The organism is Sphingomonas sp. SORGH_AS_0438, assembly GCF_031453475.1.
In the GTDB taxonomy this organism is placed as follows: domain Bacteria; phylum Pseudomonadota; class Alphaproteobacteria; order Sphingomonadales; family Sphingomonadaceae; genus Sphingomonas.
The window spans coordinates 1,597,173-1,654,209 of sequence record NZ_JAVIZS010000001.1; the positions used below are offsets into that span (position 1 = coordinate 1,597,173).

Below are 57,037 nucleotides of genomic sequence, written 5' to 3' on the forward strand. Positions count from 1 at the left end.
AGGCCGGCCTGGGTGCCGACATCCCCGCGCAGGCCGCCAGCGGCCGCTTCAACGTCGACGAAATCTATGGCGAAGTCCGCTTGCCGTTGCTGCGCGACATTCCGGCGATCGCATCGCTGGAGCTGAACGGTGCGGTCCGCCATTCCAACTATTCCACCTTCGGCAGCAATACGACCTATAGCGGCGGCGCCTTGTGGAAGCCGGTCAACGACCTGCTCCTGCGCGGGCAATATGCGGAATCGCTGCGCGCGCCCTCGATCGGCGAGTTGTTCGGCGCCCAATCTCGCTTCGACGCATCGATCGACGACCCCTGCACCAGCGCGAGCGGCGGCCTGTTCCAGTCGAACGCGACCGTCCGGGCGAACTGCATCGCCAATGGCGTCCCCGCCAATGGCAGCTATGCCGAACCGTCGGGCCAGCTTCCCGTGCTCACTGGCGGCAACCGCAACCTGCAACCGGAAACGGCGCGCACTCTGTTGTTCGGTGGCGTCTACAGCCCGCGTTGGGCGCGTGGCGGCACCCTGTCGGCGCTCAGCCTCGAGGTGAACTACTACGACATCAAGGTGAACGGCGCGATCGCGTCGATCCCGGCGCAGGTGCTGCTCAGCCGCTGCGCGCAGACGGGCGACACGCTCAGCTGCGCCGCCGTGCGCCGCGCACCCAGCGGTATCGTGACGGCGATCAACGGCCTGCTGCTCAACACAGGCGGCATCCGCACCAAGGGCATCGACGCCACCCTGACGGTCCGGTCGGGGGAAACCGGGGCGGGACGGTTCGGCCTGTACGTCTCGGGCAACTATCTGCTGAAATATAGCGAGCGCACCCCCGCCACCACCGGCTTCGTGTCGACCGACTATGTCGGCACCGAACGCGGCTCGCCCGACCAGACCTATCCGCATTTCAAGGGTCTCGGCACGATCGACTGGTCGATCGGACCGGTCACGGCCAGCGTCACCGGACGCTATATCGACAATGTGCAGGAGATCGCGGCGAACAACGAACTGAAGAGCCGGCTCTATGGCGACGTGCAGCTTCAGTTCCGGCCGGCATGGCTGGATTCGCAGGTTGCGCTGACCCTCGGCATCAACAATGTCTTCGACAAGGACCCGCCGGCCTGCTTCAGCTGCAGCCTCAACAATTACGATCCGACCACCTACGACATTCCGGGTCGGTTCGGCTATCTTCGACTGTCCTACGGCTTCTGACCGGGTCCCCCGCAGGTCGCTCGACGCGATCTGCGGGGAGCAGCGAGGTGGAGCCGAAGCCATCGGCGAATGCCGCTCCGGTCACGCGCGATAATTGGGTGTTCCGGCGCCAGCGTTTCAAGCGGCTCGCATCCATTTCGACAATCCTTTGTCGAGCGCAACCTCGCCTTGTTGCCTCTTCGACCAATGGCGGGCAAAGGCATCCCCGTAAGCGCCGATGGGCCCGTCATCGCGTTCGATGGCGGCGGGGCGTTAGGGATAATGCGGGGGCGCCGATGGTCCTGATCAAGACCGGCCTGATCTATTTCGATCAGGCGATACGCCAGGGGTCGATCCGCAAGGCTGCGGAATCATTGAATATCGCATCGTCGGCCGTCAATCGGCAGCTTTTGCAGCTCGAGGACGAGCTCGACGTGCAACTGTTCGTTCGCATGCCGCGCGGCATCCGTCCGACCGCGGCGGGCGAGGCGCTGCTCGGCTATATCCGTCGCTGGAAACGCGAAAGCGTCGCGCTGCATCACGAGATGCTGCGGCTGCGCGGCGGCGAACGTGGGCTGATCCGGATCGCCGCCGCCGAAAGCTTCGCCGACGATCTCGTGCCACGGACGATCGCCCGCTTCCAGCACCGCTTCCCGCTGATCGAATTCTCGTTGCTGGCGGGCGACAACCATCGGGTGAAAGCGGAACTGCTGTCGAAGGACGCCGACGTGATCTGCGCCTTCGACCTGACGGGAACGTCGCGCACCGCGACCGTGGCGCATGTCCAGACGCCGATCGGCGTCGTCGTGCCGCCGGGCCACCCGCTCGCCCTGCTCGATCAGGTCACGCTGCCCGACTGCATACCCCATGCGGTCGTGACGCCGAACGACGACTGGCTGAAGCAGAGCGTCTTGTACGAGCTGTTCGACACGAGCGACGTGCCGCTCAAGCGGGTCGCCACGGTCGAGCGGATCGATACGCTGAAGAACCTCGTCCGGGCCGGGATCGGCATCGCCTTCCTGTCGCGCATCGGCCTGGAGCGCGAAGTGGCGGCGGGCGAACTCTGCTGGGTTCCGCTGACCGAGGGGATCGTCCGCCCGGCCAGCGTATCGATATTGCTGCAACGCGGTCGTGTGCTGCCCATCTATCTCAGCAGCTTTGTCGACATGCTCAAGGAAGAGTTCGCGCGGCTGGACGCCTAGGCGCCGATGCCAGGTCGATATCGACCCCCGCCGCACCGGCGGTGCGGGTCATCGGGTGCCGGACACGCAATCAACTGCCCCGATAGGTGGAATAGCTATAGGGCGAGACGAGCAACGGCACATGATAATGCCCGCCATCCGGCGCGATGCCGAAATCGATCGTCACCCGGTCGATAAAGGGAGGATCGGCCAGCGCCACGCCGGCCGTACGGAAATAATCGGCGGTCGTGAAACACAGCGCATGGCGTCCCGGCGACAGGCGCAGCGTGGCAAGTTCGGGGCACCGCCCGTCTCCATTGGTCACCCCTTGGAACAGGCACGCGCCATGCCCGTCGAGCAGGATGACGGCGATCCCCGCCCCAGGCCGCCCATGCGCGGTATCGAGGACATGGGTGGACAACGTCGCGCTCATGCCGCCGCCTCGCTGCGTGGCCAGGTTCCTATGAATTCGGGTTCGTCATAGTCGAGATAGGCCGCGATCATCGCGTCGCGATCGTCGAGGAACAATTGGTCGGCGACCCCCGCGACCAGCCGGGGCAGCGCGTGGCGCAGTCCCGACAGCGCCGATGCCGACAGGCCCAGGCTGATGAGCCCCGAATAGTTGAACGCGAACAGCCCGTGCAGCGCGGCCGCATGGTCCGGCTCGCGTGGCAGGAACTGGAAGTTCGGCCCGAGATAGGGATGCGCGTCGATCAGCGGATGAGCCCCGGCGGTGTCGACCGGGCGATACCGGTCGGACCAGCGCGCGATGCCGTCGGCGACCAGCGCCAATTCGGGCCGCAGCGCCGGATCGGTGACAAGGCCCGTGGACAGGACGAGGAAATCGAACGTCTCGGTTCCGTGCGGCGTGGTGACTGCGACCCCCTCGCCCATATCCGCCACATCCAGCCATGGCGTGCCGAGATGCAGGTGGAAGCCGGGCAGCGCCGAGGCGCGGTCGAACGTGTCGTTGGTCGGCGGCTGGCTACGGTCGAAAAAGGCCTGCATCATCCGATATTTGGCGGCGTCGTCCAGCGCCGGGAAGCGCCCGATGATGCCGCTGCGCTCCATGTGCCGGATCGGATTGACCCGCGGCAATGCCGGGCGGCGAACGAAGACATGCGCCTCCGCGACCCCCGCGCAAAGGGCCGCATGGGCGTTGTCGAACGCCGATGCCCCCGCCCCCAGCAACGCGATCCGTTTGCCGGCCAGCGTCGCATAGTCGATCGCGGCCGATGTATGGGCATAGCGCGTCGGCGGCAGGCGGTCGCGGATTAGAGGCGGCACATGCCAGTGGCCGCCCCCCTGGATTCCCGTCGCCAGCACCACCTTGCGCGCGAGGAGCGCGGTGCCGTCGGCCAGATGGATGCGGAACCGCCCGCCCAGCGGTTCGATCAGCGTGACCCGCGCATCGTTGCGCACCGGCAGGTTCAGCACGGCGCGATACCAGCGCAGATAGGCCATCCAGTCTCGACGCGGGATCTTATCCAGCGCCTCCCAGCCCTCGCTGCCATGCTGCGCCTCCCAGAAGGCGCGGAAGGTCAGCGAGGGCAGGCCCAGGTCGATCGCGGTCAGATGCTTGGGCGTGCGCAGCGTCATCATCCGCGCATAGGTGTCCCAGGGACCCTCGTAACCCGCCGGGTTTTCGTCCAGCACCAGTATGTCGGTCACGCGTTCGCGCAGCAGCCCGAACGCCGCGCCCAACCCGCTCTGCCCGCCGCCGACGATGATGACGTCGTGGACATGGCCCTCCGCGCCGTCGCGCGGCATGGTCCAGCCGGGGCCGCCATGCGCGAGGCGCTGGAGGTCGGTCGCAACCTGCTCAGCCAGGGCGGCGAGGCCGATGGGTCGGGTCATGCCAGGGTCTCCAGTCGCAGGCGGACGATATGGCCGATCTCGCTCATCGCCGTCGCCACCTCGGTTTCGCGATCATTCTCCAGGCGTTCGGCCATCGCGCGCAGGATGCCCGCCCGATCGGTGCGCCGAACGCAGATGACGAAGGGAAAGCCGAACCGCGCGCCATAGGCGGCGTTCAACGCATGGAAGCGCTCGAACTCCGGCGCGGTCATGCGGTCGAGCCCGGCGGATGCCTGTTCGCTTTGCGATTCGGCGGTCAGCGTGCCGGCAATGGCGGCCCGTCCGGCAAGTTCGGGATGGGCGCGGATCACCGCCACGCGCTCGTCCGGCGTGGCATCCTCCAGCACCGCGACGATCCCCTCGGCAAGGTCGGCGAAGGGCCTCCGGGCCGCCGCGCGCTCGACCACCCAGGGCGAATGTTCGACGACGCCGGCATAGCGCGCGACGAACGCTTCGGACGACAGGGTGTTGAAGTCCTGATCGGTCATGATCCCGTCCCCTCGATCGAGACATGGGCGGCGACAACCTTCCACCCGTCGGCGAACCGGACCCAGGTCTGGCTCTGGCGTCCGCGCCGGGCGTCGCCGTCGCGGAAGAATTCGGCATTGGCGGTGGCGTGATCGCGGCCGAACGCATGGATGGCGACCATGCCCAACCGCCGCTGCGGCGATCCGCCGCGTCCTTTACGGAACGCGCGGATCGCGTCCGCGCCGTACAGCACCTCGCCCACGCCGTAACGGATCGTGGTCGGATGGTCGTGGAACAACCGGTCCATCACCGGCACGTCATCGGCCATCAATGCCGCTTCATAGGCGATGAAGGCGGCCAGCACCTCCGCCACCACATCGGGTTCGTCGATGATCATTTCGGGTGTCATGCCGGGTGCACCTGTTGCCAGTGGCGGGCGATATCGATGCGGCGCGCGATCCACGCATCGCCGCTGGCGATCACATGGTCGACGAAGCGGGCCAGCGCCGCCGCGCGGGCCGGCCGGCCGGCGATGCGGCCGTGCAAGCCGACCGACATCATCCGCCCGCCCTCGGCCCGCAACTGCTCGAACGTATCGCGCAGATAGCGGAAGAAGGGTTCGCCATCGGCAAAGCCGTTATAGGCGACGAACTTCATGTCGTTGGCGTCGAGCGTATAGGGCACGACCAGTTGCGCCCGCCCGCCATTGGCGGCGGCATGGCGACGATCCCAATAGGGCAGGTCGTCGGCATAGCTGTCGGCATCATAGACGAACCCGCCCTCGGCAGCGACCAGCGCGGCGGTCGCGGGCGAGGTGCGCCCCTGATACCAGCCGAGCGGCCGCGTGCCGGTCAGCCGCGTGTGAAGCGCGATCGCCTCGGCGATGTGCGCACGCTCCACCTCTACCGGGACATATTGGTAATCGATCCAGCGATAGCCGTGGCTGGCGACCTCCCACCCGACGGACAGCATCGCATCGACCACCGACGGGTTGGCGGCCATCGCGGTGGCGACGGCGAAGGCCGTCACCGGCACCTGTCGCTCGGCGAACAGACGGTGCAGCCGCCAGAAGCCGGCGCGCGCGCCATATTCGTACAGGCTCTCCATCGCCATCGCGCGCGCGGGGTGGCTGGCCGCGCCGACCATTTCGGACAGGAACGCCTCCGACCCGGCATCGCCGTTCAGGACGCTATTCTCCGCGCCCTCCTCGACATTGACGACGAACTGGACCGCGACGCGTGCCCCGCCGGGCCAGCGGGGATCGGGCGGCGATTCGCCATAGCCGATCAGGTCGCGCGCGGCGCTCATGCCGCATAGCTTTCGAGCGCGGCATCGACCCCGGCCCCCGAGGGCAGCGCCAGCCCCTCGGCACGCAACACCGCCTCCAGCGCCGCCAGCGTCAGCAGCACCTTATGCTTCATCGCATTGTAGCCCATCGCGCCGATCCGCCAGACCTTGCCCTGCAAGGGTCCGAAGGCGGTGCCGATTTCAATCTCGAAATCCTCGCGCATCCGGGCACGGACCCGCTCGCCGTCGGCGCCGTCCGGGATGACGATGCCGGTGACGTTGGTCATGCGGAAGCGATCGTCGCCGAACACCTCCAGCCCCAGTGCGCGGGCCCCTGCCACTACCGCCCGCCCCGCCGCCGCATGGCGCGCGAACCGGGCCGGCAAGCCCTCGCCCAGCGCGACGCGGGCGCATTCGCGCGCGCCGTACAACATGGTCGTCGCTTCGGTATGGTGGTTCAGCCGCTTGTCCGACCAATAATCCATGATCATGGCGAGATCGAAATAGTTGGTGCCGATGCGCACGCCGGCGGCGTCGATCAGGTCGGCGCGGCGAATGCCCTTTTCGACATGGCGGCGGCCCAGAATGTGCTCGGCGGCGCGCGGAGAAATGGTGATCGGCGCCGACCCCGACGGACCGCCCAGGCATTTCTGCAAGCCGCCGGTGACGATATCCGCGCCCCAGCGGTCGGTGGCGATCTCCATCCCGCCGATCGTCGCGGTCGCGTCGACATAGAGATAGGCCCCCGCCGCGCGACACAATGCGCCTACCCCGTCGAGCGGTTGCGCCATGGTGGTCGAGGTATCGCCATGAACGCAGGCCACGACCATCGGCCCGGTCCGTTCGATCGCGTCGGCGATGGCGTCGATCGGCACGACCTGCCCCCACGGCACCGACAGCCGCTCGACATGCGCGCCGATCCGTTCGCCGATCTCCTGCAGCAACAATCCGAAGCGGCCGAAATCGATCACCAGCAACCGGTCGCCGGGGGCCAGCAGCGACACCAGCGAGGCCTCGATCGCCGCGCGCGCGGTGCCGTCGATCAGGAAGGTCCAGGGATTTTCGGTCCCGAACACCGGCCGGTACAATGCCATCACCTGGTTCATGTAACCGGTCATTTCCGGATCGAACTGGCCAAGCAGGTCAGCGCTCATCGCCCGCAGCACGCGCGGATGGGCGTTGACCGGCCCGGGTCCCATCAGCAGGCGCTGCGGCGGATCGATCTCGCCGAAAAGGTCAGGCGTCACGATATTCGTCTCCCAGTCGGTCGATAAAGCCGCGCATGGCGGCAAAGGCGGCGTCGGCGTCGGCCGGATCGACATGTTCGGCCGGATGATGGCTGATCCCGCCGGCGCAGCGAATGAACAGCATCGCGACCGGCCCCAGCGCGACCATCGCCATCGCGTCATGCCCCGCCCCCGACATGAGCCGTCGCGACGGCTGCCCCGTGGCGGCCACCGCGTCGTCGAGCAGGTCCATCAGCCGGGGATCGCACGGGCATGGCGGCAAATCGTGGATCGTCGCCACGGCCAGCGTCACGCCCCGCGCCCGCGCGATCGCCTGCATCGCCTCCCCGATCGCCGCGCCCGCCCGGTCGCGACGGTCGGTGGCTCCCGCGCGGATGTCGACGGTAAAGCGAACCTCGCCCGCGATCACATTGGCGGCCCCCGGCGCGACCTCGATCCGGCCGACCGTCGCGACCAGATCGGATGCGGCGGCGCAGGCGATATCCTCGATCGCCGACACCATGCGCGCGGCGGCCGCCATGGCGTCGCGGCGCAGGGGCATCGTCACCGTCCCGGCATGGCCCGCGACGCCGGTGACCGTCACTTCCAGGCGCAACTGGGCCGCGATGCCGGTGACGGTTCCCAACGCCAGCCCGTCGGCTTCCAGGACCGGCCCCTGCTCGATATGCGCTTCCAGATAGGCGAGCATCGTGCCGGGCGCACGGCGCGCGGTGGCAAGCCTGTCGGCGGCGCTGCCGAACTCCCGCAACGCGGCGTCGACGCTGATCCCCGCCGCGTCGGCCATGTCGGCCGCCTCGGGACGCAGCGTTCCCGCCACCGCGCGGCTCCCCAGCATCGCGGCGGGAAAGCGCGACCCCTCCTCGTCGCCGAACCCGATCACCTCGATCGCGAAGGGCAGCCGGCGCCCGTCCGCATGGAGCGCTGCCACGCATTCGATGCCCAGCATCACGCCCAGCGGCCCGTCATAGGCACCGCCGTCGCGCACGCTGTCGAGATGGCTACCGATCACCAGCGCGGGTGCGTCCGGCCGCGTTCCTTCATACCGACCGATCAGGTTGATCGCGGCATCGCGATGGACGGTCATGCCCGCCGCCGCCATCCATTCGCCGACCCGATCGACGGTCGCGCGATAGGCCGGGGTCAGCCAGCCGCGAAACAACCGGTCCGCCCGGTCGCTATAGGGCGCCCGCGAGAGTTCTAGGCAGCGTGCCACCGCGCGGATGCCGGATGCGGTCGCCGTCACCATGTCGCCACCATCCCGTCGCTGCGCGGGTCGGCCGCGCCTTCGATCACACCGTCCGGATGCCGCACGATCGCCCCGGCATGGCCCATCATCGACGACCAGGCCGACACGGGCTCGACGGCATGGCCCGCCGCCGCCAGTTGCGCGTAGAGCGCCGGGTCGAACCCCGCCTCGATCTTCAGCGTCGTGCTCTGATCGCCCCAGGTGCGACCCAGCAACCAGCGCGGCGCATCCACCGCCGCCTGCAACGGCGCCCCGAACAGCGCATAGCGGGTGAAGACCGCCGCTTGCGTCTGCGGCTGCCCCTCGCCCCCCATCGTGCCATAGGCCATGACGCGGCCATCATCGAACCGCGCCAGCGCCGGGTTCAACGTATGGAAGGGCCGCGCGCCGGGACGCAGCCGGTTGGGGCCGTCGCCGTCCAGCGCGAACGAGCATCCCCGGTTCTGCCAGACGATGCCGGTCTGCGGCAGCACGATGCCCGATCCGAATTCGAAATAGGTGCTCTGGATGCAGCTGACGACCTGCCCCCGCGCGTCGGCGGCACCGAACCAGGTCGTGTCGCCCAGCGCCGGGGGATGGGGCCAGGGCGCGGCGCGGGCCGGATCGATCGCCCCCGCCATCCGGTCGAGCGCCGCGCCGTCGTCCAGCAGGGCCTGCGCGTCGGCGGCCATCGTGGCCGGATCGCCGACATGCGCGTCGCGCCAGCGAAACGCCTGTTTCGTCGCCTCCACCAGCCGGTGGACATGGTCGAAGCCCTCGCCCTCGGCGGCACGCAGCCGGTCGAACAGCGCCAGGATCAGGAGCGACGCCACCCCTTGCGTCGGTGGCGGCAGGTTGAACAGGCGCGCCCCTTCGATCCCGACCGACAGTGGCGCGACGGCCTGCGCGGCAAAGGCGGCAAGGTCGGCGGCCGCGACGGGACTTCCAACCGCAGCGAGATCGTCGGCGATCGTCTGCGCCAGTGTGCCGCGGTAGAACCCGTCCAGCCCCTCCCCCGCCAGCCGTTCCAGCGTCGTCGCCAAGGCCGCTTGCCGCAGCAGGTCGCCCTCCGCCAGCGGGCGTCCGTCCGGTTCGAAGATGCGGGCATAGTCGCCGGGCAGCGTGCGCAGCGCGGAGAAGACGGCCGAAGCGACCTGCGCGCCGCCGCGGGTCACGACCACGCCGTGGCGCGCGTGATGGATCGCGTCGCGCAACAGCCGGTCGAGCGGCAGCGTCGCATGGCTGTGCTCGAGCGCGGCCTGCCATCCCGCGACCGTCCCCGCCACGGTGTTCGCCGCCAGCGGCCCGCGCCAGGGGATCGTCGCATGGTCCCGGTACAGCGCGCGATCGGCCGCCAGCGCCGCCGCGCCGCATCCGTCTATCGCCCAGCTTCGCCCATCCGGCTCGGCGACCAGCCAGAAACCGTCGCCGCCGATGCCGGTCATGTGGGGATAGACGACCGCGAGGCAGGCGGCGGTCGCCACCGCCGCCTCCACGGCGGAGCCACCATCGGCCAGCACGTCGCGACCGGCCTGCGCCGCGAGATGATGGGGCGCGCTGACCATGCCGCGCAACGAACGGGGGGTCGCGCGCATCATGCCGCCTCCACCTCTTGCGGGGCGGGGGCGCAGGCGACCAGCCCCGCCGCGACCAGCGCCGATGCCGTTTCGAACAGCAACGCTTCCCGGCCCGGCGCGGCGATCAATTGCACCCCGATCGGCATCGCGTCCTCCGGCAGGCAGAGCGGCACGGACAAGATGGGCACGCCCGCCAGGCTCAGCGGCTGGGTATGTAGCCCCAGATCGGCCCGAGCCGACAGCGTCTCGCCATCGACGACGATCGTGGTCGCTTCGATGCGCGGTGCGGACATCGGCGTCGACGGCGCCAGCAACAGGTCGTGCCCGGACAGTGCGGCCAGCAACTCGGCGGTGAAACGTTCCGCGACCGCCTCCGCCTCGCGCACCGCCGCCACCGGTTGGAGCGCGCCGGCGATCAGCCGATCACGCGTCGCCGGTTCGAACGCCATGGCGTCGCGCCGCAGGGCCGCCAGATGGCGATGCCCCCCCTCGGCCCCGGTCAACACGAAGCCGGCGGAGCGCGCGGCGGCGGCGGAGGGCAGCACTACCGACGATCCTGCACCCAGATGCACGGCGATACGGTCGATCCCGGCCAGGACCGTCGCATCGGCCCGCGCCGCGAACCAGCCGCCCAGCACCGCGACGCGCGACGCGGCTCCGGCGGGCCGGAGCGCCCGACCGTGCATCACGGCATGGGCGAGGGCGAGGTCCTCGGGCGACCGCGCGAAGCCGCCCACCGTGTCCAGCCGCTCGACAAAGGGATAGGCTCCCTCGACCGACACGGCGCCGAAACTGGGGCGCAGGCCATAGACGCCGCACAGGCTGGCCGGCACGCGGATCGATCCATTGGTATCCGATCCCAGCGCCAGTGGCACCAGCCCCGCGCCGACCAGCGCCGCCGCGCCGCCCGACGATCCGCCGGCCAGTCGTTCGGGATCATGGGGATTGCGGGTGGTGCCGTAATGGCTGTTCTCGGTCGAGAAACCATAGGCGAATTCGTCCATGTTGGTCGTCGCGACCAGCACCGCCCCCGCCGCGCACAACCGCGCGACGACCTCGGCATCGCGGGTCGCCGGCGGGGCCGCCGCGCGTTGGCGTGCGCCGGCGGTGGTCGTCTCCCCGGCGACGTCGAACAGGTCCTTGACCGCAAAGGGTACGCCCGCCAGCGGACCCGGATCGCCACCGGCGGCGACCACCGCATCGACCCGCATCGCATCGGCCAGCGCCCGCTGTCGCAGCAGCCGGGTCGTCGCGTTCATCCGGTCCTGCGTCGCGATGCGGTCCAGCGTCTCGGTCGCGATCGCCTGCGCGGACCGACGTCCGGCCCGGACGTCGGCAGCGATGGCGCGGGCCGTTGCGGCGGGCCGGGTCATCGCCCCTCCCCCGCCAGCGCGTCCCGCACGACGCCATGATGCCGCGCCAGCAACCGCTGGTTGGCGATCACGCCGTCGAGCGCCGCCGCCGGGATGACCAGCCCGAGCCGCTCGGCCAGCAGGAGGGTGAGACGACGTTCGTCGTCGCTCGGCTGGGTCATGCTATCGTCGCTCCCTCGGCTCGCATCAGAAACTGTACCGCACGCGGGCGATGACGGTGCGCGGCGGAATCAACTGGTCGAAGGTCGCGTTGACCCCGAACACATCGGTGAAGCGGGTGCTGATCCCGTCGCGATCGAACAGGTTCTGCGCGCTCAGGCTCAGATCCCAGCCGCTGTCGAACCGGATGCCGCCCGTCAGGTTGACCTGCGTATAGCCCGGTACATGGTCGATCGCGGGATTGTTGAACACGCGCGCCTGCATCGTGCCGCGCCGGATCACCAGGGCGGACGCATAGCCGCTCAGCCCCGTGTCGAAGCGATGGTTCCAGTTCGCGCCGGCCGTCGCGCTGGACCTGGGCGTCTTGGCCAGCTGATTGCCGTACAGGTCTTCGATCACCGCCGCACGGGCCAGCGTGACGGCGGGCGCGAAGATGCTGAGCCGCCGGTTGACGACCAGATCGCGTTCCGCCGCCACGGCATCGATGCTGTCGAGCGCACGGACATGGCCGCTGATCCGGCTGTCGAGGAAGGTCAAACCGGTCTGGAACCGCAGGTCGCGGCTGGCCGCGAAGGTCAGTTCCGCTTCCGCGCCCAGGATCCGGCTGCGCGGGATATTCGCCACGCCGCTCGACCTGTTGCGCGGGTCGCTGGTCATATATTGCAGGTCGCGATAGTCATAGCCGAACCCGGCCAGATTGGCGCGCAGCCGTCCGTCGAGAAGGTCGGCCTTCAGCCCCAGCTCATAGGCGTCGATATGTTCCGGGCGGAAGGTGCGCAGCACCAGATCCTCCGCCACGTCGGCAATGCCGAAGGTCAGGTTGTTGCCGCCCGGCTTGAACCCCCGCGTATAGGAGGCATAGGCCATGCGGCCGCGCCCCAGCTCGAACTCCACCGCCGCGCGACCGGTCACGGCCGTCGCCTGCGACGTGATGTCGGCGGTCGGCCGGCCGGTCGACAGGGTGAAGAAGTTGAAGTTGCGGTTGGTGGCCCGGTCATCGGTATAGCGCAGGCCACCGGTCACCCGCAGCCGCTCGGTCGCGTGCCACGTCGCCTGCCCGTAGAAAGAATAGGAGCGGCGTTCGGGGAAGAAATCGCTCTGGAAACCGATGTCCCCGGCGGGCGGCAGGCCGTTATTGGCGACCGGGTTGAACGGATCGAACACGCCGTTGCGGTTGCGGTCCACCCGTTCGAGCGAATCCGCCTCGATCTTCTGCTGGAACCAGAAGGCGCCGAGCACCCAGTCGACCGAACCGAACAACGGCTGCCGCGACACGAGGTTCAGCTCGGAGGTGTAGGAGCGGTGCGCCTGATCCTGCCGTTCGTAGAAGCTGCGCTCGACCGTCAGGGGGCCGACGATGGCGACGTTCGAGAAATCGTTGTCGCGATATTTGCGGACATCCTCGCGCTGATGACTGCCGAGATACTTGACCGTGAAGCCGGGCAGGTCCCAGGTCACGATCGCGCTGTACAATTGCGATCGCAGGAATAGCCGCGATGGCGAATCCTGCGACAATTGCCGGTGCCCGTCCGCATCGCGGCGTGGGGTGGGATCGAACAGCCCGAACCGCGCCGGGCCGTTGGTGTCGCTGCGAAACTGTTGCGCGGTCAGGTCGATGCGCAGGTTGTCGGCCGGCGCCCAGAGCAGCTGGAACCGCCAGGCCGCATCGTCGCGCTGGTCCAGCGCCTGGCGCAGGGCGATGTTGATGGCGGTGCCGTACTGCTTCAGCCAGCTTCCCGCTGCGCGGATCGCGATGGTCTGCCCGATCGGGAGGTTCACCGCCGACCGCAGGTTCCGGTAATCGAACGATCCATAGGCCGCATCGACATAGCCCTCGGTCCGCCCCAGCTTCGGCGCCGCGGTGACCAGATTGATCGCGCCGCCAGTCGAATTCTGGCCGAACAGCGTCCCCTGCGGTCCGCGCAGCACTTCGACCCGACCGACGTCGAGGAAGTTGCCGCCCAGGGCGAAGGGCGACACGATATAGACGCCGTCCTGATGATAGGAGACCGAGGGGGCAGCGACATCGTTCTGGTTCGCCTCCTGCCCAACGCCGCGGATCGAAATCGTCGTGCGCTCGCCCTCGGCATTGCCGACGGTCAGGCCGGGAGCCAGCGCGCTGAGGTCCTGGAAGGTATTGATGTTGTTCGCCAGCAAGGCATCGCCGGTCAGCGCGGTGATCGCCTGCGGCACCTTCTGAAGTCCGGTCTCGCGCTTTTCGGCAGTGACGACGACTTCGGGGATATACTCGTCCTGCGCCGCATCGGTCGTTGCAGCCTGGGCTTTGACCTGCTGCCCCGCGCAGGGATAGGATATTAGTGCCGCGCACGACAGCAGCGACCATTTCGTCCAGTTCATCACATGCCCCCACAAGCGATTTTGCGTGGGGCGGCGCGCCCTCCTCCGATCATCCGCCGGATGGCCCGGCCCTGCACCGCCCGCCTTCGAATGCCGTGTTAGCGTCGACGAATTGGCGATCAGAAGCACAATATTACGCTTCCAGTGCGCGCTTTTTTCGCTCGCTTCGTGCGGGTGTCCGATCAATCGAACGACTGCCGCTCGAACCGGTCGAAATCGCGTTCCAGCCGGGCCTCGAGGCGGGCTTTGGCATGGGTGGCGAGGAAGGTCCCGCAGGCGGCCGTGTCGAGGACGCGGCAGGCGGCGACCCGGGGGCCGCCGGCGCGATCCTGCCAGAGGCTCTGGCCGGGCAGAAACGCATAATGGAGGGAGTCGCGGGCGATCTGCTTGAGGTCGCGGTAACGCAGCTTCTGTTCGGTAACGGCGCGCAGATATTCGTTGGTCATGTCGGTGCGCGAAACGCCTTCGTCGTCGGTCGACAGCACGACCGGGACACCGGCTTGGCGATAGAGCGACAGCGGGTGATCGCGCCCCTTCACCCCCAGGATCACCGCATTGCTGGTCAGGTTGATCTCCACCGCCACCTGCTCGCGCGCCATCCGCGCCAGCAGCGCCCGGGCGTCGGTTTCATAAGGGATATCGATGCCATGCCCGATCCGGCGGGCACCGGCGACCGCGACGGCATCGCGAATGTGGAAGCGCAAATCGCGCGGCGGCACCAGTCCCAGGGTCAGTTCGCCCGCGTGCAGCGACAATGGGACGGCGGGATACCGGTCCTTGAGGAACCGCAGCATCCGCATGTGCGACGCATAGTCGCGCAAGGCGACCGGATGATGTTCCGGCGCGACGATGTTGACCGCGACGAAGCGCGGATCGCCCTGTACCAGCGCGAACCCCAGAGCGAGTTCGGCAAAGACCTGAGCCGGCGGGCGGGTGCGGAGGGCGGCGAACTGATACCGGATCTCGGTCGCGCAGGCGGGTTTCGGCATGGCGGTGCGACATCCGTCGATCGCCGCCATTTCCGCGTCATAGCCGTCATATTGCGCCCGGGTCGCCTGCACCGCAGCGGGAAGCTCGGGAGCGATCCGGTCGTACAGCGCGGTTAGGTCCCGGACATCGCCATCACCGACCTTCGCCAGCAACGGCTGCGTCGCGACCGAACCGGTACTCAGTTCGGCATAGGACACGCCGTCGGCCGCGGCCTGTTGCCGCGCGATCGCCATCACCTTGCCCCCGTGGCGGGCGACGATCGGCCAGAAGGCGTCGAAGGTCGAGAAGAAGCGATCATAGCCCGATACCTGCGGGTCACCCGTGCCCGCCTCGAAACCGCGCGTGGAAAAGGCATCCACCAACGCCGCGTAGCGCGGGTAATCCTGCACCAGCGTGGCGGCGGCGACGCGGCCGGGGCGCGTCGCAGGGTGGCGGGGCCAGGCCGGCCGGATCGACCGACAGGCACAGCCCCTCCGCCGCCGCCCAACCGAGCATATCCTCCGCATAGATCGCGCCGCCGGCGTGATTGTGGAGATCGCCGCCCTTGGGCATGGTTTGCAGGAAGAGGCGCAGCCGTGGCGGGCTGTCGGCGATCCGGTCGAAATAGGCCGCCGTTCGGGCTTCGGCCGTCGCCGGCTCGGGCGGCGGCGTCGCCCCGCCCAGCATCGCGGCGACCAGCACCGAGCCGACCCTCGCCACGCCGAAGCGCATGCGGGCGCGGCCGCCATTCCAACGGACGTTCATCGCTATCCCCCAGATGATGGCCGCGGCTCATTGGCGCAGGCCCCCTGCCGGCCTGTCTATGGAAGGTCTCGCGGCTCGCCCATCGCAATATCCGGGACGTCGCGTTGCCGTAAACCGCGCGGTCAGGGGGCCGCCCGTTACACCACGCCGACCCTGGTGCGCTCATTTTTGCAACAGGGAATGCCGATCATTGCTGTAGATCGGGCGGCTGCCCGCTGGCATGACGGGCCCCAAGGTGGGTCCGGGGGATGACATGACACAGACGGCAGGAACGGAACGACCGGCCACAACCCTATGGGAACGCCGGTTCGACCTGACCGCACGCGGCACATCGGTCCGAACCGAGATACTGGCCGGAACCACTACCTTTCTGACCATGGCCTATATCGTGCTGGTCAATCCGGCGATCCTGGGACAGGCCGGGATGCCGGTCGCGGCGGTCGCGGCGGCGACCTGCTTTGCCGCCGCCTTCGCCTCGATCCTGATGGGCATGGTCGCCAATGTGCCGCTGGCCCTGGCGCCGGGCATGGGCCTCAACGCCTATTTCAGCTTCACCGTCGTACAGCAGATGGGCATCCCCTGGCCGGTGGCGCTCGGCTGCGTGCTGATTTCCGGTTTCTGCTTCCTGATCCTGACGCTGACCGGCGTGCGGCAGCTCATCGTGTCGGTCATACCACCGCATCTGTTCGCAGCGGTGGCGGGCGGGATCGGCCTGTTCATCGGCTTTATCGGCCTTCGAAATGCCGGCATCGTCGTCGCCAGTCCGGCGACGCTGGTCGCGCTCGGCCCGCTGACCACGCCCGGCGCGGCCCTGGCGCTGCTCGGGCTGCTGGTGATCGCGGTGCTGAGCGTCTGGAACATACGCGGCGCGATGCTGATCGGGATCATCGTCACCACCGCCGTCGCCTGGATGACGGGGCAGGTCACCATGACCCCCCAACCCTACAGCCTGACCATGTTGACCGAAACCGCGTTTCGGGTCGACTTGGCCGGGGTGTTCGGCGCGGGCGGGCGGCACGGACTGGGCCTGTTCGAGATCCTGTTCGTGTTCCTGTTCGTCGACCTGTTCGACAATATCGGCACACTGGTCGCGGTGACCAAGCGTGCCGGGCTGATCGACGCGTCGGGTCGCATCCCGCGACTGAACCGCATCCTGCTCACCGATGCGGTGGCGACCATGGTCGGCGCGGTGGCGGGCACCAGCACCGTCACCAGCTATGTCGAAAGCGCGGCGGGCGTACAGGCGGGCGGACGCACCGGCCTGACCGCGATCGTCACCGGCATCCTGTTCCTGCTGACCATGTTCGTCGCCCCCTATGCGCAACTGGTGCCGTTGGCCGCCACCGCCCCCGCGCTGATCGTCGTCGGCGGGCTGATGCTGTTGCCCCTGGTCGAGGTGCAGTGGGACGATCCGCTGGCGGCGATCCCGGCGTTCCTGACCGTGGCGCTCATCCCGCTGACCTTCTCGATCGCCAACGGACTGGCGTTCGGCATCACCGCCCATGCCGTGTTGAAGGCGATGCGCGGACAGGCGACGCGGGCCGACTGGTTCCTGTTCGTCCTCGCCGCGCTCTTCATCGCCCGCTTCGCCTGGATGGGGACCGCGTAAGCCGATGACGATCCGTTTCCTCCTCGACGAGGCGATCGTCGAGATCGCCGATGCCGCGCCGACCGCGACCCTGCTCGATCATCTCCGCTATCGCCTGCGCCGCACCGGCACCAAGGAAGGCTGCGCCGAGGGGGATTGCGGTGCCTGCACCGTGCTGGTGGGCGAAGCGACGGGCGACGGCATCGCATGGCGGGCGGTGAATGCCTGCATCCTGTTCCTGCCGATGATCGACGGCAAGGCGGTGCTGACCGTCGAAAGCCTGTCGCAGGGCGGCGCGCCGACCCCGCTCCAGTCGTGCATGGCACGCAACGGCAGCTCGCAATGCGGTTTCTGTACGCCGGGCTTCGTCATGTCGCTCTATGGCCGCGCCGTCGGGGCGGCGGGCCATGCCCTGCCCGTCGCCGATGTGATCGCCGGAAACTTGTGCCGATGCACCGGCTATGGCCCGATCCTCGCCGCCGCGCGCGACGTGTCCCGGATCGAACGCGACGACCGACCATTGGCCGCCGCGCTACGCGACCTCCGGGCGGCGGATGCCCCCGAACCGTCGCAGAGTTGGTTCGCGCCCCGATCGGCCGACGCGCTCGCCGCGCTGCTGATCGAACGTCCGCACGCTCGACTGATCGCCGGGGCCACCGATGTCGGACTCTGGGTGACGAAGGGGCTGCGCGACCTCGATACGCCGGTGTTCATCGGCGACATCCCGGAATTGCGCACGATCGAGGAGGACGCCGCCGGGGTCACGCTGGGCGCGGCGGTCCGCTATGCCGAGGCCCATGACGTGCTCGACCGGCTGCATCCGGATCTGGGCGAGCTGGTGCGGCGGATCGGCGGGTTGCAGGTGCGCAATGCCGGTACCATCGGCGGCAATATCGCCAATGGCTCGCCAATTGGCGACGGCCCGCCCGCGCTGATTGCGCTCGGCGCCTCACTGACGCTGCGCCGGGGCGACCAGCGACGCACGCTGGCGCTGGAGGATTATTTCCTCGCCTATGGCCGACAGGATCGCGCACCCGGCGAGTTCGTCGAGCGCATCCACGTCCCCCGCCCCGCCCCCGACGCCATCGTCCACATCACCAAGCTGTCGCGCCGGTTCGACAGCGACATTTCGGCGGTCTGCGGCGCCTTCCACCTGACATTGCGCGACCGGACCATCGAGGAGGCACGGGTCGCGTTCGGCGGGATGGCGGCGACGCCGCGCCGCGCCCCGAACTGCGAAGCGGCGTTGACCGGCGCACCCTTCACCGAAGCCACGATCGCCCGCGCCGTTACAGCCTTGCGGGAGGATTTCGATCCCTTGACCGATGTGCGCGGCAGCGCCGGCTATCGCCAGGAGGCGGCCGGCAATCTGTTATGGCGGCTGTGGCACCGCGAGCAGGGGGAGCCGGTGTCGGTGCTGGGCGCGCTATGATGACCGACCGTGCCGCCGCCCCCGCCGCACCGGCCGCGAAGCCGTCGCTGCCGCATGACAGCGCGCTCCTGCACGTCACCGGGGCGGCCCGCTATATCGACGACGAAGCGGAGCCGACCGACCTGCTCCACCTCGCCTTCGGCCAGTCGACCGAAACCCATGCCGGGATCGTCGCGGTCGACCTGTCGGCGGTGCGCGCCGCGCCGGGCGTCGTAGCGGTCTTCACCGCCGCCGATATTCCCGGCCATAACGATGTCAGCCCGGTCGCGCATGACGACCGACTGCTCGCCGATGGCGAAGTGCTCTATCGCGGTCAGCCGATCTTTCTGGTGGCCGCGACCAGCCGGGGCGCGGCGCGACGGGCGGCGCGGCTCGGAAAGATCAGCTATGCGCCACGCCCCGCCCTGCTGACGATCGCCGATGCCCGGGCCGCCGCCTCGCGGATCGAACCGACCCAGCGGATGGCGCGCGGCGACGCCGTCGCTGCGCTGGCGACCGCGCCGCATCGCCGCTCCGGCGGCTTTACCATGGGCGGACAGGATCATTTCTACCTGGAGGGCCAGATCGCGCTCGCTCGGCCGCAAGAGGACGGCCAGGTCCATGTCAGCAGTTCGACCCAGCATCCCAGCGAGGTGCAGCATCTGGTCGCCGACCTGCTGGGCGTCTCGTCCGCCGATGTGACGGTCGAGGTCCGCCGCATGGGCGGTGCGTTCGGCGGCAAGGAAACGCAGGCCGCACCCTTCGCCGCCGCCGCCGCGCTGGTCGCGGCCAAGACCGGGCGGCCCGCCAAATTCTGCTGCGACCGGGACGACGACATGGTCCTGACCGGCAAGCGCCACGACTTCACCATCGACTATGATGTCGGCTTCGATGACGAAGGCCATATCCTTGGCCTGGTCTTGCGCCTCGCCTCGCGGTGCGGCGCGACGGTCGACCTGTCGCCGGCGATCAACGACCGGGCGATGTTCCATGCCGACAACAGCTATTGGCTGCCAGCGGTCGAGATCCTGTCCGAACGGCTGAAGACCCACACCGTCTCCGCCACCGCCTTTCGGGGTTTCGGCGGTCCGCAGGGGATGCTGGCGATCGAAAGGGTGATCGACGTCGTCGCCGCGTCGCTGGGCCGCAATCCGCTCGATGTGCGTACCACCAACCTCTATGGACCAGGTCGTGACGTGACGCCCTATGGCATGACGGTCGCGGATAATATCGCCCCCGCCCTCATCGCGCGGCTGCGCCGGGACAGCGACTATGACGCCCGCCGCGCCGCGGTGCAGGATTTCAACGCCCGCCACACGATCCTGAAAAAAGGCATCGCCCTCGCCCCAGTCAAATTCGGGATCAGCTTCACGACGACGCATCTGAACCAGGCCGGCGCGCTGGTGCATGTCTATGCCGATGGCAGCATCCAGGTGAACCATGGCGGCACTGAAATGGGTCAGGGCCTCTACATCAAGGTCGCCCAGGTCGTGGCGGACGTCTTCGCCGTACCGGTAAGCGCGGTGCGCATCACCGCGACGCGCACCGACAAGGTGCCCAACACCTCCGCCACCGCCGCCTCGTCCGGGGCCGACCTGAACGGCATGGCCGCGTTCGAGGCGGCGCGAACGATCCGCGACCGGCTGGCCGGCGTCGCCGCGTCGATCGGCGGCTGCGAACCGGGCGAGGTGCGCTTCACGCTGGAAGGCATCGTCGCGGGGACGGAGACGGTCCCCTTCGCCACCCTGTGTCGCAAGGCGCATCTGGCGCGCGTCTCGCTGTCGTCGACCGGCTTCTACGCCACGCCGCACATCGCCTATGATCGCGCCGCCCATCGCGGCCGTCCCTTCTACTACTTCGCCTATGGCGCGGCCTGTGCGGAAGTGGTGGTGGATACCTTGACCGGCGAACATCGCGTGCTGGCGGTCGATATCCTCCATGACGTCGGCCAGTCGCTGAACCCTGCGATCGACCTCGGCCAGATCGAAGGCGGGTTCCTACAGGGGCAAGGCTGGCTGACGACCGAGCAGCTGGTGTTCGCCGAAGACGGCCGGTTGCTGACCCATTCGCCCGCGACCTACAAGATCCCGACCGCCGCCGACCGCCCCGACCGTCTGTCGATCGCGCTGTGGGACGGCGAGAATGTCGAACCGACGATCAACCGGTCCAAGGCGGTCGGCGAACCACCGTTCATGCTGGCCCAATGCGTGCTGTCGGCGCTGGGCGAGGCGATTGCCGCCACCGCACCCGACCGGCGCGCCTTTCCGCCGCTCGACGCCCCCGCCACGCCAGAGGCGATCCTGCGCGCCATCGCCGCGCATCGCGCATGAGCGTCGCCTGGATCGACCGGCTACGCATGGCCACGCCGGACGCGCCCCTGGCCCTCGTCACGGTCCTCGCGACCGAGGGCTCGGCCCCGCGCGGAGCCGGCACGCGGATGGTGGTCGACCATGAAGTGTCGGTCGACACGATCGGCGGCGGTGCGCTGGAGCATCAGGCGATCGAACAGGCGCGCGCGATCCTCGCCCATCCGCCGGGTAGCTGGCGGATACAGGATTATCCGCTCGGCCCCCTGCTCGGCCAATGCTGCGGCGGGCGGGTCCGTCTGTTGATCGAGCGGGTCGACCCGGCGGCGCTCGATTGGATCGATGCGGCGGCGAACGGCACGACGCTGACCACGACGCTGCATCCGGCCGGCATCGCGCGTGCACCCGACCCGATGGCAGCGATCCTGCCGCTATCGGCGTGGGGCGAGCGCCCCGGCGTCGGCGCGACCTGGTCCGAACGGTTCGGCCGGGAACAGCGTCCGCTCTACCTGTTCGGGGCCGGCCATGTCGGTCAGGCGATTGCCCGCCGCGTGAGCGGATTGCCGCTGCGGCTGGCATGGTTCGACAGCCGGCCATCCCTGGCCGAGACGCCGGGCGTGACGGTGGTCGACGCGGATCGCCTGCCGGCCTGCCTGTCCGATGCGCCGGACGATGCAGCCGTCGTGATCCTGACGCACGATCACGGCCTCGACTATGCGCTGACCAAGGCCGCCCTGCTGCGTCCGCCCCTCGCCTATGTCGGGCTGATCGGCTCGGCGACCAAGCGCGCCCGGTTCCTCTCCCGGCTGATCCGCGAAGCCGTGCCGGCCGACGCGCGCGCGCGACTCACCTGTCCGATCGGACTGGCGACGATCCCGGGCAAGGAACCGGAGGTGATCGCCCTGTCGGTCCTTGCCCAGCTTCTCACCCTCGGCCACGCCGGGGCTGCGGCAACATCAGAGTATCCATGACCCTACGCCTTTTCCGCGCCGAACTGCTGTCGGTTTCGGCCGATCCCCGTGACGATCCGGATGCCATCCGGTACGAGCCCGATGGCCTGCTCGCGGTGGAGGACGGGCTGGTCGTGGCACGCGGCGATCATGCGACGCTCGCGCCGCGCTTCGCCGGAGTGCTGGTCGAACGCCTGCCCGGCATCGTCGTCCCCGGCTTCGTCGACGCGCATGTCCATTATCCGCAGATGGACCGGATCGCATCGCACGGCGAACAACTGCTCGACTGGCTGGAACGCCATATCTTCCCGGCGGAAATGGCGTTCGCCGACCCGCTCCATGCCACCAACGTGGCGGAGGCGTTCCTGACGGAGCTGCTCCGCAACGGCACCACCAGCGCGCTGGTGTTCCCGACCGTCCATCCGGGATCGGTGGACGCGCTGTTCGAGGCGGCGCTCGACCGGCGGATGCGGATCGTGTCGGGCAAGGTGCTGATGGACCTTGGTCCCCAAGACCTGCGCGACACGCCGCACGATGCCCGCGTCGATAGCGAGGCGCTGATCCGGCGATGGCGGGGGCGTGGCCGGCTGGGCTATGCGGTGACGCCGCGCTTCGCCCTGACCTCGTCCGACGAACAGCTGCACCAGGCCGCCGCCCTGCTGGACGCCTATCCGGACGTCCTGCTCCACACCCATCTGGCGGAGAACACCCACGAATGCGCGGCGGTGGCCGAACGCTTCCCGCACGCGCACGACTATCTCGACGTCTATGATCGGTTCGGGCTGGTCGGCCCCCGCTCGGTCTTCGCACACGGCATCCACCTGAACGATCGCAGCTGCGCCCGGATTGCCGAGGCGGGGGCCGGGATCGCCGTCTGCCCGACATCCAATCTCTTCCTGGGATCGGGCTTTTTCGACTTCGGACAGGCCGACGCCCATCGGATGCGGTTGGGCTTGGGCAGCGACATCGGGGCCGGCACGTCCTTTTCTCTGCTGCATACCGCGGGTGTCGCCTATCAGGCTGCGCTGGCCCGCGAAGTCCGGCTCGATCCGTTCCGGGCGCTCTACCTGGCGACTGGGGGCAGCGCCGCGCTGCTCGGCATCGCCGACCGGGTCGGCGCGCTGCTGCCCGGACAGGAGGCCGATTTCGTCGTGCTGGACGACGCGGCCACGCCGCTGCTCGCGCGGCGGACCGGCGGTGCCGATCTGGCGACGCGGCTGTTTGCGATGCAGGTGCTGGGTGACGACCGGATCGTGCGGCGCACCTATGTGCTGGGTGAATGCGCTTGGGATCGGGGGACGGGATGATGCGGGTAATGGGCCTTCTGCTATGGGGGGTGGCAGCGATGCTGGGCGCGGCGGCGCCGGTCCAGGCGCGGGCGGCGGAGGATCGCCGGATGGTGATCATCGACGACGAAGGCTTCGGCCTCGGCCATGTGATGCTGCTCGACGCCCCCGATGTCGAGGTGCTCGGCATCACCACCGTGACGGGCAATGTCTGGGTCAATCGCGCCACCGCCATGGCGCTGAAGGGGGTCGAGCGGATGGACCGGCATGTCCCCGTCGTGCCGGGCGCCACCTATCCGCTGGTCAATTCGGAGGTGCTGACCGAACGCTGGGAAAGCCTGTACGGCAAGCTGATCTGGAAGGGCGCGTGGATGCGCCAATGGGTCGAGCCGACCCAACAGAGCACGCCGCCCTATCACCGCGCCGACGATCCGGTCGACCTGCCCGGCGGCAATCCGACCACCCGCCCCTCGCCCGAGATCGCCGCCAATTTCCTGCTGCGCATGGTCCACGAACATCCCGGGCAGGTGACGATCATCGCGATGGGGCCGCTGACCAACCTCGCCCTGGCCCAGCGGCTCGACCCCACATTTGCGGGGCTGGCCAAGGAACTGGTCTATATGGGCGGCAGCTTCAATCCGCGTCAGATGCGCGCGGGCATATCGGCGGACCAGTTCGCGCGCGAGTATGTCCACTCCCCCCGCCGCGAATTCAATGCGCGCTTCGATCCCGAGGCCGCCAGCATCGTCTCGCGCAGCCCGTGGCGGCGCATCACCGTGGTGCCCGTCGATCCGGCAACCGCGACCGAGCTGACGCCGTCGCTGATCGCCCGGCTGCGCGCTGTATCGCCGCCTGCCGTCGCCGCCTGGATCGGCAGCCTCGAACCCGGCTTTCCGATGTGGGACGAGATCGCCGCCGCGATCTGGCTCGACCCGGGCATCGTCACCGGGCGGCAGAGCGCGTTCGTCGATTACGATACCCAGTTCGGACCCGGCTATGGCGACACGCTGTCGTGGAACGAGGGCTATCAGCCCGGTCTGGGCGAGCAACGCGCCGAGCTGGTCCGCACCATCGACCCTGCCCGGCTGGAGGCGCTGATGCTGCGCCTGCTGGCACGCCCCGCCCGGCGTCAGGCGGGAGGCGGAATGTAGGCGAACTGGGTGAAGCGCGCCTCGATCTCGCGCAGCACCATCGCGGCGGCATAGGAGGGCGTCCGCGCCGTCGCCGTGCACAGTGCCAGCGTCATGGGGCGCAGCACCTTGTCGACGATCCGGGTGAAGGCCAGCGTCCCCGCCCGGACCTCGGTCGTCACGTCGAGCGAGGTGAGGATGCCCAGGCTGCCCCCCTCCTGGACCAGCGAGGCGATCATCTGGATATTGTCGGACGTCACGCGGCGGTGGAGCGTGACGCCGGACGTGCCCTCCAGCACCGCCACCTGCTGGTGCACCGCCAGCGGCGCGGCGGGAAGGATCACGGACTCCCCGTCGCAATCGGAAAACCGGACGCCCGCCCGGCCCGCCAGCGGATGGTCGGGCGGCGAGACCACGCCGAGCACCACATCGACAAAGGCGCGCACCGTCAGATCCTGATAGGATTGCGGATCGAACAGGATGCCGAAATCCACGTCGTTGGCGGCGATCGCGCGGCGCACCTGCTCGTTGCCCAGCACGTGCACGCCGATGGTGATGCCGGGATGGGTCTGCTGGATCGCGTGGATGGCCGCGGGCATATGGCCCTTCGAAAGCGCATCGATCACCGCGATGTCGACATGGCCGCGCTTCAGGCCGCGCAGATCCTCGATCTGCGACAGCGTATCCCCCAGCTGTTTCTGCCAGCGCCCGCCCGCCGCCATCATCACCTCGCCCGCCGCCGTCAACCGCAGCCCGGTGGGCAGCCGCTCGAACAGCTGCACGCCCAGCCGCGCCTCGGCATTCAGGATCTGCCGGTCGATGGCCGAGGCCGAGACGGACAGTTCATCGGCGGCGCGCCGGATCGATCCCAGCCGTCCGACCGCCATGAAATACCGGATGAAACGAGAGAGCGCCGGCATGCGCTAATTTTTGCAACGGATCATCGTGATCATTGCGTTTGAATGCAACGAAGGCGCGCCGTAGGTCAATCGCCAAGTCGGCCTGCCGCGCGCGCCAATCGGCGATCACCCCCATGGGGAGGGGCGCGTGGCGTCGGACCGATACGTGATCATGGGAGAGGCGGGGAACATTGGCGACGGACCGAGCCGGGGAAACGGATCGGACGTCACAGGGGGGCTAACCATGACGATACGCGCTTGCTCGCATTCCACCATTTCGGACGTCCCGAAGCCGCCGCGCGGTGCCGGGCTCGCTCTCGCCGTGTCGCTGCTGTGCGGGACGGCGCTGGCGACACCGGCCTTCGCGCAGGACAAGGCGTCCGCGACGACGGCCGCCGATCCCACGGCGCAGGAGGGTGGCGAGATCGTCGTCACCGGCTCGCTGAACGCCCTGCCGGTCAAGGATGTTGGCTCGGTCTTCGGCTTCGACAAGACGCTGGTGGAGACGCCGCGCTCCGCCTCGACGATCAGCGACGAACAGATCGAACGGTTCGGCATCACCGACATCTATGACCTGGTCGCCCAGTCGCCCGGCACCTTCACAAACTCCTTCTTCGGGGTGGGCGGCGCGCTCGACATTCGCGGGACGCCGGGCGAGACCTATTTCCGGGGGGTGCGGAGGCTCGACAATGCGGGCAATTATCCGACGCCGATCGCCGCCGCCGACCGGATCGACATCGTGCGCGGCCCCGCCTCGCCCATCTATGGCCCGTCCAAGACCGGCGGCTATCTGAACTTCGTGCCCAAATCGGCGCGGGTCGCGGGTGGCGCGCTGCTGAGCAAGCCGACGGGCGAGTTGAGCTATACCGGCGGCAGCTGGGACCGGAACAACCTGCGCGCCGAGGTTCGCGGTCCGGCGCGGGTCCTGGGCGCCGATCTCGGCTACAGCCTCTATGCCGAAATCGAGGATTCCGGCAGCTATTACCGCAACATGTCGACCAAGCAGACGATCCTGCAAGGCGCGTTCGACCATCGGCTGACCGACCGGATCCGGGTCGAATTCGGCGGCCAGTTCCAGAATTTCAAAGGGCAGCAGAATGGCGGCTGGAACCGCCTGACCCAGAAGCTGGTCGACGACGGCACCTACATCACCGGCACCGCCAAGCCGCTCGACACCAATGGCGATGGCCAGATCTCGCAGGGCGAGATCCGGGCGGCGGTGCCCAACGGGCTGTCGATCTTCGGCAATTTCACCTGCCCCAACAGCACCTTCAGCCCCTTCGCCACCGGCTTCACCAATGCCTGTTTCACCCAGACCTATCCGCAGCTGAACCTGGTCAACACCGGCACCACCAAGCTCAGCCGCCGCGACGTGCTGACCGGCGTCAACGACAAGCTGCACAACAAGCAGACGACGCTCTATTACGACATCACATTCGACGGACCGGATGACCTGACCGTCAAGAACCAGCTGTTCTTCGACAACACCCGTAACATCAACAGCAACGATTACGGCTTCTCCCAGCGCGTCCATTCCTATGTGATCGAAGACAAGATCGTCCTGGCCAAGTCGGTGCAGACCAGCGCCGGCAAATTTTCGGCCCAGCTGTCGCCCTCGGTCCGCTACGTCAACTTCGACTATGGCGACGATTTCGACTTTGAATATTTCCACCGCGTCGACCTGACCCGGGGTTATACCCCGGCGTCGAACCGGCTGCTTTCGACCGAGTGCAATTGCGGCTATACCAACCGCGTCTTCGGCCATACGACCGACTATGGCATCGCCGCGCTGGTCGACCTGGACTTCTCCTTCGGCCTCGATCTGCTGCTGGGCGGCCGCTACGACAAGGTCGATGCCGCGTCGCGCTATGATCCGACGGTGATGGACCGGGCGCCGACCGTGACATCGGCCAAGGGCAGCGACGATGGCTGGTCGTGGACCGCCAGCGCGTCCTACAAGCTGCCCTTCGGCCTCATCCCCTATGCGACCGCGTCGCAGCAATCGACGATCGTCGTCGGCCAGGGTGCCGAAATCCTGCCCGAGGCGGTGCGGTCGGGCTTCATGTCGACCTCGCGCCTGTACGAAGGCGGCGTGAAGGGCAGCTGGCTGAACGACAAGCTCTATGCGGCGCTGTCGGCCTACAAGCAGAACCGGACCGACTTCAACATCCAGTCGATCACCGTCAACCAGGCGGTCGAGACGAAGGGCGTGGAGGCCGAGGCCCGCTGGGCGGTCGACCGCCATCTCCTCGTCACCGCCGCCTATACCCATACCGAGGTCGTCAACCTGACCGGCCTGAGAACCGGCACGCTGTTCAGCTTCTTCGGCATCGAGGATCTGGTCAACGTCACCGATCCGACCCTGTATCTGGGCGGCCAGCCGACCGGCCTGATCCCGATCGGCAATCGCAATGCCGCGCGCCGGGCGGGCATTCCCGCCAACCTCTACTCCGCCACCGCCACCTATGGCTTCGACAACGGCCTGTCGGTCAGCGGCAGCGTGGTGAAGGTGGACTCGGTCTTTTCGGGCCAGTCCCAGGCGGTGCGCCTGCCCGGCTATACGCTGGTCGACCTGTCGAGCTCGTACCAGACCGGTCCGTGGCTGTTCCGCGTCGTCGTCAAGAACGCGACCAATGCCCGCTATTTCCGCGCCAACTTCACGGAATTGTTCGGCAGCACCATCGTCCTGCCCGAACGTCCGCGCAGCTTCCTGGCGTCGGCCGTCTATAAATTCTGATGGTGCAGGCAGGGGAGCGGACGCGCCGCCTCCCCCGCCCCGCCGGAGTATCGATCATGCATGCTTTCGTCACCGGCCTGCTGCTTGCCGCCGCCGCCGCACCCGCCCTGCCGGCCCAATCCGCACCCGCGCCCGCCGCCACCGCGCCGCTCTGCGCCATCGCCGCGCCGTGCGCCAAGCCGCTGCCCGTGCGGATGGTCGTCGTCACCATGTTCGAGATCGGCAAGGACGAAGGCGATACCGCCGGCGAGTTCCAGTTGTGGAAGACACGGCGCAACCTGCACCAGCGCATTCCCTTCCCCCACGGCTTCCACGACATCTATTACAACCCCGAAACCCAGATTTTGGGCATCGTCACCGGCGTCGGATCGATCCGGTCGGCGGCGGCGGTCACCGCGCTCGGCCTCGACACCCGGCTCGACCTGTCGCGCGCCTATTGGCTGGTCGCGGGCATCGCCGGCATCGACCCCGAGGATGCCTCGATCGGTTCGGCCGCCTGGGCACGCTATGTCGTCGACGGCGATCTTGCGCATGAGATCGACGCGCGCGAAATCCCCGCCGACTGGAAAAGCGGCTATTTCCCGCTCGATCGCAAGGGGCCGAGCGACCCCACGCCGCCGCGCGCCGATGGCGGCGAGGTGTTCGCGCTCAATCCGCGCCTCGCCGAATGGGCCTTTCGACTGACCCGCGACGTGGCGCTGCCCGACGATCCCGGCATAGCCCGAGAACGCGCGCGCTATACCGACCATCCCAACGCGCGAAAGCCGCCCTTCGTGCTGATGGGCGATCAGTTCTCCGCCATGACCTTCTGGCACGGCGCGCTGCTCAATCGTTGGGCGAACGACCACACGCGTTATTTCACGCAGGGCAAGGGCAATTTCGTGACCAGCGCGATGGAGGAAAGCGGGACGCTCCAGGCCATCGACTATCTGTCGAAGATCGGTCGCGCCGACAAGGACCGCGTCCTCGTCCTGCGCACCGGTAGCAACTATACCATGCCGCCCCCCGGCGTCACCGCGGCCGATTATCTGCTGCGCGAGAATGAAGGCTATGCCGGCCTGAACGCATCGGTCGAAAGCCTGTACCGGGTCGGGGATCGGGTCGTGACCGAGTTGCTGACGCATTGGGATCGCTACGGCACGACCCCGCCCCAATGACGCTCACCGTCCTGCATTCGGCCGCCGCGCTCGTCACGATGGACGATGACGCGCGCGAGATCGCCGATGGCGCGATCGCGTGGCGCAACGGGGTCATCACCGCCATCGGCACCACCGAGGCGCTCGCGTCGCTTCGGCGGGGGGCCGACCGCACGATCGACGCGCGGGACTGCGTGGTCACGCCCGGACTGGTCAACACGCACCACCATCTGTTCCAGTCGCTGACCCGCGCCGTACCCGGCGCGACCGACGCCTCGCTATTCGGCTGGCTGCGGCGGCTCTATCCGATCTGGACGCGCTATCGCCCCGACGATGTCCATGCCGCCGCGCGCCTCGGCCTGGCCGAGCTGGCCTTGTCCGGCTGCACGCTCAGTACCGATCATCTCTATCTCTATCCGAACGGCGTCACGCTCGACGACACGATCGCCGCTGCGGGCGAGATCGGCCTGCGCTTCCACCCGACGCGCGGCAGCATGAGTGTCGGCGAAAGTGCCGGCGGCCTGCCGCCCGACGCATTGGTCGAACGCGAGCCTGCCATCCTGGCCGACACGATACGGGTGATCGACCGGTTCCACGACCCTGCCCCCGGCGCGATGGTCCGGATCGGGGTCGCGCCATGCTCGCCCTTTTCGGTCAGTGAGGGGCTGATGCGCGATGCGGCGCTGCTCGCCCGCGACAAGGGCGTGATGCTCCACACCCACCTGGCCGAGGATGAGGACGATGTCGCCTTCTCCCTGGCGCGCTTCGGCTGCCGCCCCGGCGTCTATGCCGAACGGCTCGGCTGGACCGGCCGGGACGTGTGGATGGCCCATGCCGTCAAGCTGGACGTCGACGAGATCGCGCTGTTCGCCGCGACCGGCACCGGCGTCGCGCATTGTCCCTGCTCGAACTGCCGGCTCGGTTCCGGGATCGCGCCGATAAGGCAGATGCTCGCCGCCGGCGTACCCTTGGGGCTGGGCGTCGACGGATCGGCCTCCAACGACAGTGGGAATCTGTTGCAGGAGGCCCGGCAGGCGCTGCTGCTCCAGCGCGTCACCGGGGGCGCGGAGGCGCTGTCCGCTCGCGCGGCGCTCAGATTGGCGACGCGCGGCGGCGCCGAGATACTGGGACGCCACGACTGCGGCGCGCTGACGGTCGGCCGGCGCGCCGATCTGGCGGTGTGGGACGTGGCGACGGCCGCCAATACCGGCGCATGGGACCCCGTGGACGGGCTGGTGCTTTGCCCGCCCGCCGGCGTGCGCGATCTGGTCGTCGAGGGGCGGACCATCATATCGGGCGGCGAGCTGCGGAGCGCCCCGCTCCCCGCGATCCTGGACCAGGCCCGCCAATCGATCGCGCGGCTTCGCGACCGCTGATCGCTACGCCATCGGGTCGTCCGTGCTGGCCCGGCCGGAGAAGAAGGCGTTCAGGCCGACCGCGCTGATCGACGCCAGCACGATGCCCGAATGGAGGAGCGGTGCCAGCGCATCCGGCATCGCCTGGAAGAAACGATCGGACAGGACGGGGATCAGTCCGACCGCGATCGACACCGCGATGGTCACCAGCCGTTCGAACGTCAGTTCGACCGACCCCAGGATGCGGATGCCGGTCGCCGCGATCATCCCGAACATGACCAGCGCCGCACCGCCCAGCACCGGCAGGGGCACCGCCGCGACCAGCGCCGCCAGCTTCGGGCAAAAGCCGAGCGTGAGCAGGATCACCCCCGCCCCCGCACAGACGAAGCGCGACCGGACGCCGGTGATGCTGAGCAACCCGATATTCTGTGCGAAGGAGGTATAGGGGAAGGTATTGAACACGCCGCCCAGCAGCGTGCCCGCCGCATCCCCACGCAATCCCCGCACCATCTGGCGACGGTCGACCGGTCGGCCGACCATCTGCCCCGCCGCCATGAACATGCCGAACGATTCGATCATCACGGTCATCATGACGAGGCACATCGCGATCGATGCGGGCAGTTGGAAGCTCGGCAGGCCGAACTGGAACGGACGCACCAGCGCGAACCACGGAGCCTCCCGCACCGGGGTCAGGTCGACATGCCCCGTCGCCCCGGCGATGATCGTGCCCGCGACCGTGCCGACCAGCACGGCGCCGCTCCGCACCAGGCCATGGCCGAACCGCATCAGGCACAGCACGACACCCAGCGTCAGCAGCGCCAGCAGCAGATGGGCCGGCGCGCCATAGCCGGGATCGGTCGGCTGTCCGCCCCCCGCCCAGTTGATGCCGACGCGCATCAGGCTGAGGCCGATCGACAGGATCACCGTCCCCGTCACGGCGGGGGGAAACAGCCGCGACACCCGGCCGACGAACGGCGCGATGAAGAATCCGAACACCCCCGCGACGATGACCGCGCCGTAAATGCCGCGCAGCACCTCCTCGGCCGGCGCGCCATCGGCTCTGCCGGCGGCGATCATCGCCAGCATCGGGCTGATCGATGCGAAGGTCACCCCCATCACGATCGGCAGGCGAATGCCGACCAGGGGCAGCCCCAGCGTCTGGATCAGTGTGGCGAAGCCGCAGGCGACCAGATCGGCGCTGATCAGCAGCCCCAGTTGCGCCGGCGGCAGATCGAGCGCGCGGCCGACCACCAGCGGCACGGCCACCGCCCCGGCATACATGACCAGCACATGCTGCAAGGCCAGCGGGACCAGGCGCCGCGCGGGCAGAACCGCGTCCACGCCATCGTCGATCCGGTGGCCGGCGGGCGCGGCGGACGGCTCGGCCCCCGCCTGTCCTGCCAGGGGCAACTTCGTTGTCGCCGATTGCATGGGCTGGGTCTCCGTCGATCCGCTATGTGATGAGGGTCATCGTATCGACATCGAACCTGTCGCCACCAGCACCGTTTCTGGAACGAAGCGATCGAGAAAAGGCATCACTCGCCATGGTGCGGCTCGGGGGCTCAGAATCGCGGGATGGTCGGACCGGCGGTGTTCGTGCCCGGAAAAGAAGCGCGCTGGTCGCGCCCCATCGGCAACCCCCAGTGCAAAGGCATTGAATTTCGGCTGGAAATCCGACGGTCTTAGCGGGCGGTTAAATATTGGTCCGGCATGTAGCGCTGAACGTGGAGTGCTTGTACCGGTGTCAGACGCTAGTTTTGAGACGGTCGCGATCGGCGACCTCGATGGAATGACCGCGGACGAGCGGGATGCCCTGCCTTACGGGGTGGTCGGCTTCGACGCAGACACGATCGTCACCATCTATAATGCGACCGAAGCGCGCATGTCCGGTCTCGACCCGTCCACGGTGCTGGGCGTGCCCTTTTTCGAGGCGGTCGGCCAATGCATGAACAACTTCATGGTAGCGCAGCGGTTCGAGGACGAAGCCGCGATCGACGACATCATACCCTATGTGCTGACCTTGCGGATGCGCCCGACCAAGGTCCGCCTTCGCCTGCTGGCCGACCCGGACGGGCCGCATCATTATATCCTGATCGAGCGATGAGGCGATCGTGATGAGCGAAAAGTCCAGCGAGGAGCAGCTTCTCGAATTCCTGTACGCCTGTCCGGTGGGCTTGATCGAATGCGACCCGACCGGCGAGATCGCGATGATGAACCCGCATGCGATGCAGCATCTGTTGCCGCTCGCCGGTCCGCGCAATGCCAGCAATCTCTTCGCCGCGCTGGAACAGCACGCCCCCGAGTTGCGGAGCCTGGCGGCGGCCTATACGCCCGCCACCGGCAAGATCTGCGACGGGCACCGCATCTTCGTCGATCTGGGGTCCGGACGACGCAAACAGGCGCCGCAGGTTCTCTCGTGCACGATGGTGAAGCTCGGCGCCGATCGACTGATGGTGACCCTGTCGGACATCAGCCAGCAGGTGGTGCAGGAGGAACGGCTGCGCCAGGCCGATACCTGGTTTGCGACGCTGCTGGACGGCGTCAACGAATATGCCGCGCTGTCCATCACCCCGGACGGACATATCGCCTCCGCCAACCTGTGCTTCACCCGGCAAACCGGTCATGACTGCACCGCGGTGATCGGCCAGAAGCTGGCCGAGGTCCTCCATTCGGACAGTTCGGGCGGTGACCTGCGTCTGGAGGAGCAGGTGGAGATCGCGCAACGGGACGGCTGGCATCTTCAGGAGGGCTGGCAGCAGCGCCGCAACGGGACACGCTACTGGTGCCAGCGGCTGGTGGTCACCCGGGCCGATGGCGGCTCGCCGAGTCCCACCGGCTTCTCCGTCGTGCTCCGCGACGTTCCCCGGCGTGAGGCGGCTGCCGAGGACCTGCGTCGCCTGCTCACCTGCGATCACCTTACCGGGGCCTCGAACCGGCGGCATTTCAGCCAGGCGATGGAACGGGAGCAGGCGCACTGGCGGGAGCTGCGCCATTCGCTGGCGCTGGTGATCCTCGACCTCGACCATTTCAAAGCCGTCAACGACACCTATGGGCATCCCGTCGGGGACGCGCTGCTGTGCCAAGTGGCGCAAGCCTGTACCGAAATCCTGCCACCGCGTGGCATTTTCGCCCGCTTGGGCGGCGAGGAGTTCGGGGTGCTGCTGCCGCGGTTCGACCTCGACCAGGCCTTGAACCTTGCCGAAGAGATGCGCGTCGCCGTGGCGGGCCTGTGTATCGATACGCCGACGGGCCAGCTGCGGGCGACGGCCAGTCTCGGCTGCGCCACGTTGGAGGAAGCCGATGGTTCGATCGACGCGTTGATCGCCCTGGCCGATCGCCGTCTCTACGCGGCCAAACGGAGCGGCCGGAACCAAGTCCACCAACCCCAGGCCTGTGCCGCATGAACTCGACACTTCCCCGCTCGGCGGCGCGGCGGATCGCCTGTGCCGTCGTCAGGGCGGAAGTCGGCCGATTGCGCGAGCGCGACCGGCCGAACCTGCCACCGGAGACATGGCCGGAGGCGATGCCGATCGGTGACGATGGCCTGGGCCTCGACTCGCTGGAGCAATTGGGGGCCCTTGGCGCGCTGGCGGAGACGTTCGGACTGGACGACCGGCTGCTCGCGCCCGAGCCGCCCCGCACGGTCGGGGACTGGGTGGCCTGGATCATGTCCGGCCACGAGGATGGCCGTGGCGAACTGACCGTGATGACGTCCGGTTCGACCGGGCGGCCCCGGCCCTGCGTCCATGCTGTCGCGGATCTCCTGGCAGAGGCGCGGTTCCTCGCCACGCAGTTGGACGGGCGTCGCCGTGTGGTGTCGTTGGTGCCCGGCCATCATCTCTATGGCATCGTCTGGACGGCCTTGCTGCCTGTCCTGCTCGATGTCCCGGTGGTCGCGCGCCTGATGGGCGGCCCCCTCAAACTCGTGCCGGGGGATCTGGTCGTTGCCGTTCCCGATCAATGGCACGCCATGCGCCGGTTGGTCCGGTCGTTCCCGGAGGACGTGGTCGGGTGCAGCTCGGCTGGCCCGCTGGACGATGTTCTTGCGGAGGAGCTGCTCGCCTCCGGCCTCAGCCATCTCCTCGACATCTACGGGTCGTCCGAGACCGGGGGGATCGCCATTCGCCGCCTGCCCGCCGCTGCCTATGACCTTTTGCCTCGCTGGCGGTTGCTGCCGGAGGGGGACGAAGACTGGCGACTGGGCGATGTCGGGGGGAACAGCTACGACCTGCCCGACCATGTCGAGGTCATCGGAGAGCGCCGCCTCCGACCGCTCGGCCGACGCGACGGGGCGGTTCAAGTCGGAGGCCGGAACATCTGGCCCGGCCATGTGGCCGACACGTTGCGGCAGATCGACGGGGTCACCGATGTCGCGGTCCGTCAGCATGCGAATGGACGGCTCAAGGCCTTCATCGTGCCCGACGGCAGTCTGGAGGTCGCCGATCTCGCCGTCCGGATCGACCGCGTGTGCGGTGATCGACTGTCGCCGCTCGAACGCCCCCGCAGCATCCGCTTCGGCAATGCATTGCCTCGAAACATGATGGGTAAACTGGAAGATTGGGTATGATACACGCTCCTATTTCGACCAAGGATGTCGAACGGTCCATGCCCATGACCTTGCACGATGCCTGTCACGGCTGCCGTACCGGCGCCCCCCTGCCCCTCGCCATCACCATGGCGTTCCAGCCGATCGTCGATGTGACGACGGGTTCGGTCTTCGCCTATGAAGCCCTGGTCCGCGGTGTCGGCGGAGAGGGCGCGGCTACGGTTCTGGCCGGCGTCGAGCCGGACATGATCTACAAGTTCGACCAGGCCTGCCGGGTCAAGGCCATCGAGCTGGCCGGTCACCTGTTCCGACCCGACGATGGGGCCAAGCTGTCGATCAACTTCATGCCCAATGCCGTCTACGAGCCGGACGCCTGCATCCGGGCGTCGCTGGCGGCTGCCCGACGGGTCGCGTTCGATCCGACCCGGCTCATGTTCGAGTTCACCGAGAACGAACGCATGCAGGACGTGGCGCATGTCCGGCGCATCGTCGAGGCCTATCGCGCGCGTGGCTTCACTACGGCGATCGACGATTTCGGGGCGGGCTATGCCGGCTTGGGACTGCTTGCCGACCTTCAGCCGGATATGCTGAAGCTCGATATGGCGCTGATCCGTGGGATCGATGGATCGGCCGCGCGGCGCACGATCGTGGCCGGCGTGGTGCAGATTGCCGATGCTCTGGACGTTCGATGCATCGCCGAAGGGGTCGAGACCGCAGCCGAGCTGGAAATTCTCCGGACGATCGGCATCAAGCTGTTCCAGGGGTATCTGCTGGCGCGGCCCGAACGGGAAGCCTTGCCGCAGACCGCGTTCAGCGCGGTTTGACCAGTTCGGCTCGCCGCTCAGCGACCGGTAGAGCGAATGCCGTCACCATTGCCGGCGTAGCGCGCGAATCGCGCTGACGCTGGTCCGTCGCGCCTCCGCTCGACCTGGGGTATCCTCCTCTACGGCAACGGCGTTCATCGATCGCCTGGCGGGCCTTGCGACCGCCATGTCCGTATCCGGCAGCTCTGCTGGCGGCTGAGCGGCAGCCATAAGCCGGGGGGCATCGATCGACGCCGGTATCGGCTCGATCGACGGGGCTATAGCCTCCGGATGCAGCCGGGCGGGACGTATCGTTTTGACCTGTCGCAGGGCCTCCGGTCTGGGTGAAGTACCGGCCGGCTTTGCCCCTTCCGCTGATATGCGACGCGGGCTCGGAGGGACCGGCATCGATGACGCAAGGACATCGGGCGACGGGGCGCTGACCGAGCCGGATAGGACGGGAGGCTGCGATGGGACCGAACTCTGACCGTCGCGCAGCGATGCCAAGGCCGGCGTTTCGTCGCGCAATACGGTGGTCGCGCCGTCCCTATGACCAAGCCGATCGATGGAATTGCTATGCAGATAGAGGGCCACGAACCCGCATGTCATGGCCGCCAGGGAAGCCGCCACCGCAGCCGATGCCTTGCGGGAGGATCGCAGGCCAGCGGGTATGGGCGACCATCCACGAAAATCTTTGGCAGGCTTGGCGGAAAGCGTCTCCTGCTCAAGCCCCAGAATCGTAACGAGGGACGCATTCAGGCGCGCATCCTCGAAGGCAGCAAGCTGGTCCATCATATTCCATCCTGTCCGGCTGACGTTCCTCCCAAACCGGTCGGCAAGGGGTAACGCTCGGCATCCTCGGAAGAGCCTTGGGCGCTTGCCCCCGTGCTCAATATCCAATGAGACGACCCTTCGATGCCGAGCGCGGTCAGCCGTTCGGATCGATAGGCCCCGGTATCGATGCCGATCCGATTGGCGCGGACGACGGGCCCGCCCTCCGCGATCGAATGACCGTGCACCACGGTCACACCATGACCGACGTCGGAGTCGAGAAAGTCGTCCTTGATCCAGAGCAGATCGCTCGCTTTCTGCCTGCGAAGCGGCACTCCTGGGCGGATGCCGGCATGGACGAACAGATAATCCCCATGCTGATGATATAAGGGCAGCTTCGACAGCCAGGTGATGGCCTCGCTCCCGACAGCCTCGGCCGACCGGTGCAGCGTTTCCATGGTGGGTGGACCGTCGAGCTCCGCTTCGGACATGCCCCAGCTCAGCAGCGTTTGCGTGCCGCCGAAGCGCAGCCATGCGGCAAACGCCTCCATGTTGCCGGTCAGCGCCTCCACCATCATCTCCTCATGATTGCCCTTCAACACCATGAAGCGGTTGCTGAGCGCGGCGAGCTTCATGCAGCCACGGACCATGTGCGCGGAGTCCGGCCCGCGATCGACGATGTCGCCGAGAAGGATGATCTGCGTGGATGCGGGAGGCCGCCGGGCGTGATCCTGCTCCACGATGGCGATCAGCTGTTGAAACAGGTCGAACCGGCCATGCACGTCACCGATCGCGTAAACGCGTTCGATCGGCTCATTGGAACGACGATGACTCACGGAAAACGCGTCTCCCTCATGCTGCTTCATCCCGAATCAGCGTCGTTGCCGAGGACCAAGGCCGGCAGAGATCGCGATCCCCGCCGATGCGCCCGCCGCGCCGTGCGACAGTCCCGCCGTCGCAAAGCCCGTCAGGCGCATCGACGTGCCGGCGATACGCGTCGAGGCTCCGGCGAAAAGTTCGTGGGCGTCCGCGACCTGCCGGGTCGCAGCGCGCGCATAATGGTAGGAGGCCAACAGGAACGTGTCCGTCCCCAAGGCATAGGACGCACCTGCCGATGCCGCGGGGCCATCCCGCAACGTATAAGTCGCGGTGTTTCCCAGGAATCGATAGGTGAATGACGTGAACGGCGTGATCTTGCCGAGCGGAAGCGACAGGTCCGCGCCCACCGCATAGTCATTCTCACCGCTCGACAGGCCGCTGCGCTTCGATGCCGTGTTGAGCTTCGCCCGTCCCGATAGTTCCAGCTCGACGGGCGACGAGGCAGGCGCGATCGTATAGGCGGCCCCGAGGGTCAGGTCCCCGAAGCCGTCGATCGTCCGCTTGTCCGCCCGGGTATTGGGGGCCACCAGCACCGGCGTCGCGTCGATGCCGGTGAAGATGGTCGACCGGCTTCGGATGCGCATCCAGGGCAGTGATGCCGTTAAAGTAAAATCATTGTGGCGCAGTCGCGCACCAAGTGCCGAGCTCCAGATGCTTGTGTCGGAGCCAGTTCCGAACGTACCGCCGGCGTAGATCGTGCCGAGCGAAAGCTCGGCTACTGCCCCGTCGGCGGCAAGCTTGTCCATCGCTTGAGGAACGCTGCTGGGTGATATGGTCGATGTGGCACTGGATGGCGAGATCAGACCGGTGGCGTCATAGCCTATGTCCCGGACCGTGGCCGAATCAGTTTCGCCCCTTTGCTGACACGCCGCAGGCTGGGCCATGTTCGCGGTGATAATGGTGCCGCACAGGCATGCCAGCAATTTCATCTCTGTCTCCCTTGAGACTCGATTTACCATATTTCTCCGGTTGTTAGGGCCCGTAAATTATCCGCAATTCGGCAAGTCACGCGGTGACGCAGGATGGATGCTTCACATCATATTGCCGTGTTAGGCGGATCGACGACGAGCATGCCGGCCAGCACCCTTGGCTGGAGGGGCGCCAGAGCTACCGCCATGATTTTTGTCGACAAACGACAGTTTTCGACGTTCCGGCTTGGCTTGTCGGCCCGCACGGCATAGAGGCACTGGCCTGAACCTATTTCCGTCCCTGTTGGAATCGTCACCCACCATGCAGATCATCGTCCGCGAAAATAATGTCGACCAGGCGCTGCGCGCGCTCAAGAAGAAGCTGCAGCGCGAGGGCGTCTATCGCGAGATGAAGCTGCGCCGGCATTATGAGAAGCCGTCCGAGAAGCGCGCGCGCGAGCGGGCCGCCGCGATCAGCCGCGCCCGCAAGGCCGACCGCAAGCGCGCCGAGCGGGACCGCTGATCCTTCGGCCGGAGCCAGGATCGACCCTGCCAGGATTTAGACGATGCTGAAGACACGGATGCGCCGTCTGGCGGCCCGGAGCGACTCTGCCATAGAGCGGCTGGCCCAGATCGAAATGTCGGTCACGGACCTGGCGGACGAGGACCTTCTCGACCTGGCCGATATCTTCCAGGCCATGCCGGACAGCCCCTTGGGAACCATGGCTCGGAGCGAGATGACCAGGCGCAATATCCGCCTGTAAATCCGCCCGGGCTTCAAGGCGCGACCGCAACAGCATCTGGGCCACGGCCTTTGGCGTATCCGGACATTGGTCGGAAGCGCAAGGAGAGTGCGTCGACCGAATACCGTGACTGCTATCCAACGCTGACGGATCATGTGACAGCATGATCTACATCTCCGTGTTAGGTTGAGGCCATGGCGACGCAGAAACGGACGGTCGACGATTTCCTCGAACAGGCGGTCGGCGCGGGCGCGCTGTCCGCCAAGCCGATGTTCGGCGAGTATGGCGTCTATATCGACGGCAAGATGATCGGCCTGATCTGCGACGACCAGCTCTATGTGAAGCCGACGCCATCCGGTCGCCGCCATGCCGAGCCGGTTACGGATGCCCCGCCCTATCCGGGAGCCAAGCCGCACCTCCTGATCGAGGCCGATCGCTGGGGCGAGGCGGCGTGGCTGGGTGAACTGCTGCGCCTGACAGCGGCGGAACTGCCGATGCCGAAACCTCGAAAGCCGAAGAAAGACGCATAAGCGACCACGCATGGCGGCCTATTGGGATTGGCCGCTATGGATTCCTCGTACCAGTCGCGCGCACCGCGAGGCAGCGCGCGCGTCACCATCCCATGCTGCCCGGCACGCCCTTGAACGGCCCGGCGAGATCGGACGTGATCCATCCGCCGTAGAAACCGCCGGGCTGCGGGACCACCTGCTCGCCATCGACCGTACAGCTATCGAGCGGAGCAGCGTAGAAGGCAACATGGTCGCGCAGCGCTGCAAAGGCCGGAGACGGCTCGGGATAGCTCCAGGCCACGTCGCGCAGCAGTTCTCCGCCGATGCGAAGGTGCCAATAGGTCGCATGGCCCTTCCATTCGCAGAATGAGCGCCGGTCCGAACGAAGCAGCAGGCCGGGCGTCAGATCGGCCGGCGGCAGATACCAGCTTGGCGGATGGCTGGTCTCCAGCGTCCGCACAGCCGCGCGCGTATCCGCGACCAGGATGCCGCAATGCTCGATGCGGATGCGACGATCGCTAGGTTCGGCAACGGCCGGACGGGGATAGCGCCACACGCTCTCCTGACCGGGCGCGACGGGATCGGGCGTCGGCCTCATGCCCGCGCCCCTCGCCGGGACAGCCATCGTTGCAGATATGGTCGGACACGCAGGAAGCGCATGTACAGATGCTCGAGCGCCGACAGGACCAGCCGGCTTCGCGCCGCCTCGCCAAGCGGCCGCAACACCGGAATGGCGCGCCACATCGCGGCGAAGGCGGCCGCTCCCGACAGCAAGGGTCCACCCGCCTCGCGCGCGTGGAACCGCACCAGCATCTCGGCCCGGTCGAGCGGGCATGTGGCCGGACCGGCAACGTCGACGAACTCAATGGCGCCCGCACGGTCCAGCCGGCGCATCAGGGCAATCTCCCGCCGGCAAAGCGGGCAGTCGCCGTCATGCCAGACCGTGACCCGCCTCATCGCCCCTCTCCCCGATTGTCGCGCCAGATTCGCCCAGCCAGCAGCGTCGCGAAGCCGAGCCAGGCGACGAACGGGATCGCCATCACGGCGGCGGGCCGGTCCACCTTGGCGGCGGTCGCCACATAGGCGGCACCGGTGACGACCATCGCCCCCGACGCCGCCGCACTGGCGCCCAACCGCTTCTCGCGGAAGAACAGCTGCGTCCAACCACCGACCATCGCGCTATTGACCAGCCACAAACCGACCGCCGCGTTGCGCGTCCGCCCCGATGGCTGTCGAAGCAGGCGATAGCCTCCGACGGCAAGGCCGGTTTCCAAGACAGGCCAGACCGCGCCGAATGCCGCGTCGGGCGGGGTGTAGCCGGGCTTGTGCAAGCGATGGTACCAGCGGCGGATACCGGGATGCGATGGGTCGGGTGCGTTGCGTCGGCCGACGATCGCACTGGTGCCGAGCACCACGCTGAGCGCGCCGAGCGCCAGCAGCGGTGACAGGCCTGTAGGTGCCGGTGCGCTTGAGGCGACCGCCAGTCCATCGGACGGCACCATGTCGTAGCGCGAAAGGTCGACATCCTTGGAACGGCCGCCGAACAGCTTGCCGGCGACACCACGCACCGCGGGGCGGCTCGCCACGCTCAGCGCGGCGTGGAGCAACCGGATGCCGATCCTGCTATGGGGATTGGCCAGCCGCGGCGCGATTTTGGGGACGCCCTGCGCATCCTCGACCATCGGCCGCATCGCCTGCTCATAGGCCGCCAAGGCTGCACGCACGTCCGTCGATCGGATGAGCTCCTGCGCCAAAACATAGGCGCCGGTGATCGCCAGCGTCGTGCCATAGCCGGCGATCGGCGTCGCACACCAAGCTGCGTCGCCGGTCAGAACGACCCGGCCTCTCGACCAGCGAGGCATCCGCACCTGTCGAAGGACGTCGAAATAGAAATCGTCGGTCGCCTCCAGCCCCTCGAGCACGCGGGCGCTCTGCCAGCCCGCATCGGCGAAGCGGTCGCGCAGCCATGCCTTCTGTCGATCCGCGCCCCAATCCTGCTCGCCGTCGGGCGGCTGCTGCACCGACAGCATGGCGCGCGCGGTGCCGTGCCGGTCGGGGCGAAGCGACACGCTACGCCCCCCAAGCGCATTGTACCAACGCCACAACCGATCATCCTCGGGCCGGCGCGGGATGGTGAAATAGGCGATCGTCAGGTCCATCCAGCGGGGATCATTCTCGCCCGGAAAGACCAGTTCCCGCGTTCCGGACCCCACGCCCTCGGCGATGATGACCGCGTCATAGCGTTCGGTGATCCCACTCGCGAAGGTGACGGTGGCACCCTCCTCATCCTGGTCGATCCTGGCGATCGCATCGCCGAACCGATAGGCCGCATGTTCGCGGGCAGGCTCGTACAGCAAGCGGGCCAGGTCGCCGCGCAGGATCTCCATCTCGGCGGTCGGCCCGTCGGTGCCCGTATCACCGGCGAGGAACTGCGCGGCGATCGTGCCATCATCCTCGATCCAGGCGGTACCCTCCTCCCCGGTCCCCTGCTCCAGCGCGACCTGCTCCAGCCCCATGCGGCGCAGCACCTCGCGCCCGACGCCGCGCACGTCGATGTTCTGGCCGCCGGTGCGAAATTCGGGCGATCGTTCGACCACGGTGACGTCGAAGCCGGCACGGCCCAGCCACCATGCCGCGGTATTGCCGGCGATGCTCGCGCCGGTGATCAGGATGGTACGAGACATGGACTTGCTACTCCTCGCCTGCCCAACGAACGAACGCGCATAAGTCGCGCAGCCAATGCCCCTCGCGGCTGAGCCTGCGCGAAAAAGCGCCCTCCCCCCGAACCCGTGTTGCCGTGACGACACAGGCTTATGTCAAAAATCCGTCACACCGGCGGCCACCTTGCCGGGCTTCGCGATCCTCATACACTGGCTGGCGATCGGGGGCTCGGGAAGGCCCTCGAAACAGGGGGATCTATGAAACACGGGAAGCTGCTCGCGGGCCTGTCGCTGTCTGTCTTGAGCCTGGCGCTCGCCTGTCCGGCCGGTGGCCAGACGATCCAGTCGGCACCCAGCCAGGAACCCGCGTCGGAGACGCCGGCCGCATCGGACGCGGATGCGGGCAACCAGATCGTGGTGATCGGCAGCCGCGTGTCGAACCGCACCGTATCGGACAGCCCGGTGCCGATCGACGTGATCTCGGAAAGCGCGTTGCAGGCATCGGGAACGGGCGAACTCAACAAGACGCTGAACCAGCTCGTCCCGTCCTTCAACTTCCCGCAGCCGTCGATCGCCGACGGGTCCGATGTGACCCGCCCCGCGACGTTGCGCGGGCTCAACCCGGACCAGACGCTCGTCCTGCTGAACGGCAAGCGCCGCCACGTATCGGCGCTGCTCAACATCAATGGCACGGTCGGGCGCGGCGCGGCGGCCGTCGACATGAACATGATCCCGGCCCTGGCGATCCAGCGGATCGAGGTGCTGCGTGACGGTGCATCGTCGCAATATGGCTCGGATGCGATCGCGGGCGTGATCAACGTCCAGCTCAAGACCGCCAGTTCGGGCGGCCGGGCCCAGGTCAGCTACGGGCAATATGTCACGACGCTGGACGGCGTGTCGGATTTCAACGGTCTCGTCACCTCGGGCGGCCAGCCGGTGCTGGGCACGGCGGACACCCGCTACCTGCAGGCCAACAGCTCGGGCGAGCGCAAGGCCCGCGACGGCGGCTACACCACCTTCGGCGTGAACGTCGGCCTGCCGGTCGGCGATGGCGGCTTCTTCAACTTCACCGGCGAATATCGCGACCGGAACTACACCAACCGGCAAGGCTATGACCTGCGGCCCAATTATATCCGGCCGACGTCGACGACCTTCGACGCGCGTGAGACGACGTTCGACCGGCTGAACTTCCGCTACGGCGATGCCAAGACGGAGGATTTCAATTTCCTCATCAACACCAGCGTGCCGCTGGGCGCGGCCGAATTCTACGGCTTCTTCACCTATGGTCATCGCGACGGGCTGTCCGCCGCCAATTTCCGCCAGCAATCGGCCGCCACCAACCGCGACTTCTCGACGCTGACGCCGTCGACCGTCCCCAATAGTGGCAATTTCGTCGGGCTGACCCCGGACGGTTATCTGCCCAAGATCCAGTCGAACATCGACGACGTCTCGGCGACCGGCGGCGTCCGCGCCGACATCGCCGGGTTCAAGGGCGATTTCTCGCTGGGCTTCGGCCGTAACGAGCTGAGCTACCGGACCGAGGACAGCATCAACGTGTCGTTCGGGCCGCAGAGCCAGCGATCGTTCGATGCCGGTCATCTCGCCTTCTCGCAGATCCTGGCCAATGCCGATCTGGCGCGGCAGTTCGACCTCGGCCTGGCCGGGCCGCTGTCCTTCGCCTTTGGCGGTGAGTATCGCCACGAGATCTACCAGATCCGGCCGGGCGATCCGCAATCCTATCAGACCGGCCCGTTCTTCACCCCGGCCCGCGCGACCAGCGCGGCGAATTGCACCGTGATCGGCGGCGTCTTCGCCAATGGCATCTGCTCCTTCCCCGGCCGGGCGGCGGCGGCGGGCGCGCAGGGCTTTGGTGGGCTGCCCGCATCGGCACGGACCGATGTGAACCGGGACAGCTTCGCCGGCTATCTAGAGTTCGACGCCGACCTGTTCACCGGCCTCACCGCCACGGCGGCCGGCCGCTACGAACATTACAGCGACTTCGGCGACACGCTGAACGGCAAGCTGGCGCTGCGCTACGAACTCGCGCAGGGCTTCGCGCTGCGTGGGTCGGTGTCGAACGGTTTCCGTGCGCCCTCCCTGCACCAGCAATTTTTCACCACCACCTCGACCAATTTCCTGGCGGGCGTGCCGGTCGACGTATCGACGGTGCCGGTCAGCAGCCCGGTCGCCCGCGCGCTGGGATCGCAGCCGCTCAACCCGGAAAAATCGTTCAACCTGTCGGGCGGTGCGACCCTGAACCCGTTCCGGGGCTTCAACCTGACCGTCGACTATTTCCGGATCAAGATCAGCGATCGCATCGTGCTGTCGGAGAATCTGGGCGCGGCCGGCGTCGGCACCGCCGCGCAGAACGCCGCGGTCCAGGCGATCCTCTCCGCCAACGGCTTCAGCAATGTCGGCGCGGCGCGCTTCTTTATCAACGGCCTGGATACGACCACCCAGGGCGTCGATGCGGTCGCGACCTATCGCGCCAATCTGGGCGGGCTGGGCATGTGGAACCTGTCGGCCGCGTATAATTATACGCAGAACAAGATCGACCGCCGGCTCAACAATCTGGGTCCGCTCGCCCAGATCCCGGGGCTGGTGCTGTTCGGCCGGGTCGAGGGCATCCGCTTCGAACGGGGCCAGCCGCGGACCAAGGCGGTGTTCGCGACCGACGGCAAGATCGCGGGGATCGGCGTATCGGCCCGGACCACGCGGTACGGCTCGGTCATCTCGCCGGAGACGACCGCGCCGCTCGGCGCCAATGCCACCAGCCTGACCGCACTGGGTCCGGACGACCAGCGCCTGCGCCCCAAATGGATCACCGACTTCTCGCTGAGCTACGAGCTGCACAGCGTGCAGTTGACGCTGGGCGTCGACAACGCGTTCGACGTCTATCCCGATCGCCGGCCCTTCGGCCCGCGCCCGGCCAGCGTCGGCGGGGTCTATCCGGCGACCTATCAGTTCCTGCCCTATAGCGGCTTCTCGCCGTTCGGGTTCAACGGCCGGTTCCTCTACGCCCGAGCCGCCGTCAATTTCTGATCGATCGAGGATGGGGGCGCTTCGCCCCCGTCCTCGACCCATATCGACCCGGTCCCGGTCCTCCACGGCGTCCACCGACTGGCCGAAAGGGGACCTTCGCCCATCCGGCATATCGGACGCGTTCCCGACCGGTGAAACGGGTCGAAAGGGTCAGCTCACCGCGAGACGGTTCCCCGCCGTCGCGCCGAATCTCGTCCACGATGCCGAGCCGTCCGCCCCTCGGTCGCGAGCGACCACGACCGGGCAGCCGCGACGCCCTGCCGCGCATCGAATTCCCGGTCTTCCTGCAATTTCATGGACATCGTCCCTAGCCGATCTGCGCAAACGGCCGCATGATGCCCCCTCGAACCGGGCGACGACGAAAAGGTATGCAGATCATGTGGTTACGAACCTCCGCGGCGCTCCTTCTGGCTGCCGCCACGCAGACCGCCCTGCCCGCGGAAGACCCGGCCCCGGTGCAGCAACCGGTGCTGAAAGGGCATCCAATATGGCCGGATGGCGCCCCCGGTTCAAAAGCCCGGCGCAACGAACCGGAGGTCGGGCGGGACTATTGGCTGCGCAACATCCACGATCCCTCGCTGACCGCTTTCCCCGCCGACCCGAAACACCGCAATGGCGTGGGCATCATCATCTTTCCCGGCGGCGGTCACCGCCTGCTGGTCTGGACCAATGAAGGCACGAAGGTCGCGACGGCGCTCAACCGGATGGGCATCACCGCCTTCGTGCTGAAATACCGTCTCGCGAACGAGCCGGGCTCGACGTACACCGTCGCTGGCGACGCCGCCGATGACGCGCGTCGCGCCGTGCGGTGGGTCCGGGCCAATGCAGCGGCCTATGGCGTCGATCCCGCGCGACTGGGTGTGATGGGATTTTCGGCGGGGGGAGAACTTGTGTCGCTCATCGCGGACAATCCCGAACCGGCGGGACGGCCGGTCACCGACGCGACCGACCGGATCAGCGCGCGGCCGGATTTCCAAATCCTGGTATTTCCCGGCCCCGGGGGATTGCCAGCGCGCGATGCGGCCCATGCGCCGCCCGCCTTCATCACCGCGGGATCGCTGGACCAATGTTGCGCCGCGCCGTCGGTGGCGCTGTACCAGCAGCTCCGCGAGGCGCATGTCCCGGCCGAACTGCATATGTATGCCGGGGCCGATCACGCCTTCAACCTCGACGAGTCCAACCGCATCTCCATCCTGCACTGGCCCGACCGGCTGGCGGATTGGCTTGCCGATGAAGGCTGGCTCGACGGGAGCGCGTCGAAGCGCCCGCCGGCCCGGTAGCGGCTGACTTGGTCGCGGAGCATGGGCCGCCGATCCGTCCTTCGACAGGTGGAAGCCGGAAGCCCCTGTAGCGACCAATGCGCCGGTCGCGCGTTGAGCGGCCAGCAAGGAGTAGGTGATGCCGCAGCTTGAAGGTGTCCTGGAAACGGCGCTCTATGTCGACGACAAACCCAGGTCCGTCGCATTCTTCCGCGACGTCATGGGCATGACCATCGTCCGTGACGAAGATCGCCTGACGGCTTTCGACGCGGGTGGCCAGAGCATCCTTCTCGTCTTCGCGCGACAGGCGTCGCTGGACGGAGAGGACACGCCCGGCGGCCACATCCCCGGTCACGACGGTGCGGGGCCGCTGCACATGGCGTTCAAAGTCGCTGCCGGCGACTATGAGGCGTGGCGCGATCACCTGCGGAGCGCCGCCGTCCCGGAGCTTAGCGAAGTCACCTGGCCGACCGGGGGCCGGAGCTATTATTTCAACGATCCCGATGGGCATGTCCTTGAGATCGCCACGCCCGGACTCTGGCCGAGCTACTAGCACGACACGCGTCACCGACAGGCCCGGCCGCTTCACGTCCCGTTTGAGGAGCAGCCGGGCCGATGCAAGACGGGGCCACTCAGCGCCGGCCGCATCTTGACTCCAAGCCTTTGAAAAAACGAGCGCACGTCAATGAGCGACCTTCCGCATTGGGCGAGAGGATGCTCTTATCCCCGGATGACGACCCTTCACCGATCCGCCGTGGCAGCGTTGCTTGTCGGCTTCGCCGCGACGGCGCTATCTGCGCAATCCACGTTCGAGCAGGTCAATCCGATGATCGGCACCGGTGGAGAGGGCCACACCTTTCCGGGTGCGGTTGCGCCGTTCGGCATGGTGCAATTCTCGCCCGATACCGACACCGGTTGCGTCCTTCGCGCATGCTACGGCCATGCCGCCGGCTATCGGTATGACGATCCCACGATCCAGGGATTCTCGCTGACCCACTTCTCGGGGGCCGGGCATTCGGACCTCGGTGACTTTCTGATGATGCCCATCGCCGGAGATGACGTGCCGCTCGAACCGGGCGATGCGGGCAAGCCCGGGTCGGGGTACCGATCGCGCTACGACCACGCTGCGGAGACGGCGCGGCCGGGCTATTATGCGGTCGTGTTGAAGGACCATGGCGTCCGCGCCGAACTCACCGCCGGTACGCGGATCGGGATGGCCCGCTACCGCGCGGCGTCATCCACCCAGCCGATGCACCTGATCCTCGACCTGCGTAGCTCGCTCTACAATTATCCGGGCAAGATCCTGTGGTCGTCGATCCGACTGCGTCCCGACGGCACCGTGACCGGCTGTCGGCAGACCCGTGGCTGGGCGCCGGATCGGACGCTCTGCTTCGCCCTGCGCTTCTCGGTGCCGCTCCAGGGGCACGCCTTCGTGTCGACCGAGACGGATATCGCCTATAAGGGCTTCCAGGGACCGGGGCGCGGCAGCGACGCGGTGGCCGAACGCGCCGGACGGGCCTTGGTGGCGCGCTTCGATTTCGGCGCGGTCGACCGCCCCATCGAGGTGAAGAGCGCGATCTCGTCGGTCGACGAGGCGGGCGCGATCGCCAATCTTGGGAGCGAGCCCGGCGACTTCAACGCCATTCGCGCGAAGACCATGGCGGCGTGGCGCGCCGCCCTCGACGTGCTGAAGATCGAGGCGCCTGCCCCGATGCGGACATCGGTGGCGACGGCGCTCTACCATGCCTTGCTCGCACCCGCCGTCGCCGGCGACGTGGACGGCCGCTATCGTGGGCCCGACAACCAGGTCCATCGCGCCGAGGGTTACACCTTCCGCTCGACATTCTCGCTCTGGGATACGTTCCGGGCCGAGCATCCGTTGCTCACCATCGTTCAGCCGCCGAGCACGTCGAGCGACATCGTCCGCTCGCTTGTCGCGAGCCGGGAACACAGCCCCGATGGCATCCTGCCGGTCTGGCAGTTCCAGGGGCGCGAAACCTGGACGATGATCGGCTATCATGCCGCGCCGGTCATCGCCGACGCCTATCTCAAGGGCATCCGGGGGTTCGACGCGGATGCCGCGCTGTCGGCAATGGTGGCGAGCGCGACCTATGCGCCATATGGCGGCCTCGGCAACTATATGAAACGCGGCTATGTGCCGATCGACCGCGAACCGGAAGCGGCCTCCAAGACGGTCGAATATGCCTATGACGACTGGACGATCGCCCGGATGGCGCGCGCGATGGGCCGCACCGAGATCGCAGCCAGGTTCGAGCAGCGCGCCGGCAACTGGCGCAACAGCTTCGACGCCAGGACCGGCTTCATCCGGGCGCGCAAGACCGACGGGACGTTCCGCGTGCCGTTCGACCCGACCGCGATCAATTACGGATCGGACTATACCGAGGGCAATGCCTGGCAATATAGCTGGTTCGTGCCGCAGGATCAGGCCGCGCTCGTCCGTGCGCTTGGCGGTGAGGCGGCAACCGTTGCCAAGCTGGATGCGATGTTCGAGTTCGACAATTCGAAGCTCGACTACAGCCATGCCGAGGATATCGCCGGGCTGATCGGCCAGTACATCCATGGCAACGAACCCAGCCACCATGTCGCCTATCTCTACAGCTATGCCGGCGCGCCGTGGCGGACGCAGGCACGGTTGAAGCAGATCGTCGAAAGCCAGTACCACCCGACGCCCGACGGGCTGTCCGGCAACGACGATCTTGGCCAGATGTCGGCATGGCTCGTCTTCACCGCCTTGGGCTTCTATCCGGTGACGCCTGCCAGCCTGGAATATGTCATCGGCCGGCCGTTCGTGAACCGCGCGGTGCTCGCCCTGCCCAATGGCCGGCACCTGACCATCATCGCCGACCAGCTGGACGACCAGCATCCCTATGTCGGAACGGTCATGCTGAACGGCAGGCCCGTCACGCGGGCCTATCTGCGGCACGACGAGATCATGGCCGGCGGTGAACTGCGCTTCACGATGCAGGCCATGCCCAACAAAGCCTGGGCGGCGGGCCCCGCCGACCGGCCATATTCGACCAGCATGGTGCGATCGCCTGCGAAGCCTGCCGATCCGAGCTAACGCGAGAACGGGCCAGGCGGCCGGGGTGATGGCGGCGCCGCCATCCGATCATCGCCGCCAGCCACACCGCCGGAAAACGTCGGAATTTCAGCCGCGAACGTCTTCACTGCACCGCCGGCGGCAACTGCCGGCCGCCCCGACCATTGAGCAGGCAGCGATCAGATCGGAGATATGGCATGAAGACCCGCAAGCTCGGCCGGCAGGGCCTGGAAGTTTCGACCATGGGGCTTGGCTGCATGGGCATGTCCGATTTCTATGCCGGCCGCGATGAGGCGGAGTCGATCGCCACGATCAACCTTGCGCTCGATCGCGGGATCACCTTTCTGGACACGGCCGACATGTACGGCGTCGGCGCCAATGAGGAGCTGGTCGGACGCGTGGTGCGCGAACGACGCGAATGGGTGGTGGTCGCGACCAAGTTCGGCATCGTCCGCAGCCCCGATGGCGACGCGCGCGGTATTAACGGCCGGCCGGATTATGTTCGCCAGGCCTGCGATGCCAGCCTGAAGCGCACCGGCCTCGACATCATCGACCTCTATTACCAGCACCGCGTCGACCCGGACGTGCCGATCGAGGAAACCGTCGGCGCGATGGCCGAGCTCGTCACCGCCGGCAAGGTCAAGTATCTCGGCCTGTCGGAAGCGGCACCGGATACGATCCGCCGCGCGCATGCCGTGCACCCGATCACCGCCTTGCAGACGGAATATTCCCTGTGGACGCGCGACCCGGAAGACACGATCCTGCCGCTGGTACGGGAACTCGGCATCGGCTTCGTGCCCTATAGCCCGCTCGGACGCGGGTTCCTGACGGGGCAGATCAGGGCACCGGACAATCTGGCCGCCGATGACACCCGGCGCAATCATCCCCGCTTCCAGGGCGAGGCGTTCCAGCGCAATCTCGATCTCGTCCGCGAGATCAAGACCATGGCCGCCGACAAGGGATGCACGCCCGCACAGCTCGCGCTCGCCTGGGTGCTTGCGCAGGGTGAGGACATCGTGCCGATTCCCGGCACCAAAAGGCGCACCTATCTGGAGGACAATCTCGGCGCGATCGACGTGGAGTTGCAGGCGGCCGAGCTGGCGCGGATCGACGCTGTCCTGCCACCCGGCGCGGCGAGCGGCATGCGCTATCCCGCCGCGACGATGGCAAGCGTCAACCGGTGATGACGTCCCCTTGCGCAGCGATCGCGCCGGGCAGGCATCCCGGTCGTGCGGCGGAGTTCGACAGCTATAGGGAGGAAGGCGCATGAAGATCGGCTTCATCGGGCTGGGCCAGATGGGCAGCGCCATGGCGGCCAATCTGCTCAAGGCCGGCCATGCGGTAACGGTCTGGAACCGGTCGGCGGCGAAAGCCGATGCGCTTGTCGAAGCCGGTGCGACCCGCGCCGAGCGACCGATCGACGCCGCCCAGGGCGATGTGGTGATGACCATGCTCGCCGATGACCAGGCGGTGGTCGACACGGTGTTCGGCGAAGGCGGCATTGCCGGGGCTCCAGCGCTCCATATCGGGCACAGCACGATCAGCGTCGCGCTCGCCGATCGACTGGCCGCGGAAAGCGGCACGGGCGGATATGTCTCGGCCCCGGTCTTTGGCCGCCCGCCGGCGGCGGCGGCTGGTACGCTGTTCGTCGTCGCTGCGGGGCCGGCGGCGGCGCTGGACCGCTGCGAGCCGATCCTTGATGCAATCGGTCAGCGCATTTTCCGGATCGGCGACACGCCGTCCGCCGCGAACCTGGTCAAGCTCAGCGGCAACTTCATGATCATGGCGGCGGTGGAGGCCATGGCCGAGGCGATGACCCTGGCGGAAAAAGGCGGCGTCGATCGCCGCACCCTGTTGGAGGTGCTGACGGGAACGCTGTTGGGCGCGCCGGTCTATCAGACCTATGGCGAAATCCTGGTCGAGGACCGGTTCAGGCCCGCCGGCTTCGCGGCACCTTTGGGGCTGAAGGACATGACCCTGGTCGATGCCGCCGCCACCACGTTCGGCGCGTCGATGCCGCTGCTCGGAATCGTTCGCGACCATCTCCGCACGGTGATCGCGACGGAGGGGCCGGATGTCGACTGGGCGGGCATCGCCCTCGCGGTACGAGCCGGCGCCAAACTCTGACCGCCGAACGCCTGGATGATGGCGCGCCGTGCCTGCGGTCGCGGCGATCCGCCGATCGGGATCGACACTCTTGATTGACCGCGTACGATCATCCTGGACCGAAGGCGTCACCAAACCGTTCCGTGACGATGCAGGCGATCGAGACACGGGCATTGGCGAAGACGGTCGGTCGCGACCGCCGGCTCTTTCACGATCTGGCCATGTCGGTGTCGCCGGGTGAACTGGTGTCGATCACCGGGGACTCCGGCGTCGGCAAGTCGACGCTGCTCAACATCCTCGCCGGCCTCGACGACGCCGATGCGGGCGAGGTGCTGATCGAGGGGACATCGCTCGCCCCCCTCTCTGAGGCGGCCCGCACCCGGTTGCGACGGGAACGCATCGGCTTCGTGTTCCAGGCCTTCCACATCCTGCCCTATCTCACCCTCGAACAGAATGTGGCCCTGCCACTCGCGCTGATCTCTTCCGATGGGGCCGCGGCGCGGTCCCGCGCGGGTGAGATGCTGACCGAGGTCGGGCTCGCAGATCGCGGCCGCGACTATGCGCGCGACCTGTCGGGCGGCGAGTTGCAGCGGGTGGCGATCGCCCGCGCGCTGGTCCACCGCCCGGCCGTCATCCTCGCCGACGAGCCGACGGGGAACCTCGATCCCGACACCGCCACCCGCGTGCTGCACCTCTTCGCGGGCGCAGTACGCTCGCGCGGGGCGGCGGCGGTGATCGTCACGCATTCCGCCGCCACCGCCGCCATCGCCGACCGGGTGCTCCGGCTGACCGCGGATGGCCTGGTCGAACAGGTGCCGATGCCAGCGCATGGCTGAGGCAGGACTGTTCCGCTCGCGCCTCGCACTGGCCTGGCTGGTGCTGGGCGAGTGGCGGTCGCATCCAGGCCGCTTCGCCGCCACTGCGCTGGCGATCGCCGTCGGCGTGGTGCTCGGCTTCGCCGTCCACCTCGTCAACGGATCGGCGCTCGCCTCGTTCGAGGCAGCGGTGACCGGCGTGAACGGCGCCGCCGACCTCCAGGTCAGCGCCCGCACCCCGCTCGGCTTCGACGAGCGGCTTTACCCGCGCGTCGCCACCGCACCCGGCGTCGCCGATGCGAGCCCCGTCATCACCCTGCCCGCGCGCGCGCGCAACGGCCGCTTCACCCTGCTCGGTGTCGACGTGATCCGCGCCGGCGCGGTGACGCCCAGCCTGGTCGGCGCGCGGCCCGCCGGGCCGGACGCCCGGAGCGATGACATCTTCGCCGAGGATGGCCTGTACCTGTCACGCGCGGCGCTGGCGGCGGTCGGTGCCCGCGTCGGCGACCGCGTTGCCGTCAAGGCCAATGGCCGCACCGCCCGCCTCAGGGTCGCCGGCACCCTTCCCGCCACCCCGGCGGGCCAGGCGCTGGGCACGATCGACATCGCGGCGGCTCAGTGGCGCTTCGGCCGGCTCGGTCGGATCGACCGGCTCGACCTGAAGCTGGGCGACCGCGCGGTCGCGGAACGTGCCCTGCCCGAACTCCTCGGCGCGGACGCGACCATCCGATCGGGCGAAAGCCAGGCACGGCAGGGCGATGCGCTCAGCCGCGCCTATCGCGTCAATCTCGACATGCTCGCGCTCGTCGCGCTCCTCACCGGGGGCTTCCTGGTCTTCTCGGCCCAGACGCTGTCGGTGACCCGCCGGCTGCGCGCCTTCGCACTGGTGCGGACCCTCGGACTGCCCCGCGCCGGCATCGTCGCCGCCGTGGCGCTGGAGGGGGCCATCATCGGTATCGTCGGCGCGGCCCTGGGCCTCGCGGCCGGCTATGCCATGGCGGTGGCAGCGCTGCGGCTGCTCGGCGGCGACCTGGGCGGCGGCTATTTCGGTGGCGGCGCGGCGCACATCGTGTTCCAGCCGGTCGCTGCCGCGACCTTCTTCGCCCTTGGCGTGGCGGCCGCGCTTCTCGGCAGCGTCCTGCCGGCGCGGTCGGCGGCGCGCGCGGCCCCTGCGGCGGCGTTGAAGAATGCCGGCGACATACTCGATCCGCGAGCGCCGGTGCCGTGGCGGCCGGCGTTGGTGCTGCTCATCGCCGGCGGCGGCGCGGCGCTCCTGCCGGCGGTCGGCGGCCTTCCCCTGTTCGGCTTCGCCAGCATGGCGCTTCTGCTGGCGGGCGGTATTGCCGGCGTGCCGTGGCTGGTGCGGTGGCTGCTCGCGCCATGGCGGGGACGCGAGATCGCGTCGGTCCCCCGATTGCTGGCCATCCGCCACGTCCAGGGCGCGCCGGGCCAGGCGGCGATCGCGCTGTGCGGCATCGTCGCATCCACCGCGCTGATGATCGCGATGGCGACGATGGTGACCAGCTTTCGCGGTGCCGTCGACGGCTGGCTGGGCCAGGTCCTGTCGGCCGATCTCTACCTGCGCGCCGAAAGCGGCGATCTCGACCCCGCGACGCAGCGCCGGATCGCCGCCGTTGCCGGGGTCCGGCGCGCGGCGTTCAGCCGACAACTGCCGCTGACGATCGTTGCGGATCGTCCACCGGTCACGCTCATCGCCCGGCCGGTCCATGGTGACGTGGAGGACCCGCTGCTCGTGCTGCTGGAGGAGGCGAAGGTTCCCGCCGGCGCGACGCCGATCTGGACGTCGGAACCGGCCGCCCGCCTCTATGGCTGGTCCCCCGGCCGCTCGGTCATGCTCCCGGTCGGAGGGCGATCGACCCGCTTCGTGGTCGCCGGCGTGTGGCGCGACTATGCCCGACAGCAGGGGGCGGTGGTGATCCGTGATGTCGACTATGTCCGACTGACGGGGGACCGCGGGCGTGACGAGGCGGCGATCACCCTCGCGCCCGGCGCGGATCCCGCGACCGTACGCCGCGCCGTGGCGGCGACGCTACCGCCGGGCATATCGGTGGCGGAACCCGCCACGCTCCGCCGCTTCGCCCTGCAGCTTTTCGACAGGAGCTTCGCCATCACCTATGGACTGGAGGCAGTGGCGATCCTCGTCGGCCTCGCCGGGGTCGCGGCGACGATGTCCGCCCAGACGATCGCACGATCGAAGGAGTTTGGCATGCTCCGCCATCTCGGCCTGACCCGAGGACAGGTGACCGCGATGCTCGCGAGCGAGGGCGCGCTGCTCGGGCTGATCGGCGCGGTGGCGGGGGTCGCGCTCGGTGCGCTGCTGGGCCAGGTGTTGATCCATGTCGTCAATCCGCAGTCGTTCAACTGGACGATGACGACGATCTGGCCGTTCGCAACGATCGCGGGAGTGACGGTGGCACTGACCGTCGCCGCGGCGTTGACGGCGATGCTGGCCGGCCGACGGGCGACCGCCGCGGATGCCGTCGCTGCCGTTCGGGAGGATTGGTGATGCGTGCGTTTCTCGCGCTGGTCGCGGCTGCGGGACTGGCGGCACCCTCCCCCTACCCCGTGGTACGCCCCGGCATCCGGCTGTCCTTCCCCGCGGATCACGGCGCGCATCCCGCATTCCGGACCGAATGGTGGTACGTCACCGGCTGGCTGAAGGGTGAGGACGGCCGCGATATCGGCTTCCAGATCACCTTCTTCCGCGTCAATCCGCATGCCGCCACCGACAACCCCAGTCGCTTCGCCGCCCGCCAGGTCATCTTCGCTCATGCCGCGCTGTCGGACTCACGGATCGGACATATCCTCCATGCCGAGCGCGCCGCCCGTGCGGGTTTCGGTCTGGCGGGCGCGGCGACCGGTGACGCCGACGTACGACTGAACGGCTGGACCTTCCGCCGGCTTCGTGACGGACGCTTCACCAGCCGGGTGGGTGGTCGCGACTTTACGCTGGACCTCAGCTTCCGCCCCACCCAGCCGCCGCTCGCGCAGGGGGAGAACGGGTACAGCCGCAAGGGTCCGAAGCCGGCACAGGCGAGCTATTATTATTCGATGCCGCACCTCGCCGCGTCGGGGACGCTGGTCCGCGCCGGCCGGCGCGAACGCCTGAGCGGGGAGGCCTGGCTCGACCGCGAATGGTCGTCGGACTATCTCGCCACCGATGCCGCCGGCTGGGACTGGACCGGGCTCAATCTTGACGATGGCGCGGCGCTGATGGCGTTCCGCATCCGCCGCAAGGGTGGCGGGGTGCTCTGGTCGGGCGGCTCCTATCGCCGCCCCGACGGGCGCATCACCCGGCTGTCGCCTCGGGATGTCGCCTTCTCGCCCAGGGCGACCTGGCGGTCGGCGCGCACGGGCGCGCGCTATCCCGTCGCGCAGCTGTTGCGGATACGCTTGCCCGAGGGCATCCGCGCCTTCCTGCTTCGGCCGGTGTTCGCCGACCAGGAGGTCGATGCCCGCGCCGCCGGACAGCCCGTATATTGGGAGGGCGCGGTCCGGACCAACGGCGGGAGAGGCTATCTGGAACTGACCGGCTATACCGCCCCCCTGCGCATGTGAGAGGCGAATCTCGCCGGAAACCCGCTGACCTCGGAACGCCGCGTCGCCGATCATGCCGTCGCTTGAATGTCTGGCTTCGAGAAGGCTTTACGCTAGGCTGCGATGTCGGTCTGGCTACATGTCCGATGACGGTCGGCCTATTCGGGCGAAATAGATGCGGACCCCATATGGCGCGTCCGGGAAACGGGAGACTATCATGTCGGTAAAGATCGTCGCATTCGTCAGCGTCAAGCCAGGTCGGGAGGAAGCGTTCGTCGCGGCGGCACAGACCTGCATCGCCGCCTCTCGGGCCGAGCCGGGTGTGCTCTACTACGACCTGTGGCGCGAGAAGGACGGTGAACGACGGTTCGTCTTCAACGAACTTTATGTCGACGACGCCGCCGTCCAGGCGCACATGGCGTCGGACCATTTCAAGGCGTTCGGCATCGCCGCGCGCGATCTGGCTGTGGCGCGGCCGAGCATCACCATTGCCCAAGCGGTCGACGTGGCCGGCTGACGGGCAGGCCCGCCCCGGAATGCCATCTCCGGCACCGGGGGCACCTCCCCCGCCGACGACATCGCGTATCGGGCATCCTGCCCGCGCCTTCCGCCGACCGGCCGTATCGGACACCCGGTGGTTTCAGGAGTCGTCCGGTTGATTGTCGCGCCATATCCGCTCGGCGAGCAACGTGGCAAACCCCAGCCAGGCGACAAAGGGAACGCCCATGGCGGCGGCCGGCCGGTCGACCTTCGCGGCGGCCATGACATAGGCCGCCCCGGTGGCGACCATCGCGCCAGAAGCGGCCGCGCTGGCGCCAAGCCGCTTCTGGCGGAAGAAGAGCTGGGTCCAGCCGCCCACCATCGCGCTATTGGCCAGCCACAGGCCGATCGCCGCATTGCGAGCGCGCCCGGTCGGATGTCGCAACAGA

The 57,037-nt window shown here is 68.0% G+C and carries 49 protein-coding genes (2 of these 49 only partly in view); 28 read left to right on the forward strand and 21 right to left on the reverse strand.

The annotated features are described in order from the left end of the window. Together QE452_RS07390 and QE452_RS07395 are read left to right on the forward strand one after the other, a co-directional pair. A protein-coding gene (locus QE452_RS07390; RefSeq protein ID WP_309658873.1) for a TonB-dependent receptor domain-containing protein crosses the window boundary here: on the forward strand, window positions 1-1,205 show its final stretch. It extends 1,666 nt beyond the left edge of the window; 1,205 of the gene's 2,871 nt are visible here — the last part of the coding sequence; the start codon falls outside the window, past its left edge; the stop codon is at window positions 1,203-1,205. A 275-nt stretch (window positions 1,206-1,480) separates the two neighbouring features. Continuing rightward, entirely contained in the window at window positions 1,481-2,386 is a 906-nt protein-coding gene (locus QE452_RS07395; protein ID WP_309729809.1) for a LysR family transcriptional regulator, read from the forward strand. A gap of 70 nt (window positions 2,387-2,456) precedes the next feature. Here QE452_RS07395 and uraH read toward each other — a convergent pair whose 3' ends face one another. From uraH to QE452_RS07460, 13 genes are all read right to left on the reverse strand, one after another. Further along, window positions 2,457-2,798 carry a hydroxyisourate hydrolase gene (gene uraH / locus QE452_RS07400; protein WP_309658871.1) on the reverse strand — a complete coding sequence of 114 codons (342 nt, stop codon included), beginning with the start codon at window positions 2,796-2,798 and terminating at the stop codon, window positions 2,457-2,459. Continuing rightward, on the reverse strand, window positions 2,795-4,222 hold the full coding sequence (locus tag QE452_RS07405; RefSeq protein ID WP_309658870.1) for an NAD(P)/FAD-dependent oxidoreductase: 1,428 nt from the start codon (window positions 4,220-4,222) through the stop codon (window positions 2,795-2,797). Before QE452_RS07405 ends, uraH begins: the two co-directional genes overlap by 4 nt. Further along, window positions 4,219-4,710 carry a 2-oxo-4-hydroxy-4-carboxy-5-ureidoimidazoline decarboxylase gene (gene uraD, locus QE452_RS07410; protein WP_309658869.1) on the reverse strand — a complete coding sequence of 164 codons (492 nt, stop codon included), beginning with the start codon at window positions 4,708-4,710 and terminating at the stop codon, window positions 4,219-4,221. The genes QE452_RS07405 and uraD overlap by 4 nt, the downstream gene beginning before the upstream one ends. Continuing rightward, entirely contained in the window at window positions 4,707-5,087 is a 381-nt protein-coding gene (gene hpxZ / locus QE452_RS07415; RefSeq protein ID WP_309658868.1) for an oxalurate catabolism protein HpxZ, read from the reverse strand. Before hpxZ ends, uraD begins: the two co-directional genes overlap by 4 nt. Before the next feature lie 8 nt (window positions 5,088-5,095). Then, complete coding sequence (gene puuE / locus QE452_RS07420; protein ID WP_309658867.1) at window positions 5,096-5,998, reverse strand: allantoinase PuuE; 903 nt, start codon at window positions 5,996-5,998, stop codon at window positions 5,096-5,098. Beyond that, on the reverse strand, window positions 5,995-7,176 hold the full coding sequence (locus tag QE452_RS07425) for an alanine--glyoxylate aminotransferase family protein (RefSeq protein WP_309659087.1): 1,182 nt from the start codon (window positions 7,174-7,176) through the stop codon (window positions 5,995-5,997). The genes puuE and QE452_RS07425 overlap by 4 nt, the downstream gene beginning before the upstream one ends. A 37-nt stretch (window positions 7,177-7,213) precedes the next feature. Beyond that, a complete protein-coding gene (locus QE452_RS07430) occupies window positions 7,214-8,470 on the reverse strand; it encodes an allantoate amidohydrolase (RefSeq protein WP_309658866.1) in 1,257 nt (418 codons plus the stop codon). Beyond that, window positions 8,464-10,047: a gamma-glutamyltransferase family protein gene (locus QE452_RS07435; protein WP_405052746.1), complete on the reverse strand. Its 1,584-nt coding sequence runs from the start codon at window positions 10,045-10,047 to the stop codon at window positions 8,464-8,466. The genes QE452_RS07430 and QE452_RS07435 overlap by 7 nt, the downstream gene beginning before the upstream one ends. Next, a complete protein-coding gene (locus tag QE452_RS07440) occupies window positions 10,044-11,399 on the reverse strand; it encodes an AtzE family amidohydrolase (protein WP_309729812.1) in 1,356 nt (451 codons plus the stop codon). The genes QE452_RS07435 and QE452_RS07440 overlap by 4 nt, the downstream gene beginning before the upstream one ends. Continuing rightward, window positions 11,396-11,560, reverse strand: a complete 165-nt coding sequence (locus QE452_RS07445; RefSeq protein WP_309658863.1) for a hypothetical protein — start codon at window positions 11,558-11,560, stop codon at window positions 11,396-11,398. Before QE452_RS07445 ends, QE452_RS07440 begins: the two co-directional genes overlap by 4 nt. Before the next feature lie 25 nt (window positions 11,561-11,585). Then, complete coding sequence (locus QE452_RS07450; RefSeq protein WP_309729815.1) at window positions 11,586-13,916, reverse strand: TonB-dependent receptor; 2,331 nt, start codon at window positions 13,914-13,916, stop codon at window positions 11,586-11,588. A gap of 182 nt (window positions 13,917-14,098) precedes the next feature. Beyond that, window positions 14,099-15,265 (reverse strand): adenosine deaminase, encoded by a 1,167-nt coding sequence (locus tag QE452_RS07455; protein ID WP_309729818.1) that lies wholly within the window; start codon window positions 15,263-15,265, stop codon window positions 14,099-14,101. Then, window positions 15,222-15,650, reverse strand: a complete 429-nt coding sequence (locus QE452_RS07460) for a hypothetical protein (RefSeq protein WP_309729821.1) — start codon at window positions 15,648-15,650, stop codon at window positions 15,222-15,224. The genes QE452_RS07455 and QE452_RS07460 overlap by 44 nt, the downstream gene beginning before the upstream one ends. Before the next feature lie 253 nt (window positions 15,651-15,903). On the opposite strand from QE452_RS07460, the gene QE452_RS07465 reads away from it, so the two are divergent. The 6 genes from QE452_RS07465 to QE452_RS07490 are packed head-to-tail and all read left to right on the forward strand — an operon-like array spanning window position 15,904 to window position 24,342. Then, a complete protein-coding gene (locus QE452_RS07465; protein ID WP_309658860.1) occupies window positions 15,904-17,259 on the forward strand; it encodes an NCS2 family permease in 1,356 nt (451 codons plus the stop codon). 4 nt (window positions 17,260-17,263) lie between these two features. After that, window positions 17,264-18,670, forward strand: coding sequence for a xanthine dehydrogenase small subunit (gene xdhA, locus QE452_RS07470; RefSeq protein ID WP_309658859.1), 1,407 nt, complete (start codon window positions 17,264-17,266; stop codon window positions 18,668-18,670). Further along, entirely contained in the window at window positions 18,670-20,979 is a 2,310-nt protein-coding gene (xdhB, locus tag QE452_RS07475; protein WP_309658858.1) for a xanthine dehydrogenase molybdopterin binding subunit, read from the forward strand. Before xdhA ends, xdhB begins: the two co-directional genes overlap by 1 nt. Then, window positions 20,976-21,926, forward strand: a complete 951-nt coding sequence (xdhC, locus tag QE452_RS07480) for a xanthine dehydrogenase accessory protein XdhC (RefSeq protein ID WP_309658857.1) — start codon at window positions 20,976-20,978, stop codon at window positions 21,924-21,926. Before xdhB ends, xdhC begins: the two co-directional genes overlap by 4 nt. After that, a complete protein-coding gene (gene guaD / locus QE452_RS07485; RefSeq protein ID WP_309658856.1) occupies window positions 21,923-23,212 on the forward strand; it encodes a guanine deaminase in 1,290 nt (429 codons plus the stop codon). The genes xdhC and guaD overlap by 4 nt, the downstream gene beginning before the upstream one ends. After that, window positions 23,212-24,342, forward strand: coding sequence for a nucleoside hydrolase (locus tag QE452_RS07490; protein WP_405052748.1), 1,131 nt, complete (start codon window positions 23,212-23,214; stop codon window positions 24,340-24,342). Before guaD ends, QE452_RS07490 begins: the two co-directional genes overlap by 1 nt. Here the strand turns inward: QE452_RS07490 and QE452_RS07495 are convergent. Beyond that, window positions 24,321-25,241 (reverse strand): LysR substrate-binding domain-containing protein, encoded by a 921-nt coding sequence (locus QE452_RS07495; RefSeq protein ID WP_309658854.1) that lies wholly within the window; start codon window positions 25,239-25,241, stop codon window positions 24,321-24,323. The two genes, QE452_RS07490 and QE452_RS07495, sit on opposite strands and share 22 nt — an antisense overlap. 223 nt (window positions 25,242-25,464) lie before the next feature. Here QE452_RS07495 and QE452_RS07500 point away from each other — a divergent pair, with 223 nt between their 5' ends. From QE452_RS07500 to QE452_RS07510, 3 genes are read left to right on the forward strand one after another with little or no spacing between them, the layout of a single operon-like run. Next, window positions 25,465-27,957 (forward strand): TonB-dependent receptor domain-containing protein, encoded by a 2,493-nt coding sequence (locus QE452_RS07500; RefSeq protein ID WP_309658853.1) that lies wholly within the window; start codon window positions 25,465-25,467, stop codon window positions 27,955-27,957. 56 nt (window positions 27,958-28,013) lie between these two features. Next, on the forward strand, window positions 28,014-29,114 hold the full coding sequence (locus tag QE452_RS07505; protein ID WP_309658852.1) for a purine nucleoside permease: 1,101 nt from the start codon (window positions 28,014-28,016) through the stop codon (window positions 29,112-29,114). Next, entirely contained in the window at window positions 29,111-30,469 is a 1,359-nt protein-coding gene (locus tag QE452_RS07510; RefSeq protein ID WP_309658851.1) for an 8-oxoguanine deaminase, read from the forward strand. The genes QE452_RS07505 and QE452_RS07510 overlap by 4 nt, the downstream gene beginning before the upstream one ends. Window positions 30,470-30,472: 3 nt before the next feature. On the opposite strand, the gene QE452_RS07515 is transcribed toward QE452_RS07510, so the two are convergent. After that, window positions 30,473-31,879, reverse strand: coding sequence for a nucleobase:cation symporter-2 family protein (locus QE452_RS07515; protein WP_309658850.1), 1,407 nt, complete (start codon window positions 31,877-31,879; stop codon window positions 30,473-30,475). A gap of 358 nt (window positions 31,880-32,237) precedes the next feature. Here QE452_RS07515 and QE452_RS07520 point away from each other — a divergent pair, with 358 nt between their 5' ends. From QE452_RS07520 to QE452_RS07535, 4 genes are all read left to right on the forward strand, one after another. Then, window positions 32,238-32,552, forward strand: coding sequence for a PAS domain-containing protein (locus QE452_RS07520; protein WP_309729825.1), 315 nt, complete (start codon window positions 32,238-32,240; stop codon window positions 32,550-32,552). A gap of 10 nt (window positions 32,553-32,562) precedes the next feature. After that, on the forward strand, window positions 32,563-33,852 hold the full coding sequence (locus QE452_RS07525; RefSeq protein WP_309658848.1) for a diguanylate cyclase: 1,290 nt from the start codon (window positions 32,563-32,565) through the stop codon (window positions 33,850-33,852). Between the two features lie 68 nt (window positions 33,853-33,920). After that, entirely contained in the window at window positions 33,921-35,015 is a 1,095-nt protein-coding gene (locus tag QE452_RS07530) for an AMP-binding protein (protein ID WP_309729828.1), read from the forward strand. A gap of 107 nt (window positions 35,016-35,122) precedes the next feature. Next, entirely contained in the window at window positions 35,123-35,818 is a 696-nt protein-coding gene (locus QE452_RS07535) for an EAL domain-containing protein (protein WP_309658846.1), read from the forward strand. Window positions 35,819-36,588: 770 nt separating this feature from the next. On the opposite strand, the gene QE452_RS07540 is transcribed toward QE452_RS07535, so the two are convergent. Both QE452_RS07540 and QE452_RS07545 read right to left on the reverse strand, forming a co-directional pair. Next, entirely contained in the window at window positions 36,589-37,434 is an 846-nt protein-coding gene (locus tag QE452_RS07540) for a metallophosphoesterase family protein (RefSeq protein ID WP_309658845.1), read from the reverse strand. Between the two features lie 6 nt (window positions 37,435-37,440). Next, entirely contained in the window at window positions 37,441-38,376 is a 936-nt protein-coding gene (locus QE452_RS07545) for a hypothetical protein (RefSeq protein ID WP_309658844.1), read from the reverse strand. Window positions 38,377-38,677: 301 nt separating this feature from the next. Between QE452_RS07545 and rpsU the strand changes: the two genes are divergently transcribed. The 3 genes from rpsU to QE452_RS07560 all read left to right on the forward strand — a co-directional run bounded on the left by rpsU (window position 38,678) and on the right by QE452_RS07560 (window position 39,628). Further along, entirely contained in the window at window positions 38,678-38,878 is a 201-nt protein-coding gene (gene rpsU, locus QE452_RS07550; RefSeq protein WP_125994229.1) for a 30S ribosomal protein S21, read from the forward strand. Between the two features lie 43 nt (window positions 38,879-38,921). Beyond that, window positions 38,922-39,119: a hypothetical protein gene (locus tag QE452_RS07555; protein ID WP_309658843.1), complete on the forward strand. Its 198-nt coding sequence runs from the start codon at window positions 38,922-38,924 to the stop codon at window positions 39,117-39,119. Between the two features lie 173 nt (window positions 39,120-39,292). Further along, window positions 39,293-39,628 carry a TfoX/Sxy family protein gene (locus tag QE452_RS07560; protein ID WP_309658842.1) on the forward strand — a complete coding sequence of 112 codons (336 nt, stop codon included), beginning with the start codon at window positions 39,293-39,295 and terminating at the stop codon, window positions 39,626-39,628. A gap of 82 nt (window positions 39,629-39,710) precedes the next feature. Here the strand turns inward: QE452_RS07560 and QE452_RS07565 are convergent, their stop codons facing one another. From QE452_RS07565 to QE452_RS07575, 3 genes are read right to left on the reverse strand one after another with little or no spacing between them, the layout of a single operon-like run. Then, window positions 39,711-40,205 carry a DUF427 domain-containing protein gene (locus QE452_RS07565; RefSeq protein ID WP_309658841.1) on the reverse strand — a complete coding sequence of 165 codons (495 nt, stop codon included), beginning with the start codon at window positions 40,203-40,205 and terminating at the stop codon, window positions 39,711-39,713. Then, window positions 40,202-40,564, reverse strand: a complete 363-nt coding sequence (locus QE452_RS07570) for a DCC1-like thiol-disulfide oxidoreductase family protein (protein ID WP_309658840.1) — start codon at window positions 40,562-40,564, stop codon at window positions 40,202-40,204. The genes QE452_RS07565 and QE452_RS07570 overlap by 4 nt, the downstream gene beginning before the upstream one ends. Next, window positions 40,561-42,291: a tryptophan-rich sensory protein gene (locus QE452_RS07575; protein ID WP_309658839.1), complete on the reverse strand. Its 1,731-nt coding sequence runs from the start codon at window positions 42,289-42,291 to the stop codon at window positions 40,561-40,563. Before QE452_RS07575 ends, QE452_RS07570 begins: the two co-directional genes overlap by 4 nt. Before the next feature lie 234 nt (window positions 42,292-42,525). Here QE452_RS07575 and QE452_RS07580 point away from each other — a divergent pair, with 234 nt between their 5' ends. From QE452_RS07580 to QE452_RS07625, 10 genes are all read left to right on the forward strand, one after another. After that, entirely contained in the window at window positions 42,526-45,309 is a 2,784-nt protein-coding gene (locus QE452_RS07580; protein ID WP_309658838.1) for a TonB-dependent receptor domain-containing protein, read from the forward strand. 377 nt (window positions 45,310-45,686) lie between these two features. Beyond that, a complete protein-coding gene (locus tag QE452_RS07585) occupies window positions 45,687-46,589 on the forward strand; it encodes an alpha/beta hydrolase (RefSeq protein WP_309729831.1) in 903 nt (300 codons plus the stop codon). A 118-nt stretch (window positions 46,590-46,707) separates the two neighbouring features. Continuing rightward, entirely contained in the window at window positions 46,708-47,121 is a 414-nt protein-coding gene (locus QE452_RS07590) for a VOC family protein (protein ID WP_309658836.1), read from the forward strand. Window positions 47,122-47,298: 177 nt separating this feature from the next. Continuing rightward, window positions 47,299-49,650 carry a GH92 family glycosyl hydrolase gene (locus QE452_RS07595; RefSeq protein ID WP_309658835.1) on the forward strand — a complete coding sequence of 784 codons (2,352 nt, stop codon included), beginning with the start codon at window positions 47,299-47,301 and terminating at the stop codon, window positions 49,648-49,650. Between the two features lie 176 nt (window positions 49,651-49,826). Then, the gene (locus QE452_RS07600; protein WP_309658834.1) at window positions 49,827-50,813 is read left to right on the forward strand and encodes an aldo/keto reductase; all 987 of its coding nucleotides are present in this window, start codon (window positions 49,827-49,829) and stop codon (window positions 50,811-50,813) included. An 82-nt stretch (window positions 50,814-50,895) separates the two neighbouring features. Further along, the gene (locus QE452_RS07605) at window positions 50,896-51,756 is read left to right on the forward strand and encodes an NAD(P)-dependent oxidoreductase (protein WP_309658833.1); all 861 of its coding nucleotides are present in this window, start codon (window positions 50,896-50,898) and stop codon (window positions 51,754-51,756) included. Between the two features lie 128 nt (window positions 51,757-51,884). Beyond that, the gene (locus QE452_RS07610; RefSeq protein WP_309659086.1) at window positions 51,885-52,571 is read left to right on the forward strand and encodes an ABC transporter ATP-binding protein; all 687 of its coding nucleotides are present in this window, start codon (window positions 51,885-51,887) and stop codon (window positions 52,569-52,571) included. Then, a complete protein-coding gene (locus tag QE452_RS07615) occupies window positions 52,564-55,077 on the forward strand; it encodes an FtsX-like permease family protein (RefSeq protein WP_309658832.1) in 2,514 nt (837 codons plus the stop codon). The genes QE452_RS07610 and QE452_RS07615 overlap by 8 nt, the downstream gene beginning before the upstream one ends. Continuing rightward, window positions 55,077-56,129, forward strand: a complete 1,053-nt coding sequence (locus tag QE452_RS07620) for a carotenoid 1,2-hydratase (protein ID WP_309658831.1) — start codon at window positions 55,077-55,079, stop codon at window positions 56,127-56,129. Before QE452_RS07615 ends, QE452_RS07620 begins: the two co-directional genes overlap by 1 nt. A gap of 196 nt (window positions 56,130-56,325) precedes the next feature. After that, on the forward strand, window positions 56,326-56,625 hold the full coding sequence (locus tag QE452_RS07625) for a putative quinol monooxygenase (protein ID WP_309658830.1): 300 nt from the start codon (window positions 56,326-56,328) through the stop codon (window positions 56,623-56,625). A 123-nt stretch (window positions 56,626-56,748) separates the two neighbouring features. Here QE452_RS07625 and QE452_RS07630 read toward each other — a convergent pair whose 3' ends face one another. After that, on the reverse strand, window positions 56,749-57,037 hold the 3' portion of the coding sequence (locus QE452_RS07630) for a TspO/MBR family protein (protein ID WP_309658829.1). It continues 239 nt past the right edge of the window; 289 of the gene's 528 nt are visible here — the last part of the coding sequence; its start codon lies off the right edge, out of view; its stop codon occupies window positions 56,749-56,751.

What these genes read in the sequence shown, in the direction of transcription:
- QE452_RS07395 (WP_309729809.1), top strand. Translation starts at nt 1,481, where the DNA reads ATGGTCCTGATCAAGACCGGCCTGATCTATTTCGATCAGGCGATACGC.
- uraH (WP_309658871.1), bottom strand. Translation starts at nt 2,798, where the DNA reads ATGAGCGCGACGTTGTCCACCCATGTCCTCGATACCGCGCATGGGCGG.
- QE452_RS07405 (WP_309658870.1), bottom strand. Translation starts at nt 4,222, where the DNA reads ATGACCCGACCCATCGGCCTCGCCGCCCTGGCTGAGCAGGTTGCGACC.
- uraD (WP_309658869.1), bottom strand. Translation starts at nt 4,710, where the DNA reads ATGACCGATCAGGACTTCAACACCCTGTCGTCCGAAGCGTTCGTCGCG.
- hpxZ (WP_309658868.1), bottom strand. Translation starts at nt 5,087, where the DNA reads ATGATCATCGACGAACCCGATGTGGTGGCGGAGGTGCTGGCCGCCTTC.
- puuE (WP_309658867.1), bottom strand. Translation starts at nt 5,998, where the DNA reads ATGAGCGCCGCGCGCGACCTGATCGGCTATGGCGAATCGCCGCCCGAT.
- QE452_RS07425 (WP_309659087.1), bottom strand. Translation starts at nt 7,176, where the DNA reads ATGGGACCCGGGCCGGTCAACGCCCATCCGCGCGTGCTGCGGGCGATG.
- QE452_RS07430 (WP_309658866.1), bottom strand. Translation starts at nt 8,470, where the DNA reads ATGGTGACGGCGACCGCATCCGGCATCCGCGCGGTGGCACGCTGCCTA.
- QE452_RS07435 (WP_405052746.1), bottom strand. Translation starts at nt 10,047, where the DNA reads ATGATGCGCGCGACCCCCCGTTCGTTGCGCGGCATGGTCAGCGCGCCC.
- QE452_RS07440 (WP_309729812.1), bottom strand. Translation starts at nt 11,399, where the DNA reads ATGACCCGGCCCGCCGCAACGGCCCGCGCCATCGCTGCCGACGTCCGG.
- QE452_RS07445 (WP_309658863.1), bottom strand. Translation starts at nt 11,560, where the DNA reads ATGACCCAGCCGAGCGACGACGAACGTCGTCTCACCCTCCTGCTGGCC.
- QE452_RS07450 (WP_309729815.1), bottom strand. Translation starts at nt 13,916, where the DNA reads ATGAACTGGACGAAATGGTCGCTGCTGTCGTGCGCGGCACTAATATCC.
- QE452_RS07460 (WP_309729821.1), bottom strand. Translation starts at nt 15,650, where the DNA reads ATGAACGTCCGTTGGAATGGCGGCCGCGCCCGCATGCGCTTCGGCGTG.
- QE452_RS07465 (WP_309658860.1), top strand. Translation starts at nt 15,904, where the DNA reads ATGACACAGACGGCAGGAACGGAACGACCGGCCACAACCCTATGGGAA.
- xdhA (WP_309658859.1), top strand. Translation starts at nt 17,264, where the DNA reads ATGACGATCCGTTTCCTCCTCGACGAGGCGATCGTCGAGATCGCCGAT.
- xdhB (WP_309658858.1), top strand. Translation starts at nt 18,670, where the DNA reads ATGACCGACCGTGCCGCCGCCCCCGCCGCACCGGCCGCGAAGCCGTCG.
- xdhC (WP_309658857.1), top strand. Translation starts at nt 20,976, where the DNA reads ATGAGCGTCGCCTGGATCGACCGGCTACGCATGGCCACGCCGGACGCG.
- guaD (WP_309658856.1), top strand. Translation starts at nt 21,923, where the DNA reads ATGACCCTACGCCTTTTCCGCGCCGAACTGCTGTCGGTTTCGGCCGAT.
- QE452_RS07490 (WP_405052748.1), top strand. Translation starts at nt 23,212, where the DNA reads ATGCGGGTAATGGGCCTTCTGCTATGGGGGGTGGCAGCGATGCTGGGC.
- QE452_RS07495 (WP_309658854.1), bottom strand. Translation starts at nt 25,241, where the DNA reads ATGCCGGCGCTCTCTCGTTTCATCCGGTATTTCATGGCGGTCGGACGG.
- QE452_RS07500 (WP_309658853.1), top strand. Translation starts at nt 25,465, where the DNA reads ATGACGATACGCGCTTGCTCGCATTCCACCATTTCGGACGTCCCGAAG.
- QE452_RS07505 (WP_309658852.1), top strand. Translation starts at nt 28,014, where the DNA reads ATGCATGCTTTCGTCACCGGCCTGCTGCTTGCCGCCGCCGCCGCACCC.
- QE452_RS07510 (WP_309658851.1), top strand. Translation starts at nt 29,111, where the DNA reads ATGACGCTCACCGTCCTGCATTCGGCCGCCGCGCTCGTCACGATGGAC.
- QE452_RS07515 (WP_309658850.1), bottom strand. Translation starts at nt 31,879, where the DNA reads ATGCAATCGGCGACAACGAAGTTGCCCCTGGCAGGACAGGCGGGGGCC.
- QE452_RS07520 (WP_309729825.1), top strand. Translation starts at nt 32,238, where the DNA reads ATGACCGCGGACGAGCGGGATGCCCTGCCTTACGGGGTGGTCGGCTTC.
- QE452_RS07525 (WP_309658848.1), top strand. Translation starts at nt 32,563, where the DNA reads ATGAGCGAAAAGTCCAGCGAGGAGCAGCTTCTCGAATTCCTGTACGCC.
- QE452_RS07535 (WP_309658846.1), top strand. Translation starts at nt 35,123, where the DNA reads ATGGCGTTCCAGCCGATCGTCGATGTGACGACGGGTTCGGTCTTCGCC.
- QE452_RS07540 (WP_309658845.1), bottom strand. Translation starts at nt 37,434, where the DNA reads ATGAAGCAGCATGAGGGAGACGCGTTTTCCGTGAGTCATCGTCGTTCC.
- QE452_RS07545 (WP_309658844.1), bottom strand. Translation starts at nt 38,376, where the DNA reads ATGAAATTGCTGGCATGCCTGTGCGGCACCATTATCACCGCGAACATG.
- rpsU (WP_125994229.1), top strand. Translation starts at nt 38,678, where the DNA reads ATGCAGATCATCGTCCGCGAAAATAATGTCGACCAGGCGCTGCGCGCG.
- QE452_RS07555 (WP_309658843.1), top strand. Translation starts at nt 38,922, where the DNA reads ATGCTGAAGACACGGATGCGCCGTCTGGCGGCCCGGAGCGACTCTGCC.
- QE452_RS07560 (WP_309658842.1), top strand. Translation starts at nt 39,293, where the DNA reads ATGGCGACGCAGAAACGGACGGTCGACGATTTCCTCGAACAGGCGGTC.
- QE452_RS07565 (WP_309658841.1), bottom strand. Translation starts at nt 40,205, where the DNA reads ATGAGGCCGACGCCCGATCCCGTCGCGCCCGGTCAGGAGAGCGTGTGG.
- QE452_RS07570 (WP_309658840.1), bottom strand. Translation starts at nt 40,564, where the DNA reads ATGAGGCGGGTCACGGTCTGGCATGACGGCGACTGCCCGCTTTGCCGG.
- QE452_RS07575 (WP_309658839.1), bottom strand. Translation starts at nt 42,291, where the DNA reads ATGTCTCGTACCATCCTGATCACCGGCGCGAGCATCGCCGGCAATACC.
- QE452_RS07580 (WP_309658838.1), top strand. Translation starts at nt 42,526, where the DNA reads ATGAAACACGGGAAGCTGCTCGCGGGCCTGTCGCTGTCTGTCTTGAGC.
- QE452_RS07585 (WP_309729831.1), top strand. Translation starts at nt 45,687, where the DNA reads ATGTGGTTACGAACCTCCGCGGCGCTCCTTCTGGCTGCCGCCACGCAG.
- QE452_RS07590 (WP_309658836.1), top strand. Translation starts at nt 46,708, where the DNA reads ATGCCGCAGCTTGAAGGTGTCCTGGAAACGGCGCTCTATGTCGACGAC.
- QE452_RS07595 (WP_309658835.1), top strand. Translation starts at nt 47,299, where the DNA reads ATGACGACCCTTCACCGATCCGCCGTGGCAGCGTTGCTTGTCGGCTTC.
- QE452_RS07600 (WP_309658834.1), top strand. Translation starts at nt 49,827, where the DNA reads ATGAAGACCCGCAAGCTCGGCCGGCAGGGCCTGGAAGTTTCGACCATG.
- QE452_RS07605 (WP_309658833.1), top strand. Translation starts at nt 50,896, where the DNA reads ATGAAGATCGGCTTCATCGGGCTGGGCCAGATGGGCAGCGCCATGGCG.
- QE452_RS07610 (WP_309659086.1), top strand. Translation starts at nt 51,885, where the DNA reads ATGCAGGCGATCGAGACACGGGCATTGGCGAAGACGGTCGGTCGCGAC.
- QE452_RS07615 (WP_309658832.1), top strand. Translation starts at nt 52,564, where the DNA reads ATGGCTGAGGCAGGACTGTTCCGCTCGCGCCTCGCACTGGCCTGGCTG.
- QE452_RS07620 (WP_309658831.1), top strand. Translation starts at nt 55,077, where the DNA reads ATGCGTGCGTTTCTCGCGCTGGTCGCGGCTGCGGGACTGGCGGCACCC.
- QE452_RS07625 (WP_309658830.1), top strand. Translation starts at nt 56,326, where the DNA reads ATGTCGGTAAAGATCGTCGCATTCGTCAGCGTCAAGCCAGGTCGGGAG.